Source organism: Cohnella rhizoplanae, from assembly GCF_948329515.1.
GTDB classification, from domain to species: domain Bacteria; phylum Bacillota; class Bacilli; order Paenibacillales; family Paenibacillaceae; genus Cohnella; species Cohnella rhizoplanae.
In genome coordinates, this window is the sequence record NZ_CAOJCN010000019.1 from 57,672 (window position 1) to 108,485 (window position 50,814).

Annotated in this window: 46 protein-coding genes, 1 rRNA gene and 1 riboswitch (1 of these 48 cut by a window edge); of the genes, 14 read left to right on the top strand and 33 right to left on the bottom strand. The window is 59.8% G+C overall.

Annotated elements, in window-relative coordinates; translation table 11 throughout:
- The 3 genes from PQG80_RS22205 to PQG80_RS22215 all read right to left on the bottom strand — a co-directional run.
- A protein-coding gene (locus PQG80_RS22205; RefSeq protein WP_271753831.1) for a LacI family DNA-binding transcriptional regulator crosses the window boundary here: on the bottom strand, positions 1-309 show its start. Its footprint begins 711 nt before the window's first position; 309 of the gene's 1,020 nt are visible here — the first part of the coding sequence; it begins with the start codon at positions 307-309; its stop codon lies beyond the left edge, outside the window.
- 186 nt (positions 310-495) lie between these two features.
- Positions 496-1,038, bottom strand: a complete 543-nt coding sequence (spoVT, locus tag PQG80_RS22210) for a stage V sporulation protein T (RefSeq protein WP_271753832.1) — start codon at positions 1,036-1,038, stop codon at positions 496-498.
- 342 nt (positions 1,039-1,380) lie between these two features.
- Positions 1,381-7,203, bottom strand: coding sequence for a cadherin-like domain-containing protein (locus tag PQG80_RS22215; protein ID WP_271753833.1), 5,823 nt, complete (start codon positions 7,201-7,203; stop codon positions 1,381-1,383).
- Between the two features lie 445 nt (positions 7,204-7,648).
- Between PQG80_RS22215 and PQG80_RS22220 the strand changes: the two genes are divergently transcribed.
- The 4 genes from PQG80_RS22220 (at position 7,649) to PQG80_RS22235 (ending at position 11,566) form a co-directional block, all read left to right on the top strand.
- Positions 7,649-9,286: a plastocyanin/azurin family copper-binding protein gene (locus PQG80_RS22220; RefSeq protein ID WP_271753834.1), complete on the top strand. Its 1,638-nt coding sequence runs from the start codon at positions 7,649-7,651 to the stop codon at positions 9,284-9,286.
- Between the two features lie 14 nt (positions 9,287-9,300).
- On the top strand, positions 9,301-10,065 hold the full coding sequence (locus PQG80_RS22225) for a plastocyanin/azurin family copper-binding protein (RefSeq protein WP_271753835.1): 765 nt from the start codon (positions 9,301-9,303) through the stop codon (positions 10,063-10,065).
- Positions 10,066-10,205: 140 nt separating this feature from the next.
- A complete protein-coding gene (locus tag PQG80_RS22230) occupies positions 10,206-10,772 on the top strand; it encodes an RNA polymerase sigma factor (RefSeq protein WP_271753837.1) in 567 nt (188 codons plus the stop codon).
- 2 nt (positions 10,773-10,774) lie between these two features.
- Entirely contained in the window at positions 10,775-11,566 is a 792-nt protein-coding gene (locus tag PQG80_RS22235) for an anti-sigma factor domain-containing protein (RefSeq protein ID WP_271753838.1), read from the top strand.
- Positions 11,567-11,630: 64 nt separating this feature from the next.
- On the opposite strand, the gene PQG80_RS22240 is transcribed toward PQG80_RS22235, so the two are convergent.
- The 4 genes from PQG80_RS22240 to pth form a co-directional block, all read right to left on the bottom strand.
- The gene (locus tag PQG80_RS22240; RefSeq protein WP_271753839.1) at positions 11,631-12,797 is read right to left on the bottom strand and encodes a peptidylprolyl isomerase; all 1,167 of its coding nucleotides are present in this window, start codon (positions 12,795-12,797) and stop codon (positions 11,631-11,633) included.
- On the bottom strand, positions 12,784-16,308 hold the full coding sequence (gene mfd / locus PQG80_RS22245) for a transcription-repair coupling factor (RefSeq protein WP_271753840.1): 3,525 nt from the start codon (positions 16,306-16,308) through the stop codon (positions 12,784-12,786). The genes PQG80_RS22240 and mfd overlap by 14 nt, the downstream gene beginning before the upstream one ends.
- Before the next feature lie 108 nt (positions 16,309-16,416).
- On the bottom strand, positions 16,417-16,647 hold the full coding sequence (locus tag PQG80_RS22250) for an anti-sigma-F factor Fin family protein (RefSeq protein WP_271753841.1): 231 nt from the start codon (positions 16,645-16,647) through the stop codon (positions 16,417-16,419).
- Between the two features lie 157 nt (positions 16,648-16,804).
- On the bottom strand, positions 16,805-17,383 hold the full coding sequence (pth, locus tag PQG80_RS22255; protein WP_271753842.1) for an aminoacyl-tRNA hydrolase: 579 nt from the start codon (positions 17,381-17,383) through the stop codon (positions 16,805-16,807).
- Between the two features lie 108 nt (positions 17,384-17,491).
- On the opposite strand from pth, the gene PQG80_RS22260 reads away from it, so the two are divergent.
- From PQG80_RS22260 to PQG80_RS22295, 8 genes are all read left to right on the top strand, one after another.
- A complete protein-coding gene (locus PQG80_RS22260) occupies positions 17,492-17,695 on the top strand; it encodes a hypothetical protein (RefSeq protein WP_271753844.1) in 204 nt (67 codons plus the stop codon).
- A gap of 137 nt (positions 17,696-17,832) precedes the next feature.
- Entirely contained in the window at positions 17,833-18,531 is a 699-nt protein-coding gene (locus tag PQG80_RS22265; protein ID WP_271753845.1) for a response regulator transcription factor, read from the top strand.
- Between the two features lie 3 nt (positions 18,532-18,534).
- Positions 18,535-19,986, top strand: a complete 1,452-nt coding sequence (locus tag PQG80_RS22270) for a HAMP domain-containing sensor histidine kinase (protein ID WP_271753847.1) — start codon at positions 18,535-18,537, stop codon at positions 19,984-19,986.
- Positions 19,983-21,167 (top strand): hypothetical protein, encoded by a 1,185-nt coding sequence (locus tag PQG80_RS22275; protein WP_271753848.1) that lies wholly within the window; start codon positions 19,983-19,985, stop codon positions 21,165-21,167. The genes PQG80_RS22270 and PQG80_RS22275 overlap by 4 nt, the downstream gene beginning before the upstream one ends.
- A gap of 176 nt (positions 21,168-21,343) precedes the next feature.
- A complete protein-coding gene (locus PQG80_RS22280) occupies positions 21,344-22,843 on the top strand; it encodes an ABC transporter substrate-binding protein (protein WP_271753849.1) in 1,500 nt (499 codons plus the stop codon).
- On the top strand, positions 22,836-23,720 hold the full coding sequence (locus PQG80_RS22285) for a carbohydrate ABC transporter permease (RefSeq protein ID WP_271753851.1): 885 nt from the start codon (positions 22,836-22,838) through the stop codon (positions 23,718-23,720). The genes PQG80_RS22280 and PQG80_RS22285 overlap by 8 nt, the downstream gene beginning before the upstream one ends.
- A 19-nt stretch (positions 23,721-23,739) precedes the next feature.
- Entirely contained in the window at positions 23,740-24,618 is an 879-nt protein-coding gene (locus tag PQG80_RS22290; RefSeq protein ID WP_271753852.1) for a carbohydrate ABC transporter permease, read from the top strand.
- 17 nt (positions 24,619-24,635) lie between these two features.
- The gene (locus tag PQG80_RS22295) at positions 24,636-25,781 is read left to right on the top strand and encodes an efflux RND transporter periplasmic adaptor subunit (RefSeq protein WP_271753853.1); all 1,146 of its coding nucleotides are present in this window, start codon (positions 24,636-24,638) and stop codon (positions 25,779-25,781) included.
- A 182-nt stretch (positions 25,782-25,963) separates the two neighbouring features.
- On the opposite strand, the gene PQG80_RS22300 is transcribed toward PQG80_RS22295, so the two are convergent.
- From PQG80_RS22300 to PQG80_RS22365, 14 genes are all read right to left on the bottom strand, one after another.
- Positions 25,964-26,611, bottom strand: coding sequence for a 50S ribosomal protein L25 (locus tag PQG80_RS22300; RefSeq protein ID WP_271753854.1), 648 nt, complete (start codon positions 26,609-26,611; stop codon positions 25,964-25,966).
- A gap of 146 nt (positions 26,612-26,757) precedes the next feature.
- Positions 26,758-27,714 carry a ribose-phosphate diphosphokinase gene (locus PQG80_RS22305; protein WP_271753856.1) on the bottom strand — a complete coding sequence of 319 codons (957 nt, stop codon included), beginning with the start codon at positions 27,712-27,714 and terminating at the stop codon, positions 26,758-26,760.
- 100 nt (positions 27,715-27,814) lie between these two features.
- Positions 27,815-29,233, bottom strand: coding sequence for a bifunctional UDP-N-acetylglucosamine diphosphorylase/glucosamine-1-phosphate N-acetyltransferase GlmU (glmU, locus tag PQG80_RS22310; protein WP_271753858.1), 1,419 nt, complete (start codon positions 29,231-29,233; stop codon positions 27,815-27,817).
- Between the two features lie 158 nt (positions 29,234-29,391).
- Positions 29,392-29,682, bottom strand: coding sequence for a septation regulator SpoVG (gene spoVG / locus PQG80_RS22315; protein ID WP_271753859.1), 291 nt, complete (start codon positions 29,680-29,682; stop codon positions 29,392-29,394).
- Positions 29,683-29,995: 313 nt separating this feature from the next.
- Complete coding sequence (purR, locus tag PQG80_RS22320; RefSeq protein ID WP_271753860.1) at positions 29,996-30,823, bottom strand: pur operon repressor; 828 nt, start codon at positions 30,821-30,823, stop codon at positions 29,996-29,998.
- A 125-nt stretch (positions 30,824-30,948) separates the two neighbouring features.
- A complete protein-coding gene (gene ispE, locus PQG80_RS22325) occupies positions 30,949-31,806 on the bottom strand; it encodes a 4-(cytidine 5'-diphospho)-2-C-methyl-D-erythritol kinase (RefSeq protein ID WP_271753861.1) in 858 nt (285 codons plus the stop codon).
- A 209-nt stretch (positions 31,807-32,015) separates the two neighbouring features.
- On the bottom strand, positions 32,016-32,201 hold the full coding sequence (locus PQG80_RS22330) for a small, acid-soluble spore protein, alpha/beta type (protein WP_271753863.1): 186 nt from the start codon (positions 32,199-32,201) through the stop codon (positions 32,016-32,018).
- 142 nt (positions 32,202-32,343) lie between these two features.
- A complete protein-coding gene (gene veg / locus PQG80_RS22335; protein WP_271753864.1) occupies positions 32,344-32,619 on the bottom strand; it encodes a biofilm formation stimulator Veg in 276 nt (91 codons plus the stop codon).
- 152 nt (positions 32,620-32,771) lie between these two features.
- The gene (yabG, locus tag PQG80_RS22340) at positions 32,772-33,656 is read right to left on the bottom strand and encodes a sporulation peptidase YabG (protein ID WP_271753865.1); all 885 of its coding nucleotides are present in this window, start codon (positions 33,654-33,656) and stop codon (positions 32,772-32,774) included.
- A 103-nt stretch (positions 33,657-33,759) separates the two neighbouring features.
- Positions 33,760-34,692 carry a 16S rRNA (adenine(1518)-N(6)/adenine(1519)-N(6))-dimethyltransferase RsmA gene (gene rsmA, locus PQG80_RS22345; RefSeq protein ID WP_432432795.1) on the bottom strand — a complete coding sequence of 311 codons (933 nt, stop codon included), beginning with the start codon at positions 34,690-34,692 and terminating at the stop codon, positions 33,760-33,762.
- On the bottom strand, positions 34,689-35,315 hold the full coding sequence (gene rnmV, locus PQG80_RS22350) for a ribonuclease M5 (RefSeq protein WP_271753866.1): 627 nt from the start codon (positions 35,313-35,315) through the stop codon (positions 34,689-34,691). The genes rsmA and rnmV overlap by 4 nt, the downstream gene beginning before the upstream one ends.
- A gap of 205 nt (positions 35,316-35,520) precedes the next feature.
- Positions 35,521-36,564: a resuscitation-promoting factor gene (locus PQG80_RS22355; protein ID WP_271753867.1), complete on the bottom strand. Its 1,044-nt coding sequence runs from the start codon at positions 36,562-36,564 to the stop codon at positions 35,521-35,523.
- 421 nt (positions 36,565-36,985) lie between these two features.
- Positions 36,986-37,198: riboswitch (cyclic di-AMP (ydaO/yuaA leader) on the bottom strand.
- 154 nt (positions 37,199-37,352) lie between these two features.
- The gene (locus PQG80_RS22360; protein ID WP_271753868.1) at positions 37,353-38,150 is read right to left on the bottom strand and encodes a TatD family hydrolase; all 798 of its coding nucleotides are present in this window, start codon (positions 38,148-38,150) and stop codon (positions 37,353-37,355) included.
- Positions 38,151-38,245: 95 nt separating this feature from the next.
- Positions 38,246-39,538 (bottom strand): HD domain-containing protein, encoded by a 1,293-nt coding sequence (locus tag PQG80_RS22365; RefSeq protein WP_271753869.1) that lies wholly within the window; start codon positions 39,536-39,538, stop codon positions 38,246-38,248.
- A 319-nt stretch (positions 39,539-39,857) separates the two neighbouring features.
- Between PQG80_RS22365 and PQG80_RS22370 the strand changes: the two genes are divergently transcribed.
- A complete protein-coding gene (locus PQG80_RS22370) occupies positions 39,858-40,106 on the top strand; it encodes an AbrB/MazE/SpoVT family DNA-binding domain-containing protein (protein WP_067781230.1) in 249 nt (82 codons plus the stop codon).
- 91 nt (positions 40,107-40,197) lie between these two features.
- On the opposite strand, the gene rsmI is transcribed toward PQG80_RS22370, so the two are convergent.
- The 11 genes from rsmI to PQG80_RS22425 all read right to left on the bottom strand — a co-directional run bounded on the left by rsmI (position 40,198) and on the right by PQG80_RS22425 (position 49,635).
- Positions 40,198-41,214, bottom strand: coding sequence for a 16S rRNA (cytidine(1402)-2'-O)-methyltransferase (gene rsmI / locus PQG80_RS22375; RefSeq protein ID WP_271753870.1), 1,017 nt, complete (start codon positions 41,212-41,214; stop codon positions 40,198-40,200).
- Between the two features lie 3 nt (positions 41,215-41,217).
- Positions 41,218-42,012, bottom strand: coding sequence for a tRNA1(Val) (adenine(37)-N6)-methyltransferase (locus PQG80_RS22380; RefSeq protein ID WP_271753884.1), 795 nt, complete (start codon positions 42,010-42,012; stop codon positions 41,218-41,220).
- Between the two features lie 212 nt (positions 42,013-42,224).
- On the bottom strand, positions 42,225-42,608 hold the full coding sequence (locus PQG80_RS22385; protein ID WP_432432796.1) for an initiation-control protein YabA: 384 nt from the start codon (positions 42,606-42,608) through the stop codon (positions 42,225-42,227).
- Between the two features lie 56 nt (positions 42,609-42,664).
- Complete coding sequence (locus PQG80_RS22390) at positions 42,665-43,465, bottom strand: PSP1 domain-containing protein (protein ID WP_271753872.1); 801 nt, start codon at positions 43,463-43,465, stop codon at positions 42,665-42,667.
- 41 nt (positions 43,466-43,506) lie between these two features.
- Entirely contained in the window at positions 43,507-44,490 is a 984-nt protein-coding gene (gene holB / locus PQG80_RS22395) for a DNA polymerase III subunit delta' (protein WP_271753873.1), read from the bottom strand.
- Between the two features lie 56 nt (positions 44,491-44,546).
- Positions 44,547-44,990: a YaaR family protein gene (locus PQG80_RS22400; RefSeq protein WP_271753874.1), complete on the bottom strand. Its 444-nt coding sequence runs from the start codon at positions 44,988-44,990 to the stop codon at positions 44,547-44,549.
- A 24-nt stretch (positions 44,991-45,014) separates the two neighbouring features.
- Positions 45,015-45,344: a cyclic di-AMP receptor DarA gene (gene darA, locus PQG80_RS22405; RefSeq protein WP_067781248.1), complete on the bottom strand. Its 330-nt coding sequence runs from the start codon at positions 45,342-45,344 to the stop codon at positions 45,015-45,017.
- Between the two features lie 142 nt (positions 45,345-45,486).
- Positions 45,487-46,125, bottom strand: coding sequence for a dTMP kinase (tmk, locus tag PQG80_RS22410; RefSeq protein ID WP_271753875.1), 639 nt, complete (start codon positions 46,123-46,125; stop codon positions 45,487-45,489).
- A gap of 46 nt (positions 46,126-46,171) precedes the next feature.
- Positions 46,172-47,767 (bottom strand): glycan biosynthesis hexose transferase WsfD, encoded by a 1,596-nt coding sequence (wsfD, locus tag PQG80_RS22415; protein WP_271753876.1) that lies wholly within the window; start codon positions 47,765-47,767, stop codon positions 46,172-46,174.
- A gap of 4 nt (positions 47,768-47,771) precedes the next feature.
- Positions 47,772-49,271: an aminotransferase class I/II-fold pyridoxal phosphate-dependent enzyme gene (locus tag PQG80_RS22420; RefSeq protein WP_271753877.1), complete on the bottom strand. Its 1,500-nt coding sequence runs from the start codon at positions 49,269-49,271 to the stop codon at positions 47,772-47,774.
- A gap of 133 nt (positions 49,272-49,404) precedes the next feature.
- Positions 49,405-49,635 carry a sigma factor G inhibitor Gin gene (locus PQG80_RS22425; protein WP_334219840.1) on the bottom strand — a complete coding sequence of 77 codons (231 nt, stop codon included), beginning with the start codon at positions 49,633-49,635 and terminating at the stop codon, positions 49,405-49,407.
- 111 nt (positions 49,636-49,746) lie between these two features.
- Between PQG80_RS22425 and PQG80_RS22430 the strand changes: the two genes are divergently transcribed.
- Complete coding sequence (locus PQG80_RS22430) at positions 49,747-50,274, top strand: transposase (protein ID WP_271753879.1); 528 nt, start codon at positions 49,747-49,749, stop codon at positions 50,272-50,274.
- A 442-nt stretch (positions 50,275-50,716) separates the two neighbouring features.
- On the opposite strand, the gene rrf is transcribed toward PQG80_RS22430, so the two are convergent.
- Positions 50,717-50,814, bottom strand: a 5S ribosomal RNA gene (rrf, locus tag PQG80_RS22435); the annotation flags it as partial.

Below are 50,814 nucleotides of genomic sequence, written 5' to 3' on the forward strand. Positions count from 1 at the left end.
GTTGGTGCTGAAGAGCAGGATATCGTAGTCCAGCTCGACCGCCCGGTCGTTGATGCCGCACAGCGTCTCGAAGGCCAGCGAGTCCTTGGCGCCTTCGCGGTTGATCTCCGACAGGATGACGCCGATCGTCCGCGTTTTCTTGGTCACCAGGCTTCTCGCGACGGCGTTCGGGCGGTAGCCCATCTGGTCGGCGATCGTCTGGATGCGCTTGCGGGTCTTCTCGTTCACGTCGCTGTAGCCGTTGAGCGCCCGGGAGATGGTCGTGATGGATACGCCTGCGGCTTTTGCCAGATCTTTGATGGTGGTCAACGTATCCCATCCTTTCCAAAACGTTTCGGAAGCTCGTGACCTCATTATATTCCGTCATGTAAGCCTTTGCAAGAACGAATTTAGAGAAGATGCTATTGGGAAAGATAACACAAAAAAAGCTTCCGTAACCGGATCTCTCCGTCCGCGAAGCTTTATTTTGCTTATCGATCCGGTACGACGCGCAGCTTACTGCTCCATCTGCTTGGCCAAAAAGCCGGCCGCCGTCTCCACCATCTTGCTCTCCATCTCGGCCATCTTGCGGCCTTCTTCGCGGCTAAGCAGCACGACCGTCCCTATAGGATCGCCGCCGGCTACGATGGGAGCGGCTACGAAGGCACTCAGCGTCTCGGTAGTATCCCGCAGGAGATCGAATTGTCCTCCGTTCGCTTCCAGCGTGATCTTGCGGCTTTCCATGCACGCTTCGAGCGTCTGGCCGATCGCCTTCTCCAGATACTCCTTCTTGGACGTACCGGCCACGGCGATGACAGCGTCGCGGTCCGAGATCAGGCAGATGTGGCCCGTGCTCTCGGAGAGGGATTCGGCGTACTCCTTGGCAAAGTCGCCCAGCTCTCCGATCGGCGAATACTTTTTAAGGATAACTTCTCCGTCTCGGTCTACAAAAATCTCCAGCGGATCGCCTTCGCGGATGCGCAGCGTCCTGCGGATTTCCTTCGGGATGACTACTCGGCCCAAATCGTCGATGCGGCGTACTATTCCGGTTGCTTTCATGGTTTCGAGATGCCCCACTTTCCTTGGATGTTTTGGACCATGGCCCGAAGCCGCATCAGGTACGGCATACGGCATGTATGACGAACGCGGTAGCTCTGGGATAAGGATTGATCTTTTACCATGGGAGTAGTATTTAACCCCTCCCATTTTCTTATGCGCTCGCCCATCGGCGGTCGCCGAGACCACTCCCTCGTTTTCCAGTTATTACCCGACACCGTTCGACCCTGAATCAAAGGATTCGGCGGCGACCAAACGGGACAGGGCCCGTCCCGGTCTCCATGGAGACCTGCGGACGAGCCCTGCGGGGAATTTTGATGATTGAGCGGTCTTGTGAGGCGTTGATTATCTAACGTTGTCGTCGATGCTTTTTGCGAAAATCTCGCTGCCGTCCGGGGCGCGCACGGACTCGTGCGACCTCGTGGCCTCCTCGATCTGGCCGAACGACCAGCTCGACGCCGGCACGTCCGGGAAGGAAGCCTTCACGCCGCCGAGCGGGCCGCGGTACAGCAGACGGTTAATCATCGTCACCGCCTCCTGGCGGACGATCGGCGCGGCCGGCTTGAAGGTGCCGTCCTCGTAGCCGGTCGTCAGCGCGTTGCGGAAGAGCGCTTCGATCGCTGCCGACGACCAGCGGCCCTCGGCGTCCGCGAACTTCGGATCGAGCGGCTGAGCGACCTTCAGCTTCAGATAACGGACCATGACCGCCGCGAGCTCCTCGCGGGTGACGGGGCTGTCCGGATGGAAGCTGCCGTCCACATAGCCCGTGAAGATGCCGTTATCCGATGCGATGCGGATATAACCGCTCGCCCAGTGACCTTCGCGGACGTCGCTGTATTGCGCCTTGAGCGCCGTGCTGCCGCCGTCGATCAGGCGCGCGATGATCGCGGCCAGTTCGGCGCGGGTCAGCGTCCGGTTCGGAAGGAACGTCTTGTCCGGATACCCGAGAATGTAACGGGTATGCGCGACGTTGCCGTAGCGGTTGGAGAAAATGAGCAGCTTGGCCGACGCTTCCGCGCCCGCGGCGCCTTCGGCTGCCTGATTGGCTGCCGATGCCTGGGCTTCCAGCTCGGCTATACGTTCGGCGGTGTCGATCTGCGGCCACTTCAGCTTGACCGTGTATTGTCCGCCGGCGCCTGCCTCTAGCGTACCCGGCTTCCATACGATCTTGCCGCCGGAGACCGTTCCGCCTGCAGCGTCCGTCACTTCCGCGCCTTCGGGAGTCGCGAGCGCGATCTGCGCATCCTTCGCCGCTGCATCTCCGGCGTTGTGATACTTGACGGTCACGGTCGCCGTGCTGCCCTCTTCATAGGTGCTGCGATCGATCGATACGTTCACGACCAGATCCGGCTTGCCCGCAGGTTCAGGTACGGCAGGCGTTGCCGGAACGGCCGGAGACGGCGAGCTCGACTGCGGCGTCAGGGGCACGTCATGGCGAACGATGGCGAACTCGACCGGTATCGTCGGGCTCACGTACGTATCGTACCCGGCAGCCGTTACCACCAGGTAATAGTCGGTCTGCGGGTACACCATGTAGGCGTACTTGCCGCCGTCCTTGCTCGTCTGCGGGTTCGCGTTGTCGTTCGGCGCGAAGCCTGCGATCGCGGGCAGTACCACTTCGGTGCCCGGCGTGAGGCCGGCTGCCCTGTTGCGCGGCGTATCCGCATAGTACAGGACGACATTGGCGCCATTAACCGCCGTGCCGCTGACTTTATCCGTGATGTCGCCGTAAGGGTCGATCAGCTCGTCGAGAATGTTGAGCTCGCCGTCATCGGATAATTTGAACTGCGGCAGCGTGCCGTCGTTATCGACCGCGTTCATGATGATTTCTTTGGGCGCTCCGCCGTTCTGTGCGTCGGGCAGGCTGTATACGATGGCCAGACCGTACTTCTTGCCTTTGACGAGTCCCGGGATGCTGAACACGCCGCTCGGGTCGAGCGCGAAGGTATCCTGCCCGTTCAGCGTGACGAACTCGCGGGTATCCGGGTCTTGAATCTTGATCTTGAGCTGGGACGCCATATCGCGGTCGGCCGCATCCTGATCGTCCAGCAGCTTCTGCGAGCCGTCGGGCTTCGCCATAACGATGATGCCAGTCGCGACCTTGTCGGAGTCGAAGTATTCGTCGCCGCCGCCCGAGATATTGCCTACCGTGGCGGTCTGCTTGAACGAAACCTGCTTCGTCTCGCCGCCGACGGTGACCGGCTTGATAATCTCGATGGTATAGACGAGATCCCCCTCCGGCACCGGGATCGAATAACGGCCCAGCTCGTCGGTCGTCGTCTCCGAGGAGAAGCCGATCGCCGCGTTGGCGATGCGCACCGTGATGCCTTTCTCGACGACGCGCTGGCCGTCAACAGTAGAAGCTACGACGCCTCGGATCGCCGCGGGCTGGAACGTCACGTTGATCTGCTGGTGGCTGTAGATGCCTTTGTCCGTATCGTGCGCGTCCGCCGTAACCGGGATGACCTGGGCGATCGTGCTCGAGATCTTGCTTGTTTTATAGGGTATGACCGCTTGGCCTGCCGCATTGGTCACGGCTTCGTCTCCCTCGGGGAACGTGCCTGACGTTGCGCCGAACTGGATCTTAACGCCGGGGACAGGCTGTGCATTGCTATCCGTCAAGGTCGCCGTCAGCTGCGACGTGGATACGCCGTCGCCGATCAGCGAGTCCGGATCGGCGACGAGCCGGATGACGTATGTGCCGTGCTCGGCGATCGCGATCGTCACCTTAGACGGCGTCGATGTGGCGCCATGGCTATCCGTGACCGTAAAGGTAAAGCTATCCTCGCCGCCGAAGCCGGGTGTCGGCTTGTACGTATAAGCGCCGTCCTCGCTCACCGTCACCGTGCCGTGCGAAGGATCGCTTGCCTTGGCGAAGGTCAGCGTATCGCCCGTGTCGGGATCGCTGCCGTGCAGCTCACCGTCGTATACCGCACCGTTCACGCTGATCACGACGTCTTGCGCGATTGCAATCGGCTTCCGGTTCGCGACCGTGATCGTCACCGTTGCCGCATTGGAGTCGGCCTTGCCGTCATTGGCCTTGAATGTAAAGCTGTCGGGGCCGGCATATCCTTGGTCCGGCGTATAGGTATAGCTGCCGTCCGAATTCACGACGACTGTGCCGTGCGTCGCGTTCGTGTTGAGCGAATACGTTACATCGTCGTTCGTGTCTGCATCGGTGGCGGATAGCGTGCCGCTCACCGCGGTATTCGGATACGTAGTCTTCGCGTCGTCGTGCGCCACTGGCGCCACGTTGGCTGCTACGATTTGGCCGTAGCCGTCGCTTACGACCGGCGAACCGGTGATTACGCCTGCTGCCGCGACTGGCGTGACTTCGAAGAAGATGTACTTGCCGGCGTCGCTTGCCACCGGCGTGTACGTCTTGCCCGTCGCGCCGTTGACGACCGTCTTGTCGCTGCCGTCCGCTTCGCTGCCTACGTACCACTTGAACGTGGATGTCGCTTCCAAGTTGTTGTCCGCGTCGTTATACGTGTAGCTGCCCGTCAGTGCCTGACCGACTTCTTTATCGCCGGATACGCTCACGCTCGTTGCCGTAGGCGCCGTGTTCGCAGGCGCGATCTTGCCATAGCCCGCGCTTACCGCCGGCGAGCCGGTGAGTACGCCTGCTGCCGCAACCGGCGTGACTTCAAAGAATACATATTTACCGGCGTCGCTTGCGACCGGCGTGTACGTCTTGCCCGTCGCGCCGTTGACGACCGTCTTGTCGCTGCCGTCCGCTTCGCTGCCTACGTACCACTTGAACGTGGAGGTTGCTTCCAAGTTGTTATCCGCGTCGTTATACGCGTAGCTGCCCGTCAGCGCCTGACCGACTTCTTTATCGCCGGATACGCTCACGCTTGTCGCCGTCGGCGCCGTATTCGCCGGCGCGATCTTGCCATAGCCCGCGCTTACCGCCGGCGAACCGGTGAGTACGCCTGCTGCCGCAACCGGCGTGACTTCAAAGAATACATATTTACCGGCGTCGCTTGCGACCGGCGTATACGTTTTGCCCGTCGCGCCGTTGACGACCGTCTTGTCGCTGCCGTCCGCTTCGCTGCCTACGTACCACTTGAACGTCGACGTCGCTTCCAGGTTGTCGTCCGCGTCGTTATACGTGTAGCTGCCCGTCAGCGTCTGACCGACTTCTTTATCGCCGGATACGCTCACGCTAGTCGCCGTCGGCGCCGCGTTCGCAGGCGCAATCTTGCCATAGCCCGCGCTTACCGCCGGCGAACCGGTGATTACGCCTGTTGCCGCTACCGGCGTGACTTCGAAGAAGATGTACTTGCCGGCGTCGCTTGCGACCGGTGTATACGTCTTGCCCGTCGCGCCGTTGACGACTGTCTTGTCGCTGCCGTCTGCCAGACTGCCGACGTACCACTTGAACGTCGACGTCGCTTCCAGGTTGTTGTCCGCGTCGTTATACGTGTAGCTGCCCGTCAGCGTCTGACCGACTTCTTTATCGCCGGACACGCTCACGCTTGTCGCCGTCGGCGCCGCGTTCGCAGGCGCAATCTTGCCATAGCCCGCGCTTACCGCCGGCGAACCGGTGATTACGCCTGTTGCCGCTACCGGCGTGACTTCGAAGAAGATGTACTTGCCGGCGTCGCTTGCGACCGGTGTATACGTCTTGCCCGTCGCGCCGTTGACGACTGTCTTGTCGCTGCCGTCTGCCAGACTGCCGACGTACCACTTGAACGTCGACGTCGCTTCCAGGTTGTTGTCCGCGTCGTTATACGTGTAGCTGCCCGTCAGCGTCTGACCGACTTCCTTGTCGCCGGACACGCTCACGCTTGTCGCCGTCGGCGCCGTGTTCGCAGGCGCGATCTTGCCATAGCCCGCGCTTACCGCTGGCAAGCCGGTGAGTACGCCTGCTGCCGCTATCGGCGTGACTTCAAAGAATACATATTTACCGGCGTCGCTCGCGACCGGCGTGTACGTCTTGCCCGTCGCGCCGTTGACGACTGTCTTGTCGCTGCCGTCTGCCAGACTGCCGACGTACCACTTGAACGTCGACGTCGCTTCCAGGTTGTTGTCCGCGTCGTTATACGTGTAGCTGCCCGTCAGCGTCTGACCGACTTCCTTGTCGCCGGATACGCTCACGCTTGTCGCCGTCGGCGCCGCGTTCACGATCTCGGTCGTGTCCGTCACCGGAGCAGAGGGGTTGCCGTTCCCGTTGACGACGCTAGCCGACACAGTGATGGTCCCCATGGCCATCGCAGAAAGATCTACAGTTTTGGAGTAACCACCGCCGTTAACTACGGTCGTCGTATAGGTCTGAATCGTACCTGCCGAATCTTGTACGGTTAACGTGACCGCATCGCCCACCGACGCCTTGACCGTCGTCCCTTGGAGGACCACGTCGGCCTTCTCTGTGCCCGACAACTTGCCGTCTCCACCATCCTCTACGTTTAAGGTGATCGTAGGAGAGTCTGCGTTGGGATACGTCGCGGGATCGTTAAACGTTCCTCCCACGGCTCCAAAGTTAAGCGAGAACTGCCGTCCCACACCCGTACCGTTGCTGAACGTATTCGTATTGCCGATCACGACGCTAATGCTCTGAACAGGAGCCGAATAGTGCGCGATGAAAGAAGCCGAGTTATCGAATTGAACGCCGTTCAACGAGGAATTGATGCCCGAGAATCTCGTGCGCCCGGCAGCCGGCCGATTCGTCGCGGAGTTCGTATCGTAGATGGTGAGCTTGGACCGGTATGAACTATTGCTGGAGCCCGGATTGCCGATCTCGTAGCTGGAGAATCCCGCAACTTCGGCGTACTCTTGCGCGGATGAACTGCCGTCCAGGTCGATTGCCGTGAGATGGAACCCGACCAAGTAAACCGGATCGCTTGTCCCGGTTTTAACAAAGCTGATCTCGAATAGTACTCCCCCGACGCCGCCGTTCGTCGAGACGGTGGGATTAAAGCGTCTGACGATCGCAGCGCTTGTATCGCTTGTATCGTCGTCCAGCAAGTTTAGCGTTGCGGTGGAATCCTTGCCCACGATTTTGACCAACGCATCAACCGTTATCCCGTTTTTGGTCAGTACCTTCGAATACCGATAGATGTTGTCTACAGCATAACCCGAAGAGGAGCCAGATTCGAGCTGCGGGTTTTTCGTCGGTGTTGTTTTGGACGTGAAATCCAGGTAGTCGCTGCTTGTCAAAGGCACCAAAAGCGGCTCGGAAGCAGCAGCGCTAGCTTTGGGAGGCGCAAAAGAAAAGGTGGATACGATCAGAGCTAGAATCAGCAGATGAATAAAAATGAATTTTGTAAGTTTACCTTTGGTGTCTAGATATCGTGGCATAGTAAATGAATCCCTTCCCTTATTCTCAAAGTTTTATTCCAAAATTCTACAAACGTGTTTTCCAGAATCCTCCCCTAGTCTATTGTTTACTTCCCTATTCAGGTCTTTTTAACCATTATCTATGAACGTTCTGAACAACTACTAAACAATCTGGAATTTACTCTCACTCTAATAGACTTAAGAATGCTCATTTATACCCATAAGTCATGGAAATAAAAAGAAATATCGTTTTTTTAAATTTGTTCAAACCGCGATTCCGTTCCATGCGTTACCTCTTACAAAACCTAAGATTATCGAGGAGGTCTTACGAATGAACAGATTCGGCAAGTTTATGTCTGCGCTTTCATTGGGCGCGATGCTATTGGTGCCCATGCTGGCATCGGCATCGGCTGAGGAAGCGCCGGCCGCGCAAGTTCAACCAGGCGGATCGGCAGTTAAAACCGACGGGCAGACGGCTGCGGAGTTAGGCCTGTTGATCGGCGATGGCGGAGGCGTCTCGGCCGAGTACCTCTCCAAAGGCACAACGCGCATCCAGGCCGCCATTATCTCCCTGCGGCTGCAAGGCAAACTGGATGCCGCCCAGACATACGCCGGCACCGACAATTTTGCCGACGCCAACCTGGCCGGCACGACCAACCGGCCTATCCTCGCTTACCTGCACGGCAATCCTCAATACGGCTGGATGGGCGAAGGCGCGAATCGCTTCAACCCGCTGGCTCCGGTCAGCTCTCAGCAGCTGTACAAAGTATTGCTGGAGACGCTGGGCTACCGGTCGAACACGGACTTCGCATACAAGGATACGGAGTCGTTCGCTTCCGGCAAGGGGCTGGCCTTAATCGCCGGCACCCCCGCGCTTACCAACGCCCATATGGCTACCGCGCTGGTCGAATCTTTGTCGGCGTCTACGGCAATGGGGCATTCTCTCTTCGACATGCTGCAGGAGGAGGGCGTTATATCCGCTTCCGCGAAGCTGCCCGCCGGCGAACGGATCTCGCTGCGTCAGGACGCCAAGCTCGGCACCTATCTCGCGGACGGACATGGCCGCACCCTCTACTTCTTCTCCAACGACGCGAATAATCTGGACGCTTGCCAGGACCAATGCGTGGCCAACTGGCCCCTGCTGAGCGCCGACGCGCTGCAGATTCCGCCAGGTATGAACGCGGCCGACTTCACGGTCGTCACGCATGCGAACGGCAAGAAGCAATGGATGTACAAAGGCTGGCCGCTCTATCTGTTCATTAAGGATGCCAAGCCCGGCGACACGCTGGGAGAAGGCGTCGGCGGCGTCTGGTTCGCAGCCAAGCCGGATTACCGCGTCATGATCGGCAAGAACGCGGAGTTGGGGAGCTATCTGACCGACAGCCAAGGCCGCACGCTTTATTACTTCGACAAAGATACGCCGCAAAAGAGCGTCTGCACGGAGAGCTGCCTTGCGAATTGGCCGGCGTACGGCACCGGCGCGGGGAGCGTGCCTTCTACCCTGAACGCTGCGGACTTCGGTACGATTACCCGCCCGGACGGCAGCAAGCAGGCGGCCTACAAGGGGTATGCGCTCTACTATTTCATCAAAGACGTGAAGCAGGGCGACGCGACCGGCCAGAACGTCAATCAAGTTTGGTTCGTGGTAGATCCCGCCAAGTTCTCGGGCACGTCAGCAGGCGCTGCCGCCGCTCCGGCGCCATCCGCCCAGAACGGCAAGACGTATCATATCGACATTAAGGACTATTCGTTCGGGTCGGGGCCGTTGACGGTCGAGGCGGGGTCAACCATCGTTTTCACCAATTACGACGATATGAAGCACAATGCGGTAGCGGTGGACGGCAGCTTCTCCGGTCCGCTTCTAGCCAAAGGCGAGACCTTTACGATTCAACTGGATAAGCCCGGAACGTACGATTATTACTGCCAGCCGCACAAAAGCTTTATGACCGGCCAAATTATTGTAAAATGAGGGGGTGTAGGCAGATGAAAAGCATCCTGGCGGCATCCCTGCTCGCGGCGATGCTGGCGCTGTCGGCATGCGGCGCTTCAAACGACAGCGCCGGGGCGGATAGCAGCCATGCCGCCCACTCGGCGAGCGCCACCGCTCAGACGGCGCAGACGGAGACTGCCGAAGCCTCCGCAACGGCGGATGGCAACAACGCGCCAGCTGCAGAGAGCACGCAGACCGCGGAGCCCACAAAGACCGCAGAGCCTTCGAAAACCGCAGAGCCTACGAAGACGGCAGAAAGTACGCCGGTACCCGCAAGCCCGAAGCCGGCAGCCAGTGCGCACTCGGTTGATTCAGGCCATGGGGAGGGCGGCGGCCATTCTTCGGCCTCTACCAAGCCTTCGCCTTCGGCAGCGGTCAAGATCGCTTCCCCGTCCCCGTCTACGGGGAGCAAGCCGACCGTCGCTCCGCCTTCTCCCTCCGCATCGGCGCAGGATGACAAGCAGGGCGGAAAAGGCGGAAGCGACGACGAGAAGCCGGCTGCCAAGACGCACGTCGTCGAGATCGCAGACTTCAGCTTTACCGTGGAAAAGCTGGAGATCCGGCCGGGGGACTCGGTCAAGTTTATTAACCGAGATAAGGTTAAGCATACGGCCACTGCGGACGACGGGTCCTTCGACACTGGGCTGCTCGGACAGGACGAATCCAAAACGGTCGTTTTCGACAAGGAGGGCGAATTCGGCTATTACTGCACGCCTCACCCCGGCATGAGGGCGACGATCGTCGTCAAGGCCGATTGAGAGCCCGAGCGCTGATTACCGAGCAGGGAGACCGCCAGAGCGGTCCCCCTGCTTTTGCCGTATCGCCCGAAGCGATCGTCCGACCGGAACGCCATAAGAGCGGAGGACATCCGCAAGCCGACCTTGGGGGCTGCGCCAACATGCACAATTTGACCGATTACGAGTTAATGCTGCTCGTCAAGCTCAAGCGGCAAGATGCGTTATCCGCCCTGTACGACCGCTTCGCAGGTCTCGTTTACTCCTATGCCCTCAGATCGGTCCGGGGCGAGCAGGCCGCGCGGGATATCGTACAGTCCGTGTTCGTCCGGCTGTGGACGACGGAATCGGACTACGATCCGGACAAAGGCAAATTTACGAGCTGGCTCATCACCATTACCCGCAATATCACGACGGATTGGCTCCGCAAACAGCGCAGGCATGTCGAAGGAATCGTTCCTTATACGGACGAGGAGCTGGCGCGTATTCCCGACGAAGGCGCCTCGCCGGAGGCAAGCGTCGAGCGCGAATCGTTTAAAGGCCAGATTCGCGGCGCGTACCGTCATCTGAGCGAACCGCAGATCGAGCTGCTGGAGCAATTCTACTGGCAGGGCTTCACGCTCAAGGAGCTGGCAGCCCGATACGGGGAGCCGCTCGGCACGGTGAAGAACAGGCTGCATCAGACCTTAAAAGTATTGCGCAGACATCTGGTCGCGGAGGGAGAATGGTGACGATGCACGACAAGCAAGAGCCGCTATGCGATCTGTGTCTGTCCGTACTGACCGGCGAGTGCAGCGAAGAAGAGCGGCTCGCATTCGAACGTCATCTTCCGGGCTGCGAAGCCTGCCGAGCGGAATGGGACGATCTGCAGCTCGCATGGGGGGCGCTGTACGCCGACATGGATAAAATCGAACCGCCGGAGGATCTCAAGCGCCAGGTGATGAGTGCGGCTCTGGCGGCGGAAAAGGCGATCGCGGAAGACGCGGGCACAGACAAGCCGACGCCGATAGGCAGAAGGCAGGAGAGCGGTCGGCCCGCAAGAAGCCGCTGGCTGGCGATCTCCGCATGCGCCCTTCTCATCCTCCTGGCCGCCAGCTCCGTATGGAACTACAGGCTGTACCAGGAGAACGACCGCAGTCCGCTGCCGATCGAGCAGGCGCTGGCCGTACCCGCTTCCCAAGTGCGGCTGGCCGTCCCGCTACAATCCCAGGCGCCGGAGGCTTCCCAAGCGTTCGGCATCGCCTGCATCGTAGACAACGGCAAGAACCGCCAATTTGTCGTCTACGTGTACGGCGCTTCGCCGACAAGCGGAAACGAGGCTTATCAGGTATGGCTGCTCAAGGACGGCGTCCGCAAGAGCGCCGGCACGTTCCGCGTGGCCGGCGACGACGGCGGACAGGGTCTGGGCGTGCTCGCCATGCCGATCGGATCGGCCAGCCTCGACTTCGACAAGATCGGCATTACGCTCGAGCCCGACGACAAAGGGGACAGCCCGCGCGGGGAGAAAATGTTCGGATCCGTTTAATTCTAATAAGAAAGAAAAAAGCACCCGGCTACCGATGTGGCCGGGTGCTTGCTATATTCGCTGCTTATTTGCTCGATGCGGAAGCCGATGCGCTCGCCGATGGGGAGGCAGGCGCACTTGCCGATGCAGAAGCGCTAGCGGACGGCGCTGCGGATCCGGAAGCCGAAGGAGACGGCGACGGTTCGGCCGGCAGCGTCACTTTGATCTTCAGCTTGTCCGTTTCTTCCTGAATGAACGTCTGCATCTTCGGATCGATCAGCGCCGTAACGATGGCGTCCTTGTCCGCCTGCGCGAGCTTGTCGTACGGCGTCTCTTGGCGCGCTTCGACCTTGATGACATGGTAGCCGTACTCGGTCTTGACCGGCTCGCCGATGACGCCGATCGCCTGCTTGTTGGCAGCATCCTTGAATTCCGCGACCCAAGTCTTGGCTTGCGTCTTGTCGTACAGACCGCCGGTTTCCTTGGAGCCCGTGTCGTCGGAATATTCCTTGGCGAGGGCGGTCCAGTCGCCGCCTTCCTCGAGCTTCTTCTTCACTTCCTGCGCGCGCTTCAGCGCATCGGCGTCGGAACGCTCCGCGTTGGTCGTCGGGTCCGTGAAGGAGACGAGGATATGGCGAACCGTATCGATGTTGTAGTCGGCAGGCGCCTTGTCGTACTCGGCCTTGATGTCGGCGTCCTTAACGGTCGCCTTGATCTCGTTTTCCTTGGCCGAGCTGATCTCGCCGCCCGTCGCCAGCGTCACCACGAGGTCGACCAGCTCGTCCTCGGTGATGTTGTTGGTCTTCATCGCATCCTTGAGCGAAGCGCCGTTCGTCTCGTCCTTCAGCGCTTCGTCGAGCTGCTTCTTGAACTCCTCGGACTGCGTCTTGCCGGCTTTCTTCTGTTCGTCGGTCGCACGCTCCGCGAACGCCTTCTGCAGAATGTATTGCTTGATGATCTCTTCCTTGTACTGCGGGATAGACAAGTACATCGCCATCTGCGGGTTGGTTACGTTCATGAACGCTTCGTACTTGCTGAACTCGGCTTGCTTCAGCTCTCCGCCGTCGTAGGTGGCGAGGACGGTATCCGGATCTATGCTAGCGGTCGCGCTGGCCGAAGCCGAGGGCGAGGCGCCGGATTCTGATTCTTCGTTTTTACCTTTGCCGCATGCGGTTGCCATGGCGGCGAGCAGAACGACGGCCAGCAGCAGAAAGGCGAACCGGCGATACGTTCCGCGTTTATTGTAGGGCATTTTGCAATTCCTCCTTGGATTTTGTCGCTTCTTTATATTGTAACAGAAATTCTTCTACAATCGCCAACATTGCATCGTCGTCGAGCCCTTTGACCCGGATCCGTACGAGCGGATGCGGCACCTGCTGGACGAGCTGTACCCGGCCCTGGTACCGGCTCTCGAGCGCCTTGAACTTCTTGGCGTCGAGCTCCGTCGCGCGCCGTTCCTCAAACTTGATCGTCAGATCGTCGTTGCGGTTGACGATGGACTCGATGCCGTACGCGCGGGCGAGCGCCTTGATCCGGGCGACGCTCAGCAGGCTCAGCACCGGCTTCGGCGGTTCGCCGAACCGGTCGACCAGCTCGTCGAGCAGATCGCTGACGTCATCGCCGGAAGCCGCGGCCGCCACTTTCTTGTAGATCTCGATCTTCTGGATGCTGTCGTAAATATATTCGGGCGGTACGTAGGCATCCACGCCCAAGTCGAGCTGCGTATTGACCGGCGGCGGGGGCGGGGCCTTCTCGCCATGCCACTCGGCCTTGCGGGCGTTGACCTCCTCGGCGAGCATCTGCGAGTACAGGTCGAAGCCGACGGACGCGATAAATCCGTGCTGCTCCGCGCCGAGCAGGTTGCCCGCGCCGCGGATGGACAGGTCGCGCATCGCGATCTTGAAGCCCGAGCCGAGCTCGGTGAACTCCTTGATCGACTGCAGCCGCTTTTCCGCCACCTCGTTCAGCACCTTGTCGCGTTGGTAGCCGAAGTAGGCGTACGCGATCCGGTTAGACCGGCCGACGCGGCCGCGCAGCTGGTACAGCTGGGACAGGCCCATTTTGTCCGCATCGTGCACGATCAGCGTGTTGACGTTCGGGATGTCCACGCCCGTCTCGATGATGCTCGTGCTGACGAGCACGTCGTATTCGCCGTCGAGGAAGTCCAGGATCGTGCGCTCGAGCTCCTGCTCGGACATCTGGCCGTGCGCGACCGCGATCTTGGCGTCCGGCACGAGCGCCGAGATCTGCTCGGCCATCTGATAGATGCCCTGCACCCGGTTAAACAGGAAGTAAACCTGCCCGTCCCGCGCCAGCTCCCGCTCGATCGCCTCCCGGACGAGCGTCGGGCTGTATTCGACCACGTAGGTCTGGACGGGGAAACGGTTCTCCGGCGGCGTCTCGATGACCGACAGGTCGCGCACGCCGAGCATCGACATGTGCAGCGTCCGCGGGATCGGGGTCGCCGTCAGCGTCAGCACGTCGACGCTCGTCTTGAGCCGCTTGAGCTTCTCCTTGTGCGAGACGCCGAACCGCTGCTCCTCGTCCACGATGAGAAGGCCGAGGTCCTTGAACACGACGTCTTGCGACAGCAGCCGGTGCGTGCCGATCAGCACGTCGACGGTGCCGGCCTTGACGCCCTTGATCGTCTCCGTCTGCTCCTTGCGGGTGCGGAATCGGCTCAGCACCTTGATATTGAACGGATAGCCCGAGAAGCGCTCGCGGAACGTCTCGTAGTGCTGCTGCGCGAGGATCGTCGTCGGCACGAGCACCGCCACCTGCTTGCCCTCGATGGCCGCCTTGAACGCGGCCCGGATCGCGACCTCCGTCTTGCCGTAGCCGACGTCGCCGCAGAGCAGGCGGTCCATCGGCCGGGGCTTGCGCATGTCGGCCTTGATCTCCTCGATCGCGCGCAGCTGGTCCGTCGTCTCGTCGTAGGGGAACATCGCCTCGAATTCCTGCTGATACGGCGTATCCTCGCTGAAGCCGTAGCCCTGCGTGGCCTGGCGATCGGCATACAGCTTGATGAGGTCGTCCGCGATATCCTTGACCGAGGAGCGCACCTTGGACTTGACCCGGTTCCACTCCGCGCCGCCGAGCTTGCTGACCTTCGGCTCCTTCTCGTCCGATCCGACGTACTTCTGGATCAGGTCGAACTGCTCGACAGGGATGGACAGCTTGTCGCCGCCCGCATAGACGACGTGCAGATAATCCTTGTGGATGCCGTTGATCTCCAGCGTGCCGATGCCCATATACTTGCCGATGCCGTGGTTCTGGTGGACGACATAGTCGCCGACCTTCAGCTCCGTATAGCTCTTGATGCGCTCCGCATTGTCCATGCGGCGGTCGACGCGGCGCGCCTTGCGCTGCTTCTGCGTGAACATCTCGCCTTCGGTGATGACGACGAGCTTGACGGACGGCATCTCGAATCCGCTCTGCAGGTTGCCCTCCACGATATCCGGCGTCTCGATCTGATAGTCGTCGAGCACGCGCCGCATCCGCTCGGCCCGCTCCGCGTTGCCGGCCAGCATGACGATATGCGCGCCTCCCTTGCGCCAGCGCTCCATCTCTGCCTTGAGCAGATTCATCTGGCCATGGAAGCTCTGCATCGAGCGGCAGACGAAGTTCACGATGTTCTGCGGCTGCGTATGGGGGATCTGGCGTACGAACAGGGACAGGTACACGGTCTGGAACGTGCGCGGGTAGAGCGCCTGCTCCGCCGGCACGGCCAGCGCGAAGCCCGGCAGCGACTTGCCCTGCGACAGCAGATGCGTCGACCATTCCGTCTCGTCCCGCTCGAGCTGGCGCGCCGTCTCGCCTAGCCGGTTCGGCTCGTCCATGATGAGCAGCGTATCCTTGGGCATATAGTCGAACAGGGTCTGCCTCTCGGGGTAGAGCAGCGATATATATTTATAGATTTCGGAAAAATACGTATTCTGCCGCAAATCGTCGATTTCCCGGGTAATCTCGGTTTTGAGACGTTCCTTGGCCTGGCGGTCCGCCATCTTCTCCAGCTGGCGCTCGAGCAGCTCGAAGGCGTGCTGGGCCGCGTTCGCGAAGCGCCGCTCGTCGGCGATGATCTCGCGGCAAGGACGCACCGTGTAGCTGTTCATCTTGTCGATCGAGCGCTGGTCGGCCGGATCGAACGTGCGGATCGAGTCGATCTCGTCGTCGAACCACTCGACGCGCACGGCATTCGCGCTCGTCAGCGGAAAGAAATCCGCGATGCCGCCGCGCACGCTAAGATGCCCCTTCTGCTCCACGCGGTCCACGCGCTCGTAGCCGAGCCCAATCATGCGCCTCAGGAATTCGTCCATCGGCAGCGTCTCGCCCGCCTTCAGCGTGACGAAGGCGCTCGCCATCGTGTCGCTGCTCGGCTGGAACCGGCGCACGCCGGAGAACGGCACGACAATAACCCCGCGGAAGCCTTCCGCGAGTTGGAGCAATACATCCATGCGCCTAGCCGACGTCTCCGGACTCGAGATGGCCGTCTCGGCCGCGATCAGCTCGTTGGCCGGGTAGAGGAGCACTTCCTCGGCGGTCAGACATTCCTGCAGGTCCTCCGCCATCTTCTGCGCGGCGAACATATTGTGCGTCACGACGAGCACGGGTCTTCCCAGCTCCCGGACGGTCGCGGCGATCATCACCTGCCTGGCCGAACCGGACAGCCCCGCCACCAGCTGCTCCCGCATGCTGCCCCGAAGGCCCGCGAGGACGGACTGGAAGTCGGGGTCGGTGGCTAACGTATTCATTAGCGGCTTCATCGCTTTTCCCCTTATACGTACAATCTACGTTCACGTTCATTCAAAAAGAAGCCTGGGCGCAAAGCCGAGGCCTCTTATATCGATCGATGTCGCAGCGGACGAGCGGCGCTATTGGAGCGGATTGCTCAGCAGCGCCAATTCGGGGTGCTGATCGAGCGCTTGGCTGCAATAATCGCAGACCACCTGCACCGTCACTTCCCCGTTTGAATTATACGCTATTATACGCTTTCGCTCCTCGGGGGTCAAGAAATGCAGGCCCAGCCTATATTCGGATACGTCGGCTCCCTCGAAGCGTCCGAGCGGCGTGCGGCAGTGCCGGCAAACGTAATTCACAGCCATATGGGTATGCCTCCTAAAGGCAGATTATGCGCCCATGGATTCGCCACGGAACCGCGCTCCCCTCAGTATGCCCGAATGACTGCGATTTTAAGCGGAAATGGATGGCGCATCCTGCGGAAGACCGCTTCTCCTCGCGCTGCGCGCCCCGCTCCAGGCTCTATTTCCCCCCGGCTTGCTTGCCGTTGAACTTCGCCATAGTCTCCTCGAACGGATGATCGAGCGCGTACTCGATGGCGTCGCAGGCATCCGCGATCATCGCCCGCAGCGCCTCCTGCTCGCTCTTGGGGAAAGGGCCGAGCACGTAATCGACGACCTTCATGCCGCCGACCGGCCGCGAGATGCCCATGCGCACCCGGTTGAACGTCTGGGTCCCCGTATGCGCGATGATGGACTTGATGCCGTTGTGCCCGCCCGCGCTCCCCTGATACCGGAGCCGGATCTTGCCCGTCTCCGTGTCCAGGTCGTCGTAGACGATGATGCCGTCTTCCAGCGGGGCCTTGTAATAATCCATAAGCGCCCTCACCGACTCGCCCGACAGGTTCATATAGGTCATCGGCTTCAGCAGCGCCACCTTCTCGCCGCGCACCCGCGCTTCGCCATAGAGGCCTTTGCACTTGCTCTGATTCACCTGCGTGCTCCAACGCCTCGCCAGCTCGTCGACGACCATGAAGCCGGCGTTGTGCCGCGTCGCCGCGTATTCCGGTCCCGGATTGCCGAGTCCCACGATCCATCTCATCGGTCATACACTCCGTTTCAATAATTTTATAGGCAAGCTGCAACGAAATCGCCCGCAGCGGTGTCATCTAGGTTACATAGCACACAAACGACAGGGGTGATGATGATAATGATGTACATCAACGGCCAGGCCTTGTCCCATGACAGGCACTTCGCAGATCATATCGTAGCAGAGGTGCCCGTCCAAATCTACAAGGACAGGGAGCACAGCGACATCGGGTTCATCGAATATTATGGCAAAGAATACGTGAAGGTCAACAACAACGTGTATTGCCGCAAGTCGTTTACGTTCATCTCCAGGCCGGGCTACTGAGCCCCGTCGGCTTCCCGCCTCCTGCGGACCATGCGCAGGGGGCTTTCCTCTTTCGTCCCCGGTCCCGATTGCCATGCCGAAGCCCGATTGTGATAAGATCCTCTTAATAACCGGGAATCGAATGGAGACCGACCGACATGGAAAAGACGAAAATTCTGATCGTGGAGGACGAGGAAGCGATATCCGATCTGCTCGCCTACCGGCTTGCCGGAGAAGGCTTCGAGACGCGGGTCGCGGCGAGCGGGGCCGAGGCGCTGCGGGAGCTCGGACGGGCGCGTCCCGACCTGCTGCTGCTGGATTGGATGCTGCCGGACATGAGCGGCCTCGAGATCTGCAAGCGCGTGACCGCGGACTACAACATCCCCATCGTCATGCTGACCGCGAAGTCCGATATTACCGACAAGATTCTGGGGCTCGAGTTCGGAGCCGACGATTATATCACGAAGCCGTTCGACCTGCGGGAGGTCGCGGCCCGGATCCGCACGGTCCTCCGGCGGCTGGCCCAGGCCAACCAGAGCGGGGAGGATGCGGACAAGAGTGACGCCTTCCGCTTCAAGGACGTCGCCGTGTCTCCGCAGGAGAGGCTCGTGACCAAGGACGGCCGGACGGTGGACCTGACGCCCAAGGAATTCGATCTCCTCGTCAAGCTGTTCCGGTACCGAGGCAAGATTTTCACGCGCACGGAGCTGCTCGATCTCGTCTGGGGCTACGATTTTGCAGGCGATACGCGCACGGTAGACACCCATATCCAGCGGCTGCGCAAAAAGCTCGACGCCGGCGACCTAATCACGACGGTATTCGGCGTCGGCTACAAGTTCGAGAAACGGGCGGACTGACGGATGATCCGGACCATCAGGGCCAAGTTCGCCGTCGGTTTTTTGCTGATTTTCTCCCTCTCCTTCCTTATTCTCAACCAGACGGCCCGGGAGATGATCCGGACAAGCAATCAGCGCATCATCACGGGCAATCTGACCGAGCTCAAAAACAACAGCAAGGTCTATGTGCGCCAAGCGTTTCTGATCAACCACTTTTCCAACGACGACCTTTATTTCGGCGAGATCGCCGAGGAGATGGTCGGAGACCTCAAGCGCGCCACGGCCAGCGACGTCAGCGCGTATACCGTCGACGGCGTCCTGCTGTACGCGTCCGATCCCGAGCGGTTCGCCGGGCGGCCCGAAGACGATCTGAGGCAAGCGCTGAACGGCAGGACCGCCTATACCATCTCGTACGACGGCGATGCAGGCGCCGTCCTCTACTCGTACCCGGTCGTCATCGACGGCGTCAAGGTGGGCATATTGCGATACGCCAAGGATTTCTCTCCGCTCTACGAGCAGAGCGGGCGCATTCTGGACACCGTCTTCGCGATCGCGCTGGCGATCTTCGCCGCCGCCTTCTTGTTCTCGTACCTGCTGTCCCGGCATATTACGATCCCGCTGGTCAAGCTGACCCGCGCGTCCACGGAGGTTAAGAACGGCAATCTGGACGTCCGCCTCCGCCTCCGGCGCCGGGACGAGATCGGACGGCTGGCCGACAACTTCAACGATATGATCGAGCGGATCGGCACCCAGATCGAGACGATCGGGCGAGACCGCGACCGGCTGAAGGAAGCCGGCGAGCAGCGCAAGCAGTTTTTCGACAACGTCACTCACGAGCTGAAGACGCCGCTCACTTCGATTATCGGCTATGCCGAGACGATCCGGGACAATCGAGAGACGGACGGGGCTTTTTTCGACAAGGGCATGAACCACATCGTGGAAGAGAGCCGCCGCCTTCAGGGCATGGTGCTGAATCTGCTGGAGGTATCGCGCCAGAGCGCGGACCGGGAGGCCTTCGACCTCGTCGAGACGGGCGCCATCCTGCGCGATGTATGCGATGCGATGGCATTCCGGGCGAGACGCTACCGCAAGACCATCGTCTGCGAGACCGAAGAAGGCCTGTTCGTGCGCGGTCAGTCCGACAGACTGCGTCAGCTCTTCATCAATCTGCTCGACAACGCCATCAAATACAGCTCGCCCCAAGCGGAGATCTCCGTCCGGGCTCGCCTGGATGCCGGAAACGTGCGGCTTGAGATCGCCAATCCGGGCGACACGATCCCGCCCGAGCAGCTCGCGAACCTGTTCCAGCCATTCTATACGCCGAACCGCAAATCCAAGGAACAAGGCAGCGTCGGGCTCGGGCTCGGCATCGTCAAGTCGATCGTCGACGACCATGGCGGGGCTGTGCGCATCGTCAGCGAAGATCGTCGCACTATAGTCGATATCGACCTGCCCTATGGAGGGACAGAGCCATGAGAATCAGGACCTGCCGATCCGCGACGCTCGCGGCCGCCCTGGCGATGGCGCTGTTGTTGCTGTCAAGTTGCGCGGGAGGGGCCCGGTACGAGACCATCGTCATTCCCGATTCGGAAGAGAACGGGGCCTCCTCCGCTCCCGACCAGCCGTTCCAGGCAAGCAGAATCTATCGCCTCCCGGACGGGGATGCCGGCCTCGACCGTATGCTCGGATGGACCGGAGCCGATACGGTCGCCGGGCTGTTCGCACCCCCGCTGCGTGGCAACGAGCGCGACCTGCAGCGGCTGTCCGGGCTCGGTCCGCCGTACGAGCGCTTCGAGCCGCTGCTCGGCCTGGATGCCGAACTGTACGTGACCGGCCTGTCGCCGGACGGCCGCTATCTATCGCTCCTCGCGCAAGCCCAAGAGGGCATCTCGCTGCAGTTGGCGGCGCTGCCCGGCGGGGACAAGCAGACGGTCGCCCTGTGGCAGCCGGGACAGGCGGAGCTGCTCTCCCGCAACGTCGCCTGGTCGGACAACGGCCGCTACGTCTCTTATCTCGTCGCCCCCGCGCCTGACGAACCGGCCGCCGTCGGCATGTTCGACACGGCTGCCGGCCGCGCATCGCAGTATCCCCTCGCGGGCTTGAACACGGCGAGCGCGGTAGCTGCGGTCAAGCTGTCCGACGATGGCGGCAGCGCGCTGATCTTCTCCCAAGGCCGGCTGCAGGTTGGCACCAAGCAAGGCAGCGAATACGTAGTCCGGTACGAGCACGCGGCAGGCAGCGACCAAGCCGCCTGGCTCGACGACGACCGATTCGTGTTCCTCGGCACGGAGGGCTCGCTGTACGAATACGATCTGCGCAACGGGGAGCTGGCCGTCCTGCTGCGGGACGTCGGGATCTTCCAGGTGTCCCCCGACCGGAGAAATATCGCCTATTCCCAGAAAGATAAAAACGGCGACTACTCCATCCTTGCCGGGAAACTGCAGGGGAACAACGTTTTATATGTCCGGTCCGTATACCAGGGCTTCATCCCCGCGCAAATGTACTGGAGTCCGGAGCAGAATCGGCTGCTGGTCGACGGACACAAAGTATCCGAGCGCGCGACCCAGGCCCAGCCTGCGCCGGCGGCCGATCCGGATCGGACGGTGCCGGAGGGGGCACAGGACCGTCGTCCGTTTATTATCGAATTTAAGTCTTAAGGGGCGCTTTAAGAGGCCCCGCGGCAGACCGGGACCGGAGCGATTCGGTTCCGGTCTTTTGATGTTGGAGACATTTTGTTCACAAGTACGCGAAGATTTGGCCACATCCGTGCTCTACATTGAGAAAGGAATGGAAGTTCCTCATCTCAACGCAGCAACAAAGGAGCGTGTGCGTCATGAAAAAAATAAAATTCAGATTCGGCTTGCAGGCAGCCTGTCTTCTCCTGTTCCTCCCGCTGGCGGCTTGCGGCGGCAACAGTGGCAGCGGCGGGTCCGGCGGCGCGAACGCGAACGGTACCGGCACGAACGGGACAAGCGCGGGCGAGGTCTCTCAGACGGGAACGGCGCTGCCTGGCGGGTCGTCTGCGGAAGCCGGCGGAGAGGCCCCTGCCGTAGGCGCGGGCGGAAAAAAGAAGATCGTATTCGCGAGCTTCTGGCCGGACGAGAAGTTCAAGGAAGCGAAAAAGAAGTATGAGGCGGCACACCCGAACATCGAGATCGAGCTGCAGGACGTGCAGACCGACGACGCGCACCTGGAAGCGGAGATCGAGAAGTTCGTCACGACGACCAATGCGGCGATGATGGCGGGGAAAGGCCCCGATATGCTGCAAATGGACCTGCTGGCCGCCGACAGCTACGTGAAGCACAAGCTGCTGGCCGACATCGGCGCCATGATGGACCGGGATCCCGACTTTCCCAAGCAGGATTACTTCTCCAATATCCTGGACAATGTGCGTGTCGGCAAGTCGCTGTACAGCCTGCCGCTCTCCTTCTTTCTATCCGGCTTGGCCGGGGACGAGGCTGCGATCGCTTCGGCAGGCGTCCAGATCGACGACAAGAAGTGGTCCTGGGACGACTTCGCGAACACCGCCAAGCAATTGATCGCGGCCAAGGGCCCCTATTCCTCCGTGCTGGCGACGAGCGGTCCCGAATTCTTGCTGGCGGATATGGTTCAGGACAACTACCGCCTGTTCATCGACGAGGCAAGCGGCACCGCCAAGTTTGAATCGGCCTCCTTTACCGGTCTCATGAACCAGGTCAAGACGATGTGCGAGGCAGGTGTCGTCAACTCCCAAGGCATCGCCATGGTACCGGGGGCCGCCGCAGCCGGAGCGCCATCCGCCAACTGCTCAGGCAGGGGCGCCTACTTCGAAGACGTCCAGATTAATTCGCCCTGGGATTATCTCGTGACGCTCCGCGAGCATGGGGAGCATGTGAGGCTGTATGCCAAGCCCCATGCGCAGACCACCGCGGACGGCGGCTACTTCCGCACCTACCGGAACGTCGCGATCAACGCGAGCTCCAAGGTGCAGGCGGAAGCATGGGATTTCATCAAATTTATGATGGAGGACGAGATCGGGAACCCCCCCGAGACCGCCGGTATCCCGATCAATAAAAAGGCATTCGCCCAACAAGTTCAGCAGCTGAAGCAAGCCGGCACGGTCAAGGCTTACGAAGAGGGACCGCTGCACGGCATGTCCTTCCCGGTAGACGCCGAGATGCTGGACCGGTTGGAAGCCTATGTAGAGGGGGCCATTCATCCGGTCCGGGATTCGTCCGACAAGGTGTGGGAGCTGGTCAAGAACGAAGCCGTGTCGTTCTTCGCCGGACAGAAGTCCGCGGAGGCCGTCGCCAAGCTAATTCAGAACAAAGTGACGACGTATCTCAATGAATAGGAGCTCCAGACTGCCCGGATGGCTTCGCGGAGAAGGGTCGATAGCCCTGTTGTTTCTCGCGCCCAGCCTGATCGGCTTCTCGATTTTTTACCTCATCCCGTTTTTGATCGGCTTGTACGAGTCATTCACGGACGGCAATCTCGGCGGCGTCTTCGTTTGCCTTCACAACTACCGGGAGCTGCTGGCGAGCGGCTCCTTCCGCAAGGCGGCGCTCAACACGCTCCTGTTTACCGGCATCGGCGTTCCGCTCCTCATCGCCTCGTCCCTCGGCCTCGCGCTGCTGCTTCACCGGCCGGTCTATCTGCGGGGCTGGCTCCGTACGTCGATCGTGATGCCGCTGGTCGTTCCCGTCGCCTCGGTCGTCATGATCTGGCAGATTTTTTTCGACTGGAACGGTACCCTGAACGAATGGCTGCACCATTTCTCTCACGGGCGGGTCGATTGGATGCAATCGGAGTGGTCGATGAGCGTCGTCGTCCTGATGTACTTGTGGAAAAATATCGGCTACAACATGATTTTGTTTCTGGCCGGATTGCAGACGATCCCCAAGGATTACTACGAGACGGCCGAGATCGAGGGAGCCGGACGCATGCGCCAGCTGATCCATATTACGCTCGTTTATTTGACGCCCACGATGGTATTCGTCGTGCTGATCTCGATCGTGAACTCGTTCAAGGTATTCCGGGAGACGTATCTGCTGGCCGGCGACTACCCGTACGACCGGCTTTATATGATGCAGCATTACATGAACAACATGTTTTTCTCGCTCGACATTCAGAAGCTGACGGCCGCGGCTGCTCTGATGGTCGTCTGTATCGTTGCGATGGCGGCGGGCCTGCTCAGAGCCGAACGGCAGTATCGGGAAAGTACGGAATAATCGGAGGAGGTGCCTGGCGATGAGAAGCTCTGGAGTCGTGCCAAAAACGGCCGCTACGCTCGCGCTCGGAATCGTGGCCGCGGCCATGCTCCTCCCGATCGCGCTGACGGTCGCGAACTCGCTCATGAGCGAGCTGGAGATCGGGCGCAACTATGACCTGCTCGACCGGATGGTCGATACCGCGCACGGCGGCGCGGATGCGTTCGCCCATCTCAAGGTACTGCCCGACTGGCTGACCTTCGAGCAATTCGCGCAGGTGCTGATCCGGTCGCCTCATTTTCTAAGCATGTTCTGGAATTCCGCCGCCTTGGTCGTGCCGATCGTCGCCGGACAGACGGTCGTCGCCTCGCTCGCGGCCTACGCCTTCGCGAAGCTGCGCTTTATCGGCCGGGACAAGCTGTTCATGGTGTACCTGATGACGATGCTCATGCCGTTTCAGGTGACGCTGGTGCCGAACTATATGGTCATCGACCGGCTCGGTCTGATGAATCACGCGTCGGCGATCATCCTGCCCGGCATATTCGGCGCCTTCGGCGTGTTCATGCTGCGCCAGTTCATGGCCCACATTCCCCGCGGCTACGCGGAGGCGGCCAAGATGGACGGCGCGGGGCATCTGACGATTTTTGCGCGCATCGTGCTGCCGCTCGCCAAGCCGGGCTTGTCCGCGCTGACGGTGCTTCTGTTCGTCGATTACTGGAATATGATCGAACAGCCGCTGATTTTCTTGCAGGATGCCGTCAAGCAGCCGCTGTCGCTCTATCTGGCGCAGATCAACCAGCATGAGCGAGGCGTCGGTTTTGCCGCTTCCGCGCTGTACATGGCTCCGATGGTGCTGCTCTTCTTATACGCGGAGTCCGACTTTGTCGAAGGGATACAATTGTCCGGCATTAAAGGCTAGATCTGGAGTGATCGCACATGGACGAGGAGAAATACCGTTCGAGGAAACGCAAAATGCGGTGGATCGCGGGAAGCTTCGTTGTCCTGCTGGCAGTCCTGACGCTGGGAGGCAATACGCTGCGGGCCTTGTCGATGCCGAAGATCGTGACGGCGCTGCCGACCGCCGGCCCGCTGGAGCATACGTACGAAGGAAGCGCCACGATACGGCCGGGTGCGGAGCGTGAATTGACGAACCCGGGAGGATGGAAGGTCGCGCAAGTGCTGGTGAAGCAAGGAGATGCGGTGCGAAAAGGCCAGACGCTTGTCCGCTATGACGACAGCGAGGCCGCGCAAGCGCTTGCCGATCAGCAATCGACGCTCAAAAAGCTCACCCTGTCCTTGGAGCAGCTGCAGTACAACGTGATTCAGGCGATAAAGGAGGACGATGCGGCGGCGAAGCTCACCGCGACGGCGGCGCTCGAAACGGCGAAGCTCGAGATTGACGACCAGAAACGGCATATCCAAACGTTGCAAGCGGATATCGCGGCAAATGGCGAGCTGCGGGCGCCTTTCGACGGGGTCGTCGCCGATGTGAGTGCCGAGAAGGGCGCCGTCTCGTCCGGCGGTCCGGACATTCGGCTGTCCGATATCGCGCGGGGCTATCGCATACGTCTGCCGATCCCGGGAGATCTCGCATCCACGCTGAGCCTGGGCGATAAGCTGGATCAAATCTCGCTGATCGACGATGACGGCGTTTGGTTGTCGGGCACGGTGACGGATATCGAGGAGAGCGGAGACGGCCTTGAAAATGGCGATGCGGGCGATGATGAAGTAACGTCCGCGGGCGACGCGATGCCGATGTACAATCTGACGATTACGCTGAACAAGGGCGTTGCTGCGATCAAAGGCGGCGAACGCGTCAAAGTCAGCATCCGAACATCGAAAGGCGGCGATCTGCTCCTCGTACCGAGCAAGGCCGTGCACCAGGACGCGCGGGGGGCGTTTGTCTACACCGTCGGGGCCAAGCAAGGCCCGCTCGGCAACGCCTATTATGTCGTGGAGAATCCGGTCAATATCGTGGATTCTAACGACTATGCTATAGCGGTTAGCGGATTGTTCGACCAGGCTGAGATCATCGTGGACAGCACGGATTTCATTTTGCCGGGCATGCGAGTACGATACTAGACTCTTCCGTTATCACGAGAAGCACTTATCCACATTTTACGCACATCTCCACCACTCGGAACCTGTGGGTTAATCCCTGCTAGGTGTTGATACACAAAGAAGCGCCAGGCTATCCACAGCCTGGCGCTTCTTGTTCACATATGTGGATAAGTGTGTGAGGATGCATTACCGTCAGATGTCGACTAGACGTCGACCTCCGCTGCCTTAGCGGCTTCGGCATGGTTCGCGTTCTCAGCGGAAGCGTCGGACATGGCGTCGGCCTCCTCCGCGGATACATCCTTCTGCGGCGCGAGCACGGCGATGACGACGGCCTCTTCGTCCTGAAGCGGCTTGACGCCGGGCGGGAATGCGAGCTGACCGATCGTCAGGTTCTCGCCGAACCCGAGGGCCGAGATGTCCGCGACGATGGACTCCGGCAGGTCGCGGGCCACGCACTCCACTTCGATCTCGTGGAGCACGACGGTCAGCAGGCCGCCTTCCTTTTCGCCTTGGGAAGTGCCCGTGACTTCGACGCGGACCGGCGCTTTGATTTTCTCGTTGAGGTTAATCTGGTGGAAGTCGACATGGAGCACCTGGCCGCTCAGCTTGTCGCGCTGCACGTCCGTGAGCAGCACCGATTGGCTGCCGCTGCCCGGCACCTCTAGCTGGAGCACCGCATGCGCATTGCCGCGCATCAGGCTGGCGACCTCCTTGCTGTCGAGCGCGATAGGGCTCGGCTCCTGCAGGCCTTTGCCGTACACGACGCCGGGTATCCGGCCTTGTATCCGCAGCTGCCTGAGCGCGCCTTTGGTGGAGCGTTGGCGTGATTCCGCACGCAATGTCGTCGTCATACCGATTCCTCCCGATTGTTGCAAGTTTTGAAGACATGCATTTATTTTACCCGTACGGGAGGAGCGCTAAACAAAAGGAAGTTCCGGCCGGAAACGCAAAAAGGCCGAAACCGCCTGCGAAAGACGGTTTCGGCCCATATCGCTTATTAAGCGTGCGGCTCGAACAGCTTGCTGATGGACTGCTCTTCGTGGATGCGCACGATCGCTTCGCCCAGCAGCGGAGCGACGGACAGCACGCGCATCTTGGTGGACGCGCCCGGCGTGCGCAGCGGGATCGTGTCGGTCACGGTCACCTCGGTGATCGGGGACGCCTCCAGCCGCTCCATGGCTTGTCCGGACAGCACGGCATGCGTACAGCACGCGTAGATCTCTCGCGCGCCGGCTTCCTTGAGCGCCTGGGCCGCCAGGCAGATCGTGCCGGCCGTATCGATGATATCGTCGATGAGAATCGCGGTCCGTCCGGAGACGTCGCCGATGATGTTCATGACCTCGACGACGTTGGGCTCCGGACGGCGCTTGTCGATGATGGCGAGCGGCGCCTGGAGCTCGTCCGCCAGCCGGCGGGCCCGTACGACGCCGCCGTGGTCTGGGGAGACGACGACGGGCGCGATGAGGCCCTTGCTCTGGAAGTAGTCGCCCAGGATCGGGACGCCGAGGAGATGATCGACCGGGATGTCGAAGAAGCCCTGAATCTGCATGGCATGCAGGTCCATGGCGATGACGCGGTGCGCCCCCGCCGTCTCGATCAGGTTCGCCACGAGCTTCGCGGTGATCGGGTCGCGCGACCGCGCCTTCCGATCCTGGCGGCCATAGCCATAATAAGGGATGACGACGTTGATCGTCTTGGCGGAGGCGCGCTTGAGCGCGTCGACCATGACGAGCAGCTCCATCAGATGCTCGTTCACCGGCCAGGAGGTCGACTGAACGACGAACACGTCCGCGCCGCGCACGCTCTCGTTCAGCCGGATATGAATCTCGCCGTCGCTGAACCGGGTGACCTTCACGTCGCCCAGCGGCACGCTAATATGCCTGGCGATGGCCTCCGTCAGGCGCGGATTCGAGCTGCAAGAAAATAGCTTGAGTGTATTGTCAGGGTAGCTCATAAGCGCCTCGCTTTCGGTAGGGGGTGGCGGGACCCGCGCGCCGGCGCGGGATTGTCCGGTGGCCCGCCTTCGATTTGGATCTGTTGCCGTATCCGCAGGTTTACTCGCCTTGGCCTTCTGGGCGCTTGGCAGCGGACTCCTTCTTCGTCTTGGCCCGCGCGCGCAGCTTATCCGCGTAGCCTTCTTTGTTCACCTGGCGGGCGCGCGCGATCGCGACGCTGCCGTCGGCCACGTCGTGCGTGACGGTAGAGCCGGCGACCACATATGCGCCATTGCCGATGGTGACCGGCGCGATCAGGTTGGAGTTGCTGCCGATGAAGGCGTCGTCGCCAATAATCGTCTTCGATTTATTATACCCGTCGTAATTGGCGGTAATCGTGCCGCAGCCGATATTGGAACCCTTGCCGACGACCGCGTCCCCGACATAGCTCAAGTGAGGGACCTTGCTGCCCGCGCCGATCTCGGCGTTCTTAATCTCGACGAAGTCTCCGATCTTAACTTGATCGGCGAGCTTCGTGCCCGGCCGCAGATAGGCGAACGGGCCGACCGTGCAACCGCTGCCTAGCCGGGCCGACTCGGCGACCGTCTGGCGGATCGCCGTGCCGTCGCCGACGATCGTATCCGTCAGATCGGCTGACGGGCCGATGACGCAGTCTTCGCCGATCGCCGTGCCGCCCCGCAGGACCGTGCCCGGATACAGTACCGTGTCCGCGCCGATCGTCACGCTCGCTTCAATATAAGTGCCAGCCGGATCCACGATCGTCACGCCGTTCGCCTGATGGCGCCGCGCGATGCGCTGGCGCATGAGCCGCTCGGCCTCGGACAGCGCGATGCGGTCGTTGACGCCGATCGACTCGGCCGGATCCGCCGCGACGAACGCAGAGATACGCTCGCCCCGTCCCTGGAGGATGCCGATGACGTCGGTCAGGTAATACTCGCCCTGCGCGTTCTCGTTGGTCACGGCGGAGAGCGCCTCGAACAGCTTGCGGTTGTCGAAGCAATAGGTGCCGGTATTGATCTCGCGGATCGCAGCCTGTTCCGGCGTGCAGTCCTTCTGCTCTACGATGCGGTGCACGCTGCCGTCTTCCCCGCGGACGATGCGGCCGTAGCCCGCCGGCTGCTCCAACTCGGCGGTCAGGATCGTCGCGGCGGCGCCCTCCGCGTCGTGGAGCGCGATCAGCGCCTCCAGCGTCTCCGAACTGACGAGCGGCGTATCGCCGCAGACGACGATCGTCACGCCCTCGGCGCCGCCGATCGCCGGCGCGGCCTGCAGCACTGCGTGGCCCGTTCCCAGCTGCTGCTGCTGCAGCGCATATTCGACCGAATCGCCCAGCGTCCGCTGCACGGCTTCCGCGCCGTGGCCGACGACGACGACGGCGCGCTCGCAGCCGATGCCCTTCACGGCGTCGAGCACGTGGCCCACCATCGGTTTGCCGCATACGGGATGCAGCACTTTATATAATTTGGATTTCATCCGCTTACCTTGTCCGGCAGCCAGAATCACAGCCATTCTCGTCATATCGGGCGAATGCCTCCCTTTCCCGCCGCGCACGGTCTTTTGTCACTTGTGATCATAGCTTATTACAGGGCAAATGAAAAGAGAGCCGTCGCCGGCTCTCGCTGAAACTAACCCATTATTCTCGGCGCATATTGCCCGCTTAAGCGCGAACACAAGTACTACGCACCTTCAACCAGTACCTCTTCTTCTTCTTCCACGGCAGCGCGCTCGTACTCGGCGAGTACGGCGGACTGGATCTTCTCCCGCGTACCCGAAGAGATAGGATGAGCGATATCACGGAACTCTCCGTCGGGCGTACGCTTGCTCGGCATCGCAACGAACATGCCGTTGTTGCCGTCAATCACGCGAATATCATGAACGACGAACTCGTTGTCGATCGTGATCGATGCGATTGCCTTCATTCGCCCCTCGGAATTAACGCGGCGGAGTCTGACATCTGTAATTTGCACTTGTGTTCACCACCTTTGCTCCATCAGAAGACTTGGTGTAATATTCCACAAATTCGTGCCGATTCCTTCTTAAATCTGGTAAAACTAGTCCATTAATTTAAATATTTTTTTAATACCGGATAATATCGACAGGGTGTGTGGACATTGGCTTTTTTTCGACAAAAAGCCCGTTTTCGCGCGGTGGCCGCGGCTTGTCGCAAACCGGCGAAAAGGCGACGGAGTACCGCGCTGGACGTTAAAAACCGCCGGGCTCAAAGTTCGAAGCCGACGGTCTCATGGATGCGTAATCGATTCCCCCGTTCTCAGCGTGAAGTCACGGTTGAAAAAAATTGCCCGGCTGGACCGCGATGTGCCGCGTCTTGAGATCGACCTCGGTCAGTCGCGCCAGAGAGATGTAATCATGCAGCAGACGCTCCTCGTTGTCCACCTCGCCCGACTCGACCAGCACGCCGACGCCGGCCACGATCGCCCGGAATTCGCTGAGCAGATCCACCATGCCCTGAATCGTGCCGCCCGCTTTCATGAAGTCGTCGATGATCAGGACGCGGGACTGCTCCTTAAGCGCGCGGCGCGCCAGCGACATCGTCTGGATCCGCTTGGTGGAGCCGGAGACGTAGTTGATGCTCACCACGGAGCCCTCCGTCACCTTGTGGTCCCGCCTGACGATCACCACGGGAACGTTTAGGTACTGGGAGGCAGCATGCGCAAGCGGGATGCCCTTCGTCTCGACCGTCATGATGACGTCGATGTCCCGCTCCGCGAACGCGGTGGCGAACATGCGCCCTAGATCCTGCAGCAAGCCGGGCTGACCTAGCAGGTCGGTCATATACAGGTAGCCGCCGGGCAGGAGCCGATCCGGCTGCTCCAGCATGCTGCATACATCCTCGATCTTGCGCAGGGCCTGCTCCTTGCGGCACTTCGGGATAAAGCGCACGCCGCCCGCGGCGCCCGCGAGAGTATGCAGCTCGCCGATCCCTTCGTCCTCGAACACTTCCTTGATGATGGCGAGATCCTCGCTGATCGAGGACTTAGCGGACTGGTAGCGCTCGGCGAATGCTGTCAATGATATTAACGTGTGGGGCCGATCCAGCAGATATTGCGTCATTTCTACGAGCCGCGCACTGCGCTTTAACTTTTTCAACTGACCCACCTCGTCCAAAACCGAATAATATAACGCTATCATAACACTTTTATCCGGTTTTGGGCAAGGCGCCGCCGGGCTTATGGCAACCTTTCTCACACGGATTGGGATCGTCCGCCGAGTCCCTAGGTGAGCATTCGCACCACGTACACTTCCTTGCAAAATCCCCGCAGCCCGTTGTAGATCCGCGCCAGCTTGGATTCCTTGGACACGAGGCCGAAGACGGTCGGACCGCTGCCCGACATCAGTACGCCGTCCGCGCCGAGCCGCGTCATCACTTCCTTGATCTGCCGAACCTCCGGGTAGTGCGCCAAGGTGACTTTCTCGAGTACGTTGCCCAGCGAACCGCACATCCGCTCGAAGGAGCCCTCGCGCAGCGCCTCCAGCATATCCGGCACGGACGGATGCGTCCCTACCTCATGGACGCGGAACCGGCCGTACACGTCTGCGGTCGAGACGTTAATCGGCGGCTTGGCCAGGACGACCCAGCATTGCGGCGGGCTCTGCAGACTCTCGAGCCGCTCGCCGCGCCCCGTCGCGAGCGCCGTGCCTCCTCTCACGCAGAAGGGAACGTCCGACCCCAGCTCGGCCCCCAACACCTCCAGCTCGGACACGCCGAGCCCCAGGTCCCAGAGCCGGTTCAGCCCGCGCAGCGCGGCGGCGGCGTCGCTGCTGCCGCCCGCCAGTCCCGCTGCGACCGGGATCTGCTTGTCCAGGTAAATATATACGCCTTTCTTGACGCCATATCGCTGCTTCAGCAGCTTGGCCGCCTGAAAGGCCAGATTTTTCTCGTCAAGCGGAATAAACCCGGCTTGGCTGGCCAGCACGATCTGATCGCGCTGCAGTTCCTCGAACGACAGACGGTCGGCCAGATCGACCATCGTCATGACCATTTCAACCTCGTGATAACCGTCTTCCCGCTTGCGCATCACATCGAGCACCAGATTGATTTTCGCCGGCGCCTTTTCGTATATTTTCGTCATATGCCCACCTGCCAGACCTTCTGCTTCGCCTGATTCCTATCGTTCCAAACCTTAACATATTATAACAAACCCCTGCCGGAATTGCGATTTGGCAGGGGTTGGGTGCAACTTTATATGTAAAAGCCGGGGATTGCACCCCGGCGACTTCAAAGTCGGCGATGCTCGCCTGTAGGACCGGAAGCCGTCCGTGCCCGCAAGCAGTTCTATCGTCAGTCCTGCTTGCGCGCCAGCGACTGCTCGGCCAGCTGGATCGCGCGCTTCACCATATTGCCCGCGTCCTTGGTGGTGATGGCGCCCCAGCCTTCGCTCGCGACTTTACCGTAGAAGCCCAAGTCCTTGGCGAGCTCCGTCCTCAGCGATTCGGTCATCGTCCTGCCTCTGCGCCTGCGGCTCATGTGGATTCCTCCCGTATGATGACATGACGCTGCCGATTGCCGCGCAGGCGTCCGTCCATAGGGTACCCCCAAGCCTTCTCCAAAATGCAAAACAGGCAGCCGTGCCGGATCGGCGCGACTGCCTATGGCGATTTCTGAAAACTCAGTGTTGCAAATAGTCGATGCGGACCTGCCCTTGTTCATTGCACAGCATGACTTCGACGGACTCGGTCAGAATGTCGGCATAGCTGTACGAGACACGCTTGAAGGCATTCTGCTCCTGGTCGAGCTTGACGATGAACACCGACGGGTAAATTTCTTCGAGAACTCCCGTGCGTTCGATGGTTTTACGGCGGCCACCGTTGGCGCGGAGCATAATCTTGGACCCGATATGCGGCTCCAAGCTTCGTTTGATATCCAGAAGCGTGTTCTTGGACATGTCCACTACCACCTCTTTCCCTGTAAATTATACCTAAAAACAGGGGAGGTGTCAATCGGTCAAATATTATAGCAGTGGACAAGAAATATTGTCAATAATGTTTTACCAATATCATTTTATTTTTCCGTAAAATGAGTCTAAGGAAATAAAATTCAGCCAAATTCCGCGGCCGCAAGCGTCGGTACGATATTCGTCGGCTTAATATTCGGGATTCCGATGCGGTATTTGCCCATCGTCTCCACGCCGCCCACGCCCCGCATGCCGCTAATCGTATGCGATATAACGTCCGGCAGGTCGATCGTCTCCCTGAATGGCGTGAAGGCAGCGCGGACGGCCACGTAGACCGGATCGAGCGCGTGGATCATGATGCGCGCCGGCGAGCTGGCAAAGTTCGCGCCGGCGGACATCAGCGCCTCGAAGTGCGATTGGCAGGCGCCGGCCACGACGATCAGCGAATCCTTGTTCCGGTCGAAGCTGCGTGCGTTCTTCACGGCCTGGAGGAAGTTGCCCGTGTTTTTGTAGCTGGTCAGCAGGTCGTAGTTGCTGCGGTTCTTAAAGACGCCGTCGTGGCCGGTAATGACGACAATGTCGGGCCGCACCTTGGGGAGCAGGTCGGCAACCGCCGCCGCCATCTGCGACTCGTGGCAATGGACGCCCTCCGCGGGCATGCGCAGCTGCCTGTATACGGCCATGCTCTTTTTCAAATAATTGACGTCGCCGTCGAGATGGAGCACCTTGCCCGGCATCTCGAAGTATGGCTTGCCCTGCCCGGATTGAGCCTCGTCATCGGTGCCGTCCTTGATCTGGGCGCGCTCTTCCTGCATCCGTCTCACCGATTCGCTGGCCTGCACGCGAGCCGTCCGGGGGCCGCGCAGCTCGTCCGGATTGCGTACCTGCGCAAGGTCTCCGACAGGCGCGTCCGCGAGCAGCCGATAGTCCGTTCCCCGCAGCACCGCCGTGTTCTGCAGCAGAGCCGCGACCCGGAACAATACATCGCCGCCGTACGATTTGCGGACGACCAAGTCCCCTAGCTTCATAGGCGAATCACCTCTTCGTCTATCGTATGGAGAGACGCGCCCGATGGTGCACGGCCTATCGCGCGATAAGGGTCCCCGCCGGATGGCAGGGACCCTTCGTTCATTATTCGATGAGGCCGGCTTCCGCCAACGCGTCCGAGAGCGTCGCGAATTCCTGCAGAGACAACGTCTCGCCGCGGCGTTCCGGCTTCACGCCGCAGCCCTCGAGCAAGCCGGCGAGCTCGCTCTTGCGCTCTTTGCCGATGAACGCCGCGAGATTGTTGTGCAGCGTCTTGCGTCGCTGGACGAACGCGGCGTGCACGACGCGGAAAAACCGCTCCTCGTCGCGCACCTCGACGGGAGGCGCGGCGCGGCGGGTGAGCCGGATGACGGCGGAATCGACGTTAGGCGCCGGAATGAACGCGCCGGACGGTACGACGCAGACGATATCGGGCACGCAGTAATATTGGACGGCAATGCTGAGCGTGCCGTAGTCCTTGCCGCCCGGCTTCGCGGCCATGCGCTCGGCCACTTCCTTCTGCACCATGACGACAATCCGGTCGAGCGGCAGCTTCTGCTCCAGCAGCGTCATGACGATCGGCGTCGTCACGTAGTACGGCAGGTTGGCGACGACGCTCACCTCGCTGCAGCCCGCGAACCGCTCCTCCCACAGCTTCGCCAAGTCGGTCTTGAGCACGTCTCCGTGCACGACGGATACGTGGGGATAGGGGGAGAGAACCTCCTCCAGAATCGGGATCAGCCGGTTGTCGATCTCCACCGCCGCGACCTTGCCCGCTTCCTGCGCGAGCCGCTCCGTCAGCGCGCCGATGCCCGGTCCGATCTCGAGCGCGCCCTTTTCCTTGTCGAGCGCGGCGGCATCCACGATCTTATCCAATATATTTTTGTCGATCAGAAAATTCTGACCGAGGCTTTTCTTGAAGGTAAATCCATGCTTGCGGATGATATCCTTGGTCCGCGTCGGCGTCGCGATGTCCATGGCGCCTCCGGCCGTGCCTCTGGCGCCGCCGGCGTGACCGCCCGCTGCCTGCTTCGTCATTCGCCTACTCCCTCTCTAGTCAACTGCTTGAGCGCCTCGGCGAACTCAGCCCTCGTGATGCGGAACATGCCGAGCCGCTTGTAGAACTGCTTGCCGTTGGCATAGCCGATGCCGAGCAGCTCGCCCATGCGCTCCCTGCGGCTCGCGGCGGCCGGATGCACGATCAGCCCCGCGTCGATCAGATCCGGCCAGGCGATCTCGGGCTCGTCCGATCCCGCCCGGGCCGCCGCTTCTTCTGCGGCAGCTGCGCCATCTGCCGCCGGATCGACCGTGCCGCGGGCGTGCGCCGACTTCCGCACGCGCGCGAGCGCCTCGCGGATCGCCTCCGGACGCGCGTGCTCGACGCCGATGCCGTCCTTGCCGCGCGCGTCGGCCTTCGCGAGGAACGCGTGCCCGCATCCCGGCACGCGCGCCTCGATGATCTTGCGGATCTTCTCGCCGGGCACGTCGGGATCCGTGAAGACGATGACGCCCCGCCGCTCGCGCGCGAGCTCGATGCGCCGCAGCACCGCTTCGTCGATCGCGGATCCGCCCGTCTCGATCGTATCCGCGTCGACCGCGCGCCGGACGGCGACCGTATCCTCCTTGCCCTCCACGACGATGATCTCCGCTATTTTCATCATGCCGATGCCTTTCACTCCGTTCGTCCCGTTCGATCGCTCTGTGCCTTATTATAGCCCACATCCCGCGAATGACAAAGGGGAAGAGGCATATGCCCCTTCCCCGAAGACGGCAGCCCGACCAGGCCGCCGCCAAAAAAATATGGCCGCTCCGACATCAAATAGACACAAAACCGATAATTGCGGGTAAAAACATAATAAGTTCGATTTAAGCGGCTGACGGTTTGACCGGTCCGATGACGTACACGGTGTTGCCGCGTTTCCTGCCGAACTTGTTCGCGTACTTCTCGCTGTCGTAGTACACGTCGATCTTCTTGCCCTTGATCGCGCTGCCCGTATCTTCCGCGCGGCGCAAGCCGACGCCCTCGATGTAGACCCACCAGCCCAGCGGCACGACATCCGGATCGACCGCGATCGTGCGGCCTTCCTTTACCCGGGCGCCGGAAGCGGTAATCCCGTAGCCTGCGTCGCCGACATCCTTGCCGGTCGATGCCGGACCCGCCGAATAGGCGGTCAGCGTGACGCCGGACAAGACGCGCTTCACCTTCACGGACACGCCGTTCAGCTGCAGCGTCTTCACGCCGTCCGACTCGGCGTTATAGGCGAGCGAGACGACCGCCGCTTTTTTCTTGGCGCCGACGGCCAAGACTTGCTGCACGATCGGCTGTTCGAGCGATTTATAGACCAGCTGCTCATCGACGAGCTTGCCGTCTTCATAGACGCGCTCGAACTTTTTGACCAGCAAGCCTTCTTTGCCTGTCTGGACTACCTTGGTCTTGCCGACTTGCAAGCTTTTGTCCGCCGTCTTGATGACCTTGTAGGCCAGCGGATGCTCGGTCGTCACGACCTCCCGCTTGACGCGGACGATCTTCACTTGCAAGCCTTCATCGATCTTGGTCTCTACGGCCGGCGTCACTCTATCCTGGGCGGAGAGCGAGATACCCTCTGCGCTCAACAGGTCGCCCACCGTTTTGACCGTCGTATATTTAATCTCTTTCTTCCCGTCCGCTACGAGCTGTACGCTCATGGCGCGATCGATGACGACTCGCGTGCCGTCCTCCACGGAGGAGGCGAGCGATGCCGACAACCGATCGTTCGGACCGACCGTGATGCCTATCTCCTTAAGCAAGGCGGAGACATCGGAAGTGCGGGTTTGGATGACGGTAGATTTCCCGCCGTCCACGACGGTCACGCTCTTGGCGGACGCGCCGTGCAGCAGCATGATGAGACAGATGGTAAGAGCAAAGGACAAGATTGCGCTCAAGAGAATCAAACGCAAATGCTCATGCAACCATCGCGCTGCGGTAAGCTTGCCGGTCGGTCGTGGATCATGGGTCCCTTGGAGGGGAATTGCACCCATTTTCTCGTTCCTCCTTCATAGCCTCGCCGTCGACTGTTTTACATGATATTCGTCTGACGCGACTATCCATTTGTGATAACGGCGCTGGAAGCATAGTGTGGAGCGGCTTGCACACCAGCGAATTCGCGCCGCCTTGCCCAGCTATGGAGGCACGTCATGCGCCTGCCGGTCATCCCGTGGTGGCTTCCGAGGAGCGGTCCGCGCCGGCGATCTGCACCGAATAGGTGAATTCGGGCACAAAAAAAGCCTGCGACAGAGGGCCTGGTCGTGGCTTCCGCTCAACTGGACGAGGGACGATGGGGCAGCACGAGGTTACCTCTCTCTACTACGCTTGCGAGGTTAGCTGTCGGGTTCGGGCGTCGAGAGTCTGCCCTAAGCGACCGGTCAGCCTTCCGTCAGCCGGACGGCGCCTCGCGTTCGCTATTCACCCCTAGATTGCTCGGGCGCTCGGACATCGGCATGTGCCGATCTCGATCGCGTCGGGTCCCCCGCTCTCCCGATTCGGGAGATTAAGCGCACTGGAAAAGGAATGTCATATTCGGACTTCTGGATTAGATAATAACCCGCCCGCCCCGAAGGTGTAAAGAACGTGCAAAGAGCGAATATCAGCGTTTTAAGGCAAAAATCAGCCGTATTTTTGGGATTTCGGAAGCAAAAGCTAGTTTTTTCTTAGAAAATATTTATTTTTCTACGTTTGTTGCCGCTTTTTCTTCGAGTCGGAAACAGACGCGTGCATTTCGATCCGTAATTTCTTCTAATTTTTCCCTAGTTAGGCCTGTAATTTCCGCTGCTGAATCGGCTACGAATCGTATATAAGAGGACTCGTTGCGCTTGCCGCGATAGGGGTGGGGGGTAAGGTATGGAGCATCTGTTTCGATGAGCAGGCGGTCGAGAGGGACACGCGCCAGCACCTCCTTGGGGACGCGCGCGTTTTTGAAGGTGACAGGCCCGCCGAAGGAAATATAAAAGTTCATGTCCAGGCACTGTTTGGCCGTCTCCCAGCTCCCCGAATAACAATGCATGATGCCGCCGATGTCCGACGCTCCTTCTTCGCGAAGGATACGGACGACATCCTCGTGGGCATCCCGATTGTGGATGACGATCGGCTTGCCGATCCGCTTCGCCAGCCGGATCTGTTCTCTGAATACCGTGTGCTGGATGTCCTTGGGCGAGGTATCCCAATAATAGTCGAGTCCGATCTCGCCGATCGCGACGACCTTCGGATGACCGCACAACGATTCGATCCAGGCCAGATCCTCCTCCGGCCGCATATCGACGGCATCGGTGGGATGCCATCCCACTGCGGCATAGATGAACTCGTGCTTCTCGGCCAAGGCGATCGTCGTCGGAATCGTCTCGCGGTTGAAGCCGATATTCACGATCGTACCCACGCCCGCTTCCCGGGCGCGCGCGATGACTTCGTCTCGGTCGTGATCGAACTTCGGTGAATCCAGGTGGGCGTGCGTATCGAAAAGCATGTGGCGGCAAGTCTCCTTTGTGCTGTATTCATTGCAAGGCTCTTTCGGCTTGTCATGCAACGGCGCGCGACGGTCTATTTCTAGCAGATTATCAGCTACAGGTTCAGCAATTCTCGAACTTCCGGCTTCAGCCGGTCCTTGTGCGGGAGAATCAGATCCTCCGGATAATAGATATAATACTTCCCGGTATGGAGACCCGCGATCGACCGGACGATGTCGCTCTTCAGGGAGATCTCCGTCAATCTTTCTTTATCGTCCAATACGAGGACGGGGGTCTTTTCCTTCGGTTCCGGATCGGGCGAGCCCGGCTTGTACACGTCGTACGGCAGATTCGACGGCGTGTCCATCTGCAGGTGGTAGTCCGGGTGCAGACCGATCGATTCCCATTGCTCGCGCAGCTCGGCGCCCAGTGTTTCGTGCGGAACGTCGAGGGGTACATACTTGTACAAGCGGCGGTTTAAGAATCTTTTACATAAGTCTGCCAATATCTCGTCCTCTTCGGCCTCCCACTGGCCGAATGCGGTCTGTACCATGGCTTCGTCCAGCGCCAGATAATCCCGCAGTTCGATCGTGCCGTTCAACAACTGCGCAAGCGGCGGCAGCAGGAACTTGAACGCATGGCCTTCGCGGTACAATTCGCGCGCCCTCATGAAGATCTGCCTCAGTACGATATCCGAACTGCGCGTCACGGGGTGGAAGTAGATCTGCCAATACATCTGATATCTCGACATCAGATAGTCCTCCACGGCATGCATCCCGCTCTCCTTCACCACGATCCGTCCACGATACGGACGCAGCACGCGCAAGATCCGATCGAGATCGAAGGTACCGTAATTTACGCCCGTGAAGTACGCGTCCCTGAGCAGGTAGTCCATCCGGTCGGCATCCATCTGGCTCGATACCAGGCTCACGACGATCGGCTTGTCGTACGTCTTGCAGATGACGGCGGCGACCTTCTCCGGGAAGTCCCCGCTTACTTCCTTTAATACCCGATTGATCTCAGTATCTCCCAATATGATGGCGCATGACCATTCTTCATGATCGGTATCGAACACTTGTTCGATGGCGTGAGAAAACGGACCGTGTCCGACATCATGCAGCAAAGAAGCGCATAAACTGACCATCTTCTCCTCTTGCGGCCAGTCCTGATATCCGTTACGCTCAAATTGACTGATAATTCTTCGCGTGATATCGTATACGCCCAGAGAATGGGAGAATCGGCTGTGCTCTGCCCCATGGAAGGTCAGGTACGAAGTCCCCAACTGGCGTATGCGCCTCAATCGCTGGAACTCGGCGGTATTGATGAGTTTCCAGATGGTCGCTTCCTGTACGTAGATGGACTGGTGAACGGGGTCCTTGAATACTTTTTCCTCTCGCAGACGATGCATTAACGATCACCTCGCAGGTTTAGGTTTCCTCATTCGACAGACGCTATAGAAATTTGTCGAAAAGTGTCACGCGTTAAATGTAGTCTGAAAACCCGTTTTATACCTTATATATGGGCGAATTAGCGCTATCTTGTGGCAGATAGCGGATATTCAGCTAAATTTCAGCTAAAGAAGCCGCTATTTCTGGTTGACTTATTTGGGAATCGTTGGTACGATAGAGTACGGAAAAGAAAGAATTTTGTCGAATGATGGCGAATATGCGGATGTTCTCCGACATATCGTTTAATCTTATTTTACGCGAATGAGGGAGGATTTCCAAATGTTGAAGTCGACGGGCATTGTACGGAAAGTGGATGAGCTTGGCCGCGTGGTCATTCCGATCGAGCTGCGCAGAACGCTGGGCATCGGAGAGAAGGATGCGCTGGAAATCTACGTGGACGGCGAGCGCATCATGCTGAAGAAATACGAACCGGCTTGCATCTTCTGCGGCAACGCGGACAACGTGATTTACTTTAAGGGAAAAATCGTTTGCAGAGAATGCTTGAAGGATTTGCCTGCAACGGTGTGACAAATTAAAGAATTTCGTTTATAATGGAAGAAGCACTTACCAACGCCGTTATTTCTAACCTTTTTATATCTCCTTGCAACCCCTCCCGGACTTAGTCCGCGGAGGGGTCTTTTTCTTGATCAAGAAGCATCTGGTATACTTCCCTTCGCGATACGCCGAGGTCTCGGGCCGCGAGTCGCATCGCTTCTTTGCGGTCCTCTCCGCTCTCCGCCTCGTACCTCGCTACATGCTGCGCCGTCGTGAGCCCGGACCACCATGCTTCGGCGAGGGAGTTCGGCGACGAAGCCGATTCGCCGGCGCCTTCGATGACTAGGCAGCATTCCCCGAGCGGGGGATGGCCCTCTATATATTGAAGGCATGCCTCCGCAGTTCCGCGCACGATCTCCTCGTGCTTCTTGGTCAGCTCCCGCACTACCGCCATGCGGCGCCCGGCCCAGCGTTCGGCGATGGCCTCGATCGTCTTTTTGAGCCGATGCGGAGACTCATAGAGCAGGATCGTCGCCTCCTCCCGGTCCAGGCGGGTCAGGAAGGCATCCAGCCCTTTGCGGTCGCGCGGCGGGAAGCCCGCGAAGAGGAACCGGTCCGTCGGCAGCCCGGATACGATCAGCGAGGAGAGTGCTGCGTTCGCGCCGGGAATCGGCACGACCGAGACGCCCTGCGCGGCGGCCTCGGCCGCGAGATCGGCGCCCGGGTCCGATATGGCGGGCATGCCGGCGTCGCTCACGAGCGCGATCGTGCTGCCTTCCTTCAGAAGGCGCACGAGCTCCGGCCCGCTCGCTCTTTTGTTATGCTCGTGATAGCTGACCAGACGGGTCGATATCTCGAAGTGCGTGAGCAGCTTGCGAGTCTGCCGGGTATCCTCGGCGGCGATGAGGTCTGCCTCCTTCAGCATGCGTACGGCACGGAAGGTCATGTCCTCCAGGTTGCCGATCGGCGTAGCGACCAGATAGAGCGTGCCCGGTCCGTCCGGTCCGCGCGCGCCGAAGCTTTTTTGAACTTGGACCTGCCGGCTATCGGCGTATTCTTGCTCCTCCAGCGCTTGTGCGCGCCCCGACTGCTCGTCCGCTCGCTTCGGCGTCTGTTCGTTCCTTCCGCGTTTCCCTTTCATCGCTCAACCCTCCATCTTATCGCTAGGCCCGGTGTCATTCAATTCCTTCTTGCGTCCGTAGAATACGTCCAGCAGCTCGGCCGTATAGGTACGACCCGCTCCTTCGTATACGATCAGCGGGGGCAGCAGCCTTAGCTCCGGGCGGCCTCCCAAGCTGGCTTCGATTAGGACCATGTTCGCCTCCGCGTCCGCACGGGAGTGAACGAAGCGCATCCGCTTCGGCTCCAGCCGATGCCGCTGCATGGCGTCCAGAATCTCCGCCAGGCGAGACGGGCGATGGACCATCGAGACGCGCCCGCCTTCCCTTACGCTACGCGCCGCCGCCGACACGACGTCCTCCAGCGTGCACCCGATCTCGTGACGGGCGAGCGCTTGATGGATGTTGCCCTTATGCTCGCCGGATCCGACGGGCTTGTACGGCGGGTTTACCGTCACCGCGTCAAAAGCCTCGCTGCCAATCAGCGCAGGCAGCGTCTTCAAATCCGCTTCGCGGATGGCGATCCGCGATGCCAGTCCGTTATATACAACGCTGCGCCTCGCCATGTCCGCGAGCCGCGGCTGCAGCTCTACGCCTTCGATATGCGCGTCGGTCCGCGTGGCCATGAGCAGCGGGATCACGCCGTTGCCCGTGCACAGGTCCAAGATCCGGCCTTTCTTCGGTATGCCCGCAAATCTGGCGAGCAGCACGGCATCCAGCGAGAAGCTGAATACCTCCCTGCTCTGTATGATTTTATATTCGTGCGTCAGCAGATCGTCGAGCCGCTCGCCCTCGAGCAGAGACGGCTTTTCGAACGCCATGTTATCGTTTTCATTCAAGGCCCAACGCACCGTCCCGAATTTTTTCTTCTATTATATATGCGTCATTTCGTACCGCATTTCTTGTCCCTTTATCACGTCTCTTAGCTTACTTGATTTGGAGAAGCAATGCCAGCGTCGGCCGCCGGCGCACCGGCGCTGCATGTCCTAAAAAAAAGCCGGCTCCCCCGGATTGGAGAGTCGGCTGTTCGAATTCAAGGCTTGCTGAGAAACGAGAGGCAGAACAGGCAGTCGCCTTCCATGCGCAGATGCCCGTAATACACGTTGCAGATGTGAAAACCCTCGTGGTACAAGCGGGCCAGATTGTCGTAGCCTTCGCCGAGGGAAGTGCCTGCTGCGGCCTCGGCATGCTCCTGGTGACCGGCATCGGCCGGTTCCTCCGATAATTCGGTCGCAGGATCGGCCGTGAGTTCAATCGTCTCGCGCTTGAAGATCTTGCGCAGCTGCTGGTTCTCGATGCGCAGGCGCTGGTTCTCCTCGAGCAGTTCCTTGATCTTGAGTTTAAGCGAGCCGAACTCGGTATGGAGACCGCCTAGCTTCGCTTCAAGTTCATCCACGCCTAAGTATATATCCTTCATGGGCAAGCTCCACCTTAAAGCGAGGTTGTGTCGGATGACAATCGGTGCTGCTGGTATTACTTAACGACGACTTCTTCGAAAGGAAGCTCCTTGACCTTGCCGACCTCGAACAGCTGCACATGGACGCTGCGGCTGCCCGCGTTAAGACCGACGACCTTGCCGTCTCCGAACGAGGTGACGACGACCTTGCCGACGGCCGGCATCTCTTCCTTGGCGCTCTCGTAGTTGTCGTGCTCGAACTTGAGGCAGCACATGAGCCGCCCGCACAACCCGGAGATCTTGGTCGGGTTCAGCGAGAGGTTCTGATCCTTCGCCATCTTGATCGATACGGGCTCGAAGTCCCCCAGCCAAGATGAGCAGCAGAGGACGCGCCCGCAAGGGCCGATGCCGCCCAGCATCTTGGCTTCGTCACGCACCCCGATCTGACGGAGCTCGATCCGGGTACGGAATACGCCGGCCAGATCCTTCACCAGCTCGCGGAAGTCTACGCGTCCCTCTGCCGTGAAGTAAAAAATAATTTTGTTGCGGTCAAACGTGTATTCGACGTCCACCAGCTTCATGCGAAGCTGATGGTCCTTGATTTTCTGCAATCCGATGGCAAAAGCGTTTTTCGCCGCGTTCCGGTTTTCCTCGACTGCATGCGCATCGCTATCCGCCGCGACGCGTATAACCCTCTTGAGCGGGAGGACGACATCGGCTTCGCCGACGGTCTTCGGTCCAATAACGACCGTGCCGTATTCGACGCCGCGCGCCGTCTCGACGATGACATGCTGGTCCTTGGCTACCGGATGTTCGGCCGGGTCAAAATAATAGACCTTGCCCGCCTTCTTGAAGCGGACGCCGACAACCTCGTACAATACTACCCCTCCCGTACGCCGCCGCAGGCGCTCCGATGCGGTTATCCCGCCGTCTGCGCGGACGTCACTAGAAATTGCTCGAAAGCGAGCTGAGGCTGCACGTTCGCCTTAATGCGGCGGACGGCAGACAGCGCCGCTTCCATGGACCGGGTCCACTCGTGGACGCTTCGGGTCCAGGCCTGCTTGGAGAGCCATTCCGCTTGATCGGGAAAGACAAGCCTCTCCTCGCGGCCGGTCATGACGTAAATCATATCTCTATACCATAAAGCAAACAGTTGCAGCAAAATGTCGGTATGCTCGGCGAGATCCGTCTTAAACACCTGTTGCTGCGCGGTTAGCAGCACGCCAGGGAACCGGGACGGCATCTCCCTGCCTAATTGTATCACTACGTTTCGGATTTCTGCAAACCAATTCTCGGCGGCCAGCGCCCGCGCGGCATCGAACCCCGCGGACAGATGGACGACCGACTTGGCGATCAAGGACGGCGTGCCCTCGCGGACCAGCTGCGCCTCCATCGCCTTCGGATCCCCGGGCGTGAACGGCACGAGCTGCGTCCGCGATACGATCGTCGGCAGCATCGCCTGCTCGCTCGGCGCGATCAGGATCGCGACGACCGGCGACGGCGGCTCCTCCAGGAACTTGAGCAGGCTGTTCGACGCCTGGACCGTCATCGTTTCGGCCGCCTCGATCACGTAGATCTTGCGCTGCGAGCCTGAACTTCTATACGACAGCTCCCGCTGCAGCTCTCGGATCTGGTCGATCTTCACGGACTGGCCGTCCGGGACGATCCGGTGCAGATCCGGGTGGTTGCCATGCTCGACCTTGCGGCACGTCAGGCATTCTCCGCAGGCGTCGTCGCCTCCGCGCTCGCACAGCAGCGTCATGGCGAAGGCCCGCGCCATCGCGCTCCTGCCGGTCCCCTGCGGCCCCGCGAACAGGTACGCATGCGCGACCTTGCCGCTCCGCAGCATGCCTTGCAGCAGCCGCTTGGCCCGTTCCTGACCCGGTACCGATGCGATTGCCATGAAGCCCAACCTTCTCTCGTTGATGAACTCATTTTATATGCGCGACTTGTTCGTCGTTAAAATACCATGTTGATCAGAAGTCCGCGGATCTCGCCGACTTTTTGCAGGAGCTCCAGCCGCCCTTCCTCGCTGCCGAGCAGTTCTTCGCCCATAGCCACGAGCATCGAGTCGACCTCTTCCAATATTTTATATCGCTTGCCGCGCCCGCGGCGGTCCCAGCCCTTCGTTTCCTTCAGGGCAATCCCCCGCTTCAGGGTATCTTCGAGGAACCCCTTGACCATCGTCCGATACAGCTTAAGCTCGCGTACGGTCATGGAGCGCATGAGACGATCGCCCTGCAGGCGAATGTCCTCCAGCTTGCGCTGCAATTCCTCCTGGGTGCGTCCCTCGTCGTTCTGCTGCATCAGATCGCCGAAGTTCTGCATCTCGCGGGGACGGGCGTTCGTATCCGCGCGTTGAATCTTGTTGTTCGGGGGAAAATAACCCGGCTGGATCTTCATCCCGCTTCACATCCCGCCTGATAGTTAGAAGTGTTCGAACCGTTCGACCGGGACCACGAAGACGGCCGCGCCGCCCACCTGCACCTCGACCGGAAATGGAATATAAGAATCGGCTGCGCCGCTGACGGGGGAGACAGGCGTAACCAGTTGATCGCGAACCTTGCAATTGGCACGGATGACGTCGAGTACCTGCTGCACCCGCTCGTCCTCGATCCCGATCAGGAACGTCGTATTGCCGGCCTTTAGAAATCCTCCGGTACTGGCGAGCTTCGTCGCGCGGAATCCTTCCTTGATGAGCGCGTTGGAGAGCCTGTTGCTATCCTTATCCTGTGCTACGGCGATGACCAGCTTCATCCATCATTCCTCCCAATTCAATATAATATGATCTTCTCTTTATAAAATTAGACGCCGCAGCGTCAAATCCTGCCCCGAGGCGCACATTTGCAAGCGCTCTCCGACCCCGGACGCCTCGCGTGCCGCCTCTCGGGTTATTATTCTATTCGCGTTCGCTGAAATAGCGTTCCAGCACCGCACGAACCTCCACGAATACATCTTCGACCCCCGGGTTGGCGTCCACGCGCCGGATACGGCCAGGGAATCGCGCCAAGGCCTGCAAGTAACCTTCGCGCACGCGATGGTGAAAGGACATGGACTCCAAATCGAGCCGATTGATCTCCCGATCGCCATGCGCATGAATCCGCTCGATGCCGACCTCGGGGTCGACGTCCAGATAGATCGTCAGATCGGGCAGTCCCCCGTCGGTCGCGAACGCGTTGATCGACATCACCTCGTCGATGCCCAGGCCCCGGGCATATCCCTGGTAGGCAAGACTGCTGTCGATAAAGCGGTCGCATAAGATGGTCTTACCCTGTTCGAGGGTAGGTACAATCTTCTCGACGTAATGCTGCCTGCGCGCCGCTGCGTACAGCAGCGCCTCCGTGCGGCCGTCCATGGCCGTATTGCCGTTGTCCAGCACGATCGCGCGGATCTGCTCCGCGATGGCGATGCCGCCCGGCTCGCGCGTAGCTACGACCTCCAGGCCCTTCGTGCGCAGGTAATCGAGGATCATCACCGCGATGGTCGATTTTCCCGCGCCTTCGTTGCCTTCTATCGTTATGAAATGGCCTCTCTTCATCCTGCGAATGCCCCGATTCTATATGATACGGTAAACGCCATAGCGTTTACTTCTCTCTATTATAGCCCGAAAGCTCGGTCTGTCGCACGATAATCGTTTCCTGCCGGCGGCTCCCGCTCCTCGCGAGCGCCGCGCCTACGAACCGAATCAATCCGTATACGGCTGCGGCGAGCGCGCTGGCGAACATAATATCGAAGCAGACGTTAAACATGAAGAGATGCTTGCCGATATCCGCTTCCCCGTCCCCCATGAGCGAGACCGTGACGGCCAGCAAGCCCGCGGCGCCTATGACGGCGAACGTCTCCGCAATCAGCCTGGTACCGGGCCTGCCGGCGCTCCGGCGCCACCATGCTGCGAGGAAGGCATAGTAGACCGAATAACAAGCCGCGAACCATGCCAGCGAGTTCGGCATATGCCGATGCTTCCATTCGCTCCATGCGCTGAAGGCATAGGAGAGCTCGCTGCGCTCGCGGCCGGCCTTCTCGGTATAATTTCCCAGGTAATAGGGCCTGACGGAAGTTCCGTTCTCCGCCGCCTTCTTCAGCTTGCTCACGAACCGGTCCGGATGTCTCGCATAATACAAAGCAATGTCGCGGTGCGAGAGCCGATCCAGCACTTCTTGGCGCAGCGTCGGATCGTTCTGAGGGACGATCGTGTCCTTTTGAAAATAGTTCGTGCCTGCCAATGCCGCGTACTTATCCGGGATGTCCAGTTCGCGCATATCCCGCTTCAGGTCCGGCGTATCCTTGAGCACGCCGAAGAAAATCGACTGATACAGATTGATATGCCTAAGCTGATCCGGCGCCAGCGCCATCATGAGAATGGCCGAGAGAGCCAGGACGCCTGCTCCTATCCTCGCGCGCCTCCGCCAGCCGAGATCGGGGCGCAGCGCAGCCATGCGCCAAGCCAGAATGGCCAGCAGGAACCCGATGGGCGCGTTCTGAATCTTTGAAGTGGCCAAGGCGACGCCCGCGGCGACGAACAGCCCAAGCATCCATGCCGAAGGCAGACGGGCGATAGGCAGCGAACCTGGACCTCGCGCTCCGGATTCCGTATCCCGAGTCGACCGCGATGCGATCGCCAGCGACGCGCCCAGCGCGAGCAGCGTGGCGACCAGCGCATACGGCTCTCCGAAGAACGATTGGAAATACGCCGTATAGCCGACATCGCAAAATATGCCGATGACGATCAGCGCCAGGACGGCAGTGGCGATCGTATTCGCTTGTCTGCCCCGAGCCGTCGGCGCATGCCGTATGAGTAGCCAGATGGCGCAGAGCAACAAGGCTGCGTAGCAGAAGCCCAGTACGCGGATATCGAACGTCTGCGGATCGAGCAGCCTGCCCAGGCCGCCGGCTAGCGCTACGAGCAGCACATGGGTGGATACGTACCCGCCGGACGTGAAGCCGCCATAGTGGTAGAGTTGATGGGCATAACCGAAGTAACGACTGGCATAGGATTCATGCGGGTCCGCATAAGCGATGCCCGCGGCGCCCATTACGCGGTTGAAGTCGCCATTGTCCGCCACGCCGATGACAGGCGGTACGAACAGCAGATAGATGAGAATGGCCGCCGCTGCGAATATCGCAAGCCATGCCGTGATGACGCGTGGATCCTTGGCATTCAGCATTCGTTTGCCAATCATATACCTAATCATCCCCTCTCGTCAGAACTTGAATGGTGGACAAGGTCTCGTCCGTCGCTCCCTGGAACCTTGCTCCGGCAGCGGCAAGCCGCCTCAGCTCCTCTACGACGACCGCCGATACCGGCTCTCCCGGATATAACAGAGGAATACCCGGCGGATAAGGTATGATCCACTCCCCGCAAATATGGCCCGCCGCCTCCCGGAGGGGAATCGCTGTCGTGGATGAGGTGCGGCGCCGGATCACGACCGGATCGGATAATCGCGTAGAGCCGACAGGACTACGCTTAGCAGATGGTTCCCGCAGAGTTGCATTTGTCTGGTCTCTGTTCGGGCTCGATGCATCTGCCGCTTTTATGTCGATGGCCTCTTTCAATTCCCGTGCTATATCGCTCAATGCATCGATGCAGACAGCTGCATCCGCTATACGGGTACCTGATCCAAGCGCCAGAACCGTATAATTAATGTCCGCCATCTCAGCAAGACAACCTCTCTCTTCCAGCTTGGCTTGGAGCTCGAACCCTGTCATTCTGCCGGTCGCTTCTCTGATCGACAGCTTGAGCGGATCTTGTACATTCAACGCTGCTAAAGGCAAGTCGGTCAACGCTTCGCGGATAAGATGGGCAGCGCTAAGCGCCTGTTCGAACAGTGCCGGGCCTTGTGTCTGAACTTCCCTTCGCGCCAGATCCAGAGAAGCCAGCAGCGGATAGGACGGGCTTGAGCTCTGTACCATACGCAGCGCCTGCCGGATCTCCGGCCTGGGTGCCAACTCACCCTGTATGTGCAGCATGGCACTCATCGTGAGCGAGGCCAACATCTTGTGCGTTGACTGCACCACGACATCCGCACCCGCCTGCAGCGCGCTGCCGGGAATGTCCGGATGCAATCCGAAGTGCGCGCCATGCGCTTCGTCGACCAGCACCGGTACTTTCCTCGCGTGTGCGGCATCCACTAAGCGAGGAAGGTCGGCGGTCATCCCATAATAGTTAGGGCTGCATAAGATCAGCGCTCGCGCAGTCGGATATCGTTCCAATGCATGCGTTACCGTTTCGACGCTGGGTGCGACGGGGATCCCCGAACGCTCGTCCGCCTCCGGCGCGAGAAACACGCACCTTGCCCCTGCAAGCGCCAGACCGTGAATGATCGACTTATGCACGTTGCGCTGCACGAGCAGAATCTCACCTGGCTCGCATATACCCAGAATCATCGCCAGATTGCCGGCTGTACTGCCGCCCACTAGAAACCGCGTCTCCTCTGCGCCAAAGCACTGTGCGGCCAGTTCCTGCGCCTCCGCGATAGCGCCCGTGGGGTCGTGGAGGTCATCCGTATCCGACAGCTCCGTAACGTCTATATTCAACCAGCAGCCAGCTCCTAACGACGACTCTTCGTTTCCCATATACATCGTTCTTTGCTTATGTCCCGGTACATGGAAGGATACAGATTCCTTGCTTGCATGCTTCATGAGCATTTCGTATAGAGGCGCCGATTGGATGTCCGCCCTATTCATCGCCATTCCTCGTTCCGACTTATAAAATTTTACATAAACCCCATTATAACAGAAACGAAAAACAGCTCAAAAAAGCGCCGCATCTTCTCCGCCGCTTCCTTGAGACATACCAGATTATATTCGCACTCGGTCTTCAACCTTCCGTATGGACCCACAATTGCTTCAATTGCTGAACAAAATACGGATAACGTTGATCCTCGACAGGCGTATTCACCATTTCGGACTCGCACGGATGACAGATGAATGAACTCATAATCCGAATGCCTTCCCGATCGCGCTCTCCGCATACGATGCAGACTCTATTTTCTTCGACGCTCATGGCATTCCCGCCTTTGAATGGCTTAATACCACCAGTATGCCTCATACTCTATGAAAATATACCTCTTGCTAGCACGCCTCAGCCTATCTTAATAATAAACGACATTCGCGCCGATAGTAACTACAGATACCAAGGCGTCGTACAAGGAGATTTCCTATGAAAATGCCCGAGCCTGCGCGCGAGGCGACTGTCTATCACTATAAGCTGATACGCAAAATACCGATGCGGCCTGAGACTAAATATAGCTATATGACCACCGCGCTTCTAGGCGCCGGCTTCGTAACAGGCTTCTACGCGTGGAAAGGACTCGAGTGCATGGCTGTCGGTCTGCTCGTCATGATCCTCATTCACGCTGTCGTCATTCGGATCACGCTGCGTCGCGTAGATGCCGCCGCCGGCAAGCGCTGGAGCTTCCGCATCGACTGGCCATGGATCGGTCCGCTGCCGGTCATGGACACAAGCCTGAGCCTGTTCCGCCGCCTGCATTTCCATTTGTTATTAGTCGGCTGCTGTGCTTCGGCTCTTCTCTACCCCTGGGCTCACCCGGCTCTCCTCATTTCATTGGTTTATTGGCACTTCTGGCTCCTCTCGCCCCGTCTGACGCTCCTCTTGCGCATGCGCAAGGAAAAAGGAAACGGCGTCATTCGCCTGTCCGATACCGAAGTTTCCTATTATCATATCTAAGCTAATGCTTACCGACCCGCCTTTTATTTAACCTCGTTTGAATGGCGACCCGTTTTCGTCGTCGATTGCCTTCTAGGTAACCCTCTACGCGGACATACGAGACCCTATGACTGCCTGGATCGCCTCAATCAGCCTATTTGAGGATCCACGATCCGCTATTGGCGGAATTCAAGGTCATATTCGCCCTCTGCGCGATCAATAGCGTCTCTCCGGTCCACAAACTTGGCATAATAGCCGGTCTTGACCCAAATAGCGGCTCCTGTGTCCGTGACCTTACACGTTACTCACGACTCAGCACGCTTTGCGGCCCTCATCGACCGTATCATCATAGCCAATCGACTGACTCGCAACATGCATACCATTCCCAAACCTTATCCATCTTTCCGCACACAATAAAAAGAACCACCCTCCGAAGAAGGTGGTTCTCTTGCGCTGCTTGTTGGCCTGGCGGCGTCCTACTCTCCCGGGACCCTGCGGTCCGAGTACCATTGGCGCTGGAGGGCTTAACGGTCGTGTTCGAGATGGGTACGCGTGGGACCC

Bases quoted from the DNA above. Each gene is read 5' to 3' on its own strand.
- spoVT (WP_271753832.1), bottom strand. From the start codon at position 1,038: ATGAAAGCAACCGGAATAGTACGCCGCATCGACGATTTGGGCCGAGTA.
- PQG80_RS22220 (WP_271753834.1), top strand. From the start codon at position 7,649: ATGAACAGATTCGGCAAGTTTATGTCTGCGCTTTCATTGGGCGCGATG.
- PQG80_RS22225 (WP_271753835.1), top strand. From the start codon at position 9,301: ATGAAAAGCATCCTGGCGGCATCCCTGCTCGCGGCGATGCTGGCGCTG.
- PQG80_RS22230 (WP_271753837.1), top strand. From the start codon at position 10,206: ATGCACAATTTGACCGATTACGAGTTAATGCTGCTCGTCAAGCTCAAG.
- PQG80_RS22235 (WP_271753838.1), top strand. From the start codon at position 10,775: ATGCACGACAAGCAAGAGCCGCTATGCGATCTGTGTCTGTCCGTACTG.
- PQG80_RS22240 (WP_271753839.1), bottom strand. From the start codon at position 12,797: ATGCCCTACAATAAACGCGGAACGTATCGCCGGTTCGCCTTTCTGCTG.
- mfd (WP_271753840.1), bottom strand. From the start codon at position 16,308: ATGAAGCCGCTAATGAATACGTTAGCCACCGACCCCGACTTCCAGTCC.
- PQG80_RS22250 (WP_271753841.1), bottom strand. From the start codon at position 16,647: ATGGCTGTGAATTACGTTTGCCGGCACTGCCGCACGCCGCTCGGACGC.
- pth (WP_271753842.1), bottom strand. From the start codon at position 17,383: ATGAGATGGATCGTGGGACTCGGCAATCCGGGACCGGAATACGCGGCG.
- PQG80_RS22260 (WP_271753844.1), top strand. From the start codon at position 17,492: ATGATGTACATCAACGGCCAGGCCTTGTCCCATGACAGGCACTTCGCA.
- PQG80_RS22265 (WP_271753845.1), top strand. From the start codon at position 17,833: ATGGAAAAGACGAAAATTCTGATCGTGGAGGACGAGGAAGCGATATCC.
- PQG80_RS22270 (WP_271753847.1), top strand. From the start codon at position 18,535: ATGATCCGGACCATCAGGGCCAAGTTCGCCGTCGGTTTTTTGCTGATT.
- PQG80_RS22275 (WP_271753848.1), top strand. From the start codon at position 19,983: ATGAGAATCAGGACCTGCCGATCCGCGACGCTCGCGGCCGCCCTGGCG.
- PQG80_RS22280 (WP_271753849.1), top strand. From the start codon at position 21,344: ATGAAAAAAATAAAATTCAGATTCGGCTTGCAGGCAGCCTGTCTTCTC.
- PQG80_RS22285 (WP_271753851.1), top strand. From the start codon at position 22,836: ATGAATAGGAGCTCCAGACTGCCCGGATGGCTTCGCGGAGAAGGGTCG.
- PQG80_RS22290 (WP_271753852.1), top strand. From the start codon at position 23,740: ATGAGAAGCTCTGGAGTCGTGCCAAAAACGGCCGCTACGCTCGCGCTC.
- PQG80_RS22295 (WP_271753853.1), top strand. From the start codon at position 24,636: ATGGACGAGGAGAAATACCGTTCGAGGAAACGCAAAATGCGGTGGATC.
- PQG80_RS22300 (WP_271753854.1), bottom strand. From the start codon at position 26,611: ATGACGACGACATTGCGTGCGGAATCACGCCAACGCTCCACCAAAGGC.
- PQG80_RS22305 (WP_271753856.1), bottom strand. From the start codon at position 27,714: ATGAGCTACCCTGACAATACACTCAAGCTATTTTCTTGCAGCTCGAAT.
- glmU (WP_271753858.1), bottom strand. From the start codon at position 29,233: ATGACGAGAATGGCTGTGATTCTGGCTGCCGGACAAGGTAAGCGGATG.
- ispE (WP_271753861.1), bottom strand. From the start codon at position 31,806: ATGACGAAAATATACGAAAAGGCGCCGGCGAAAATCAATCTGGTGCTC.
- PQG80_RS22330 (WP_271753863.1), bottom strand. From the start codon at position 32,201: ATGAGCCGCAGGCGCAGAGGCAGGACGATGACCGAATCGCTGAGGACG.
- veg (WP_271753864.1), bottom strand. From the start codon at position 32,619: ATGTCCAAGAACACGCTTCTGGATATCAAACGAAGCTTGGAGCCGCAT.
- yabG (WP_271753865.1), bottom strand. From the start codon at position 33,656: ATGAAGCTAGGGGACTTGGTCGTCCGCAAATCGTACGGCGGCGATGTA.
- rsmA (WP_432432795.1), bottom strand. From the start codon at position 34,692: ATGACGAAGCAGGCAGCGGGCGGTCACGCCGGCGGCGCCAGAGGCACG.
- rnmV (WP_271753866.1), bottom strand. From the start codon at position 35,315: ATGATGAAAATAGCGGAGATCATCGTCGTGGAGGGCAAGGAGGATACG.
- PQG80_RS22360 (WP_271753868.1), bottom strand. From the start codon at position 38,150: ATGCTTTTCGATACGCACGCCCACCTGGATTCACCGAAGTTCGATCAC.
- PQG80_RS22365 (WP_271753869.1), bottom strand. From the start codon at position 39,538: ATGCATCGTCTGCGAGAGGAAAAAGTATTCAAGGACCCCGTTCACCAG.
- PQG80_RS22370 (WP_067781230.1), top strand. From the start codon at position 39,858: ATGTTGAAGTCGACGGGCATTGTACGGAAAGTGGATGAGCTTGGCCGC.
- rsmI (WP_271753870.1), bottom strand. From the start codon at position 41,214: ATGAAAGGGAAACGCGGAAGGAACGAACAGACGCCGAAGCGAGCGGAC.
- PQG80_RS22380 (WP_271753884.1), bottom strand. From the start codon at position 42,012: ATGGCGTTCGAAAAGCCGTCTCTGCTCGAGGGCGAGCGGCTCGACGAT.
- PQG80_RS22385 (WP_432432796.1), bottom strand. From the start codon at position 42,608: ATGAAGGATATATACTTAGGCGTGGATGAACTTGAAGCGAAGCTAGGC.
- holB (WP_271753873.1), bottom strand. From the start codon at position 44,490: ATGGCAATCGCATCGGTACCGGGTCAGGAACGGGCCAAGCGGCTGCTG.
- PQG80_RS22400 (WP_271753874.1), bottom strand. From the start codon at position 44,990: ATGAAGATCCAGCCGGGTTATTTTCCCCCGAACAACAAGATTCAACGC.
- darA (WP_067781248.1), bottom strand. From the start codon at position 45,344: ATGAAGCTGGTCATCGCCGTAGCACAGGATAAGGATAGCAACAGGCTC.
- tmk (WP_271753875.1), bottom strand. From the start codon at position 46,125: ATGAAGAGAGGCCATTTCATAACGATAGAAGGCAACGAAGGCGCGGGA.
- wsfD (WP_271753876.1), bottom strand. From the start codon at position 47,767: ATGATTGGCAAACGAATGCTGAATGCCAAGGATCCACGCGTCATCACG.
- PQG80_RS22420 (WP_271753877.1), bottom strand. From the start codon at position 49,271: ATGAATAGGGCGGACATCCAATCGGCGCCTCTATACGAAATGCTCATG.
- PQG80_RS22425 (WP_334219840.1), bottom strand. From the start codon at position 49,635: ATGAGGCATACTGGTGGTATTAAGCCATTCAAAGGCGGGAATGCCATG.
- PQG80_RS22430 (WP_271753879.1), top strand. From the start codon at position 49,747: ATGAAAATGCCCGAGCCTGCGCGCGAGGCGACTGTCTATCACTATAAG.